This window comes from Mucilaginibacter phenanthrenivorans (assembly GCF_024721155.1).
Classification (GTDB): Bacteria; Bacteroidota; Bacteroidia; order Sphingobacteriales; family Sphingobacteriaceae; genus Mucilaginibacter; species Mucilaginibacter phenanthrenivorans.
The window spans coordinates 57,672-114,299 of sequence record NZ_JAHVAP010000003.1 but is presented as its reverse complement, the minus strand read 5'-3'; the positions used below and the strand labels follow the sequence as shown (position 1 = coordinate 114,299).

63 protein-coding genes and 1 tRNA gene (1 of these 64 cut by a window edge) are annotated in these 56,628 nt (G+C 44.8%); 36 read left to right on the top strand and 28 right to left on the bottom strand.

All coding sequences use genetic code 11. From position 1 onward, the window contains the following. The 10 genes from KXD93_RS07060 to KXD93_RS07015 form a co-directional block, all read left to right on the top strand. On the top strand, positions 1-329 hold the 3' portion of the coding sequence (locus KXD93_RS07060; RefSeq protein WP_258136258.1) for a TolC family protein. It extends 1,039 nt beyond the left edge of the window; the window shows 329 of its 1,368 coding nt (coding positions 1,040-1,368); its start codon lies beyond the left edge, outside the window; it ends in the stop codon at positions 327-329. A gap of 25 nt (positions 330-354) precedes the next feature. Continuing rightward, the gene (locus tag KXD93_RS07055; protein ID WP_258136257.1) at positions 355-1,419 is read left to right on the top strand and encodes an HlyD family secretion protein; all 1,065 of its coding nucleotides are present in this window, start codon (positions 355-357) and stop codon (positions 1,417-1,419) included. 105 nt (positions 1,420-1,524) lie between these two features. Further along, positions 1,525-3,072, top strand: coding sequence for a DHA2 family efflux MFS transporter permease subunit (locus tag KXD93_RS07050; RefSeq protein WP_258136256.1), 1,548 nt, complete (start codon positions 1,525-1,527; stop codon positions 3,070-3,072). 506 nt (positions 3,073-3,578) lie between these two features. Further along, positions 3,579-3,652 (top strand) — tRNA-Asp (locus KXD93_RS07045). Positions 3,653-4,153: 501 nt separating this feature from the next. Next, a complete protein-coding gene (locus KXD93_RS07040) occupies positions 4,154-5,419 on the top strand; it encodes a site-specific integrase (RefSeq protein WP_258136255.1) in 1,266 nt (421 codons plus the stop codon). Next, the gene (locus KXD93_RS07035) at positions 5,416-6,423 is read left to right on the top strand and encodes a PDDEXK nuclease domain-containing protein (protein WP_258136253.1); all 1,008 of its coding nucleotides are present in this window, start codon (positions 5,416-5,418) and stop codon (positions 6,421-6,423) included. Before KXD93_RS07040 ends, KXD93_RS07035 begins: the two co-directional genes overlap by 4 nt. 661 nt (positions 6,424-7,084) lie before the next feature. Continuing rightward, positions 7,085-7,387 (top strand): helix-turn-helix domain-containing protein, encoded by a 303-nt coding sequence (locus KXD93_RS07030; protein ID WP_258136252.1) that lies wholly within the window; start codon positions 7,085-7,087, stop codon positions 7,385-7,387. 186 nt (positions 7,388-7,573) lie between these two features. Continuing rightward, on the top strand, positions 7,574-7,834 hold the full coding sequence (locus tag KXD93_RS07025; protein WP_258136251.1) for a hypothetical protein: 261 nt from the start codon (positions 7,574-7,576) through the stop codon (positions 7,832-7,834). Further along, positions 7,827-9,050, top strand: coding sequence for an MFS transporter (locus KXD93_RS07020; protein ID WP_258136250.1), 1,224 nt, complete (start codon positions 7,827-7,829; stop codon positions 9,048-9,050). The genes KXD93_RS07025 and KXD93_RS07020 overlap by 8 nt, the downstream gene beginning before the upstream one ends. 402 nt (positions 9,051-9,452) lie before the next feature. After that, the gene (locus KXD93_RS07015) at positions 9,453-10,214 is read left to right on the top strand and encodes a DUF4382 domain-containing protein (protein WP_258136249.1); all 762 of its coding nucleotides are present in this window, start codon (positions 9,453-9,455) and stop codon (positions 10,212-10,214) included. Positions 10,215-10,323: 109 nt separating this feature from the next. Here KXD93_RS07015 and KXD93_RS07010 read toward each other — a convergent pair whose 3' ends face one another. Both KXD93_RS07010 and KXD93_RS07005 read right to left on the bottom strand, forming a co-directional pair. Further along, positions 10,324-12,501, bottom strand: coding sequence for a TonB-dependent receptor (locus KXD93_RS07010; protein WP_258136248.1), 2,178 nt, complete (start codon positions 12,499-12,501; stop codon positions 10,324-10,326). 79 nt (positions 12,502-12,580) lie between these two features. Next, positions 12,581-12,979, bottom strand: coding sequence for a hypothetical protein (locus KXD93_RS07005; protein ID WP_258136247.1), 399 nt, complete (start codon positions 12,977-12,979; stop codon positions 12,581-12,583). A gap of 152 nt (positions 12,980-13,131) precedes the next feature. Here KXD93_RS07005 and KXD93_RS07000 point away from each other — a divergent pair, with 152 nt between their 5' ends. Continuing rightward, positions 13,132-13,485, top strand: coding sequence for a response regulator (locus KXD93_RS07000; RefSeq protein ID WP_258136246.1), 354 nt, complete (start codon positions 13,132-13,134; stop codon positions 13,483-13,485). Positions 13,486-13,531: 46 nt separating this feature from the next. After that, positions 13,532-13,738 (top strand): hypothetical protein, encoded by a 207-nt coding sequence (locus KXD93_RS06995; RefSeq protein ID WP_258136245.1) that lies wholly within the window; start codon positions 13,532-13,534, stop codon positions 13,736-13,738. A 68-nt stretch (positions 13,739-13,806) separates the two neighbouring features. Here the strand turns inward: KXD93_RS06995 and KXD93_RS06990 are convergent, their stop codons facing one another. From KXD93_RS06990 to KXD93_RS06975, 4 genes are all read right to left on the bottom strand, one after another. Next, positions 13,807-14,055 (bottom strand): heavy metal-binding domain-containing protein, encoded by a 249-nt coding sequence (locus KXD93_RS06990; RefSeq protein WP_258136244.1) that lies wholly within the window; start codon positions 14,053-14,055, stop codon positions 13,807-13,809. Between the two features lie 333 nt (positions 14,056-14,388). Beyond that, positions 14,389-14,718, bottom strand: coding sequence for a hypothetical protein (locus KXD93_RS06985; protein WP_258136243.1), 330 nt, complete (start codon positions 14,716-14,718; stop codon positions 14,389-14,391). 158 nt (positions 14,719-14,876) lie between these two features. Then, complete coding sequence (locus KXD93_RS06980; RefSeq protein ID WP_258136242.1) at positions 14,877-15,437, bottom strand: helix-turn-helix domain-containing protein; 561 nt, start codon at positions 15,435-15,437, stop codon at positions 14,877-14,879. A 36-nt stretch (positions 15,438-15,473) separates the two neighbouring features. Beyond that, a complete protein-coding gene (locus tag KXD93_RS06975; RefSeq protein ID WP_258136241.1) occupies positions 15,474-15,686 on the bottom strand; it encodes a heavy-metal-associated domain-containing protein in 213 nt (70 codons plus the stop codon). A 219-nt stretch (positions 15,687-15,905) separates the two neighbouring features. On the opposite strand from KXD93_RS06975, the gene KXD93_RS06970 reads away from it, so the two are divergent. The 3 genes from KXD93_RS06970 (at position 15,906) to KXD93_RS06960 (ending at position 17,351) form a co-directional block, all read left to right on the top strand. Beyond that, positions 15,906-16,421 carry an isoprenylcysteine carboxyl methyltransferase family protein gene (locus KXD93_RS06970; RefSeq protein WP_258136240.1) on the top strand — a complete coding sequence of 172 codons (516 nt, stop codon included), beginning with the start codon at positions 15,906-15,908 and terminating at the stop codon, positions 16,419-16,421. 30 nt (positions 16,422-16,451) lie between these two features. Then, positions 16,452-16,616 carry a hypothetical protein gene (locus KXD93_RS06965; protein WP_258136239.1) on the top strand — a complete coding sequence of 55 codons (165 nt, stop codon included), beginning with the start codon at positions 16,452-16,454 and terminating at the stop codon, positions 16,614-16,616. A 474-nt stretch (positions 16,617-17,090) separates the two neighbouring features. Then, positions 17,091-17,351: an XRE family transcriptional regulator gene (locus KXD93_RS06960; protein WP_258136238.1), complete on the top strand. Its 261-nt coding sequence runs from the start codon at positions 17,091-17,093 to the stop codon at positions 17,349-17,351. A gap of 21 nt (positions 17,352-17,372) precedes the next feature. Here KXD93_RS06960 and KXD93_RS06955 read toward each other — a convergent pair whose 3' ends face one another. The 13 genes from KXD93_RS06955 to KXD93_RS06895 form a co-directional block, all read right to left on the bottom strand. After that, a complete protein-coding gene (locus KXD93_RS06955; protein ID WP_258136237.1) occupies positions 17,373-17,738 on the bottom strand; it encodes an RNA recognition motif domain-containing protein in 366 nt (121 codons plus the stop codon). Positions 17,739-17,956: 218 nt separating this feature from the next. Then, entirely contained in the window at positions 17,957-18,421 is a 465-nt protein-coding gene (locus tag KXD93_RS06950) for a macro domain-containing protein (RefSeq protein ID WP_258136236.1), read from the bottom strand. A gap of 5 nt (positions 18,422-18,426) precedes the next feature. Further along, a complete protein-coding gene (locus KXD93_RS06945) occupies positions 18,427-18,618 on the bottom strand; it encodes a hypothetical protein (protein ID WP_258136235.1) in 192 nt (63 codons plus the stop codon). A 21-nt stretch (positions 18,619-18,639) separates the two neighbouring features. Then, complete coding sequence (locus tag KXD93_RS06940) at positions 18,640-19,455, bottom strand: PRTRC system ThiF family protein (protein ID WP_258136234.1); 816 nt, start codon at positions 19,453-19,455, stop codon at positions 18,640-18,642. Further along, positions 19,452-20,198, bottom strand: a complete 747-nt coding sequence (locus KXD93_RS06935; RefSeq protein WP_258136233.1) for a prokaryotic E2 ligase family D protein — start codon at positions 20,196-20,198, stop codon at positions 19,452-19,454. Before KXD93_RS06935 ends, KXD93_RS06940 begins: the two co-directional genes overlap by 4 nt. Beyond that, positions 20,167-21,150, bottom strand: a complete 984-nt coding sequence (locus KXD93_RS06930) for a hypothetical protein (RefSeq protein WP_258136232.1) — start codon at positions 21,148-21,150, stop codon at positions 20,167-20,169. The genes KXD93_RS06935 and KXD93_RS06930 overlap by 32 nt, the downstream gene beginning before the upstream one ends. Then, the gene (locus tag KXD93_RS06925; RefSeq protein WP_258136231.1) at positions 21,147-21,323 is read right to left on the bottom strand and encodes a hypothetical protein; all 177 of its coding nucleotides are present in this window, start codon (positions 21,321-21,323) and stop codon (positions 21,147-21,149) included. The genes KXD93_RS06930 and KXD93_RS06925 overlap by 4 nt, the downstream gene beginning before the upstream one ends. A 2-nt stretch (positions 21,324-21,325) precedes the next feature. Beyond that, entirely contained in the window at positions 21,326-21,541 is a 216-nt protein-coding gene (locus tag KXD93_RS06920; RefSeq protein WP_258136230.1) for a PRTRC system protein C, read from the bottom strand. A 16-nt stretch (positions 21,542-21,557) separates the two neighbouring features. Then, positions 21,558-22,178: a PRTRC system protein E gene (locus KXD93_RS06915; protein WP_258136229.1), complete on the bottom strand. Its 621-nt coding sequence runs from the start codon at positions 22,176-22,178 to the stop codon at positions 21,558-21,560. Positions 22,179-22,183: 5 nt separating this feature from the next. After that, the gene (locus KXD93_RS06910) at positions 22,184-22,435 is read right to left on the bottom strand and encodes a hypothetical protein (protein WP_258136228.1); all 252 of its coding nucleotides are present in this window, start codon (positions 22,433-22,435) and stop codon (positions 22,184-22,186) included. 1 nt (position 22,436) lies between these two features. Beyond that, positions 22,437-22,835, bottom strand: coding sequence for a hypothetical protein (locus KXD93_RS06905; protein ID WP_258136227.1), 399 nt, complete (start codon positions 22,833-22,835; stop codon positions 22,437-22,439). A gap of 28 nt (positions 22,836-22,863) precedes the next feature. Next, the gene (locus tag KXD93_RS06900; RefSeq protein ID WP_258136226.1) at positions 22,864-23,730 is read right to left on the bottom strand and encodes a hypothetical protein; all 867 of its coding nucleotides are present in this window, start codon (positions 23,728-23,730) and stop codon (positions 22,864-22,866) included. A gap of 34 nt (positions 23,731-23,764) precedes the next feature. Beyond that, positions 23,765-24,085, bottom strand: coding sequence for a single-stranded DNA-binding protein (locus KXD93_RS06895; RefSeq protein WP_258136225.1), 321 nt, complete (start codon positions 24,083-24,085; stop codon positions 23,765-23,767). Positions 24,086-24,910: 825 nt separating this feature from the next. Between KXD93_RS06895 and KXD93_RS06890 the strand changes: the two genes are divergently transcribed. Continuing rightward, the gene (locus KXD93_RS06890; RefSeq protein ID WP_258136223.1) at positions 24,911-25,054 is read left to right on the top strand and encodes a hypothetical protein; all 144 of its coding nucleotides are present in this window, start codon (positions 24,911-24,913) and stop codon (positions 25,052-25,054) included. Between the two features lie 130 nt (positions 25,055-25,184). Beyond that, entirely contained in the window at positions 25,185-26,342 is a 1,158-nt protein-coding gene (locus tag KXD93_RS06885; RefSeq protein WP_258136222.1) for a TlpA disulfide reductase family protein, read from the top strand. Between the two features lie 84 nt (positions 26,343-26,426). Here the strand turns inward: KXD93_RS06885 and KXD93_RS06880 are convergent, their stop codons facing one another. Continuing rightward, a complete protein-coding gene (locus KXD93_RS06880; protein ID WP_258136221.1) occupies positions 26,427-26,930 on the bottom strand; it encodes a protease in 504 nt (167 codons plus the stop codon). A 393-nt stretch (positions 26,931-27,323) separates the two neighbouring features. Here KXD93_RS06880 and budA point away from each other — a divergent pair, with 393 nt between their 5' ends. Continuing rightward, entirely contained in the window at positions 27,324-28,055 is a 732-nt protein-coding gene (gene budA, locus KXD93_RS06875; protein ID WP_258136220.1) for an acetolactate decarboxylase, read from the top strand. Between the two features lie 104 nt (positions 28,056-28,159). Here the strand turns inward: budA and KXD93_RS06870 are convergent, their stop codons facing one another. After that, positions 28,160-29,776, bottom strand: a complete 1,617-nt coding sequence (locus KXD93_RS06870; protein ID WP_258136219.1) for a DHA2 family efflux MFS transporter permease subunit — start codon at positions 29,774-29,776, stop codon at positions 28,160-28,162. Between the two features lie 483 nt (positions 29,777-30,259). On the opposite strand from KXD93_RS06870, the gene KXD93_RS06865 reads away from it, so the two are divergent. Then, positions 30,260-31,675 carry an aldehyde dehydrogenase family protein gene (locus tag KXD93_RS06865; RefSeq protein WP_258136218.1) on the top strand — a complete coding sequence of 472 codons (1,416 nt, stop codon included), beginning with the start codon at positions 30,260-30,262 and terminating at the stop codon, positions 31,673-31,675. 151 nt (positions 31,676-31,826) lie between these two features. On the opposite strand, the gene KXD93_RS06860 is transcribed toward KXD93_RS06865, so the two are convergent. Next, a complete protein-coding gene (locus KXD93_RS06860) occupies positions 31,827-32,795 on the bottom strand; it encodes a quinone oxidoreductase family protein (RefSeq protein WP_258136217.1) in 969 nt (322 codons plus the stop codon). 380 nt (positions 32,796-33,175) lie between these two features. Here KXD93_RS06860 and KXD93_RS06855 point away from each other — a divergent pair, with 380 nt between their 5' ends. The 3 genes from KXD93_RS06855 to KXD93_RS06845 all read left to right on the top strand — a co-directional run bounded on the left by KXD93_RS06855 (position 33,176) and on the right by KXD93_RS06845 (position 35,588). Beyond that, positions 33,176-33,604: a DoxX family protein gene (locus KXD93_RS06855; RefSeq protein WP_258136216.1), complete on the top strand. Its 429-nt coding sequence runs from the start codon at positions 33,176-33,178 to the stop codon at positions 33,602-33,604. Between the two features lie 189 nt (positions 33,605-33,793). After that, positions 33,794-34,483: an SDR family NAD(P)-dependent oxidoreductase gene (locus KXD93_RS06850; protein ID WP_258136215.1), complete on the top strand. Its 690-nt coding sequence runs from the start codon at positions 33,794-33,796 to the stop codon at positions 34,481-34,483. A gap of 58 nt (positions 34,484-34,541) precedes the next feature. Beyond that, entirely contained in the window at positions 34,542-35,588 is a 1,047-nt protein-coding gene (locus KXD93_RS06845; protein WP_258136214.1) for an LLM class flavin-dependent oxidoreductase, read from the top strand. A gap of 174 nt (positions 35,589-35,762) precedes the next feature. On the opposite strand, the gene KXD93_RS06840 is transcribed toward KXD93_RS06845, so the two are convergent. From KXD93_RS06840 to KXD93_RS06830, 3 genes are all read right to left on the bottom strand, one after another. Continuing rightward, positions 35,763-36,407 carry a response regulator gene (locus KXD93_RS06840; RefSeq protein ID WP_258136213.1) on the bottom strand — a complete coding sequence of 215 codons (645 nt, stop codon included), beginning with the start codon at positions 36,405-36,407 and terminating at the stop codon, positions 35,763-35,765. Positions 36,408-36,442: 35 nt separating this feature from the next. Continuing rightward, a complete protein-coding gene (locus KXD93_RS06835; protein WP_258136212.1) occupies positions 36,443-37,270 on the bottom strand; it encodes a sensor histidine kinase in 828 nt (275 codons plus the stop codon). Positions 37,271-37,479: 209 nt separating this feature from the next. After that, positions 37,480-38,409 (bottom strand): alpha/beta fold hydrolase, encoded by a 930-nt coding sequence (locus tag KXD93_RS06830; RefSeq protein ID WP_258136211.1) that lies wholly within the window; start codon positions 38,407-38,409, stop codon positions 37,480-37,482. Positions 38,410-38,753: 344 nt separating this feature from the next. On the opposite strand from KXD93_RS06830, the gene KXD93_RS06825 reads away from it, so the two are divergent. The 3 genes from KXD93_RS06825 to KXD93_RS06815 all read left to right on the top strand — a co-directional run bounded on the left by KXD93_RS06825 (position 38,754) and on the right by KXD93_RS06815 (position 42,658). Next, entirely contained in the window at positions 38,754-39,566 is an 813-nt protein-coding gene (locus KXD93_RS06825; RefSeq protein WP_258136210.1) for an SDR family oxidoreductase, read from the top strand. 150 nt (positions 39,567-39,716) lie between these two features. Continuing rightward, positions 39,717-41,279, top strand: coding sequence for a DHA2 family efflux MFS transporter permease subunit (locus KXD93_RS06820; RefSeq protein ID WP_258136209.1), 1,563 nt, complete (start codon positions 39,717-39,719; stop codon positions 41,277-41,279). Positions 41,280-41,374: 95 nt separating this feature from the next. After that, positions 41,375-42,658 (top strand): M28 family metallopeptidase, encoded by a 1,284-nt coding sequence (locus KXD93_RS06815; protein ID WP_258136208.1) that lies wholly within the window; start codon positions 41,375-41,377, stop codon positions 42,656-42,658. 435 nt (positions 42,659-43,093) lie between these two features. Here KXD93_RS06815 and KXD93_RS06810 read toward each other — a convergent pair whose 3' ends face one another. Beyond that, positions 43,094-43,867, bottom strand: a complete 774-nt coding sequence (locus KXD93_RS06810; protein WP_258136207.1) for a hypothetical protein — start codon at positions 43,865-43,867, stop codon at positions 43,094-43,096. A 262-nt stretch (positions 43,868-44,129) separates the two neighbouring features. Here KXD93_RS06810 and KXD93_RS06805 point away from each other — a divergent pair, with 262 nt between their 5' ends. Then, positions 44,130-45,455: a glycosyltransferase gene (locus tag KXD93_RS06805; protein ID WP_258136206.1), complete on the top strand. Its 1,326-nt coding sequence runs from the start codon at positions 44,130-44,132 to the stop codon at positions 45,453-45,455. Between the two features lie 242 nt (positions 45,456-45,697). Here KXD93_RS06805 and KXD93_RS06800 read toward each other — a convergent pair whose 3' ends face one another. Together KXD93_RS06800 and KXD93_RS06795 are read right to left on the bottom strand one after the other, a co-directional pair. Further along, positions 45,698-46,390 (bottom strand): LuxR C-terminal-related transcriptional regulator, encoded by a 693-nt coding sequence (locus tag KXD93_RS06800; protein WP_258136205.1) that lies wholly within the window; start codon positions 46,388-46,390, stop codon positions 45,698-45,700. A gap of 213 nt (positions 46,391-46,603) precedes the next feature. Next, complete coding sequence (locus tag KXD93_RS06795; RefSeq protein WP_258136204.1) at positions 46,604-47,524, bottom strand: helix-turn-helix domain-containing protein; 921 nt, start codon at positions 47,522-47,524, stop codon at positions 46,604-46,606. 193 nt (positions 47,525-47,717) lie between these two features. On the opposite strand from KXD93_RS06795, the gene KXD93_RS06790 reads away from it, so the two are divergent. The 10 genes from KXD93_RS06790 (at position 47,718) to KXD93_RS06745 (ending at position 56,206) form a co-directional block, all read left to right on the top strand. Beyond that, a complete protein-coding gene (locus KXD93_RS06790; protein WP_258136203.1) occupies positions 47,718-48,362 on the top strand; it encodes a LuxR C-terminal-related transcriptional regulator in 645 nt (214 codons plus the stop codon). Positions 48,363-48,530: 168 nt separating this feature from the next. Continuing rightward, positions 48,531-49,436: a helix-turn-helix domain-containing protein gene (locus KXD93_RS06785; protein ID WP_258136202.1), complete on the top strand. Its 906-nt coding sequence runs from the start codon at positions 48,531-48,533 to the stop codon at positions 49,434-49,436. A gap of 186 nt (positions 49,437-49,622) precedes the next feature. After that, entirely contained in the window at positions 49,623-51,206 is a 1,584-nt protein-coding gene (locus KXD93_RS06780; RefSeq protein ID WP_258136200.1) for a GMC family oxidoreductase, read from the top strand. Between the two features lie 95 nt (positions 51,207-51,301). Then, positions 51,302-52,111, top strand: coding sequence for an SDR family oxidoreductase (locus tag KXD93_RS06775; protein WP_258136199.1), 810 nt, complete (start codon positions 51,302-51,304; stop codon positions 52,109-52,111). A 61-nt stretch (positions 52,112-52,172) separates the two neighbouring features. Beyond that, positions 52,173-52,454 carry a hypothetical protein gene (locus tag KXD93_RS06770; RefSeq protein WP_258136197.1) on the top strand — a complete coding sequence of 94 codons (282 nt, stop codon included), beginning with the start codon at positions 52,173-52,175 and terminating at the stop codon, positions 52,452-52,454. Positions 52,455-52,484: 30 nt separating this feature from the next. Further along, entirely contained in the window at positions 52,485-52,907 is a 423-nt protein-coding gene (locus KXD93_RS06765) for a hypothetical protein (RefSeq protein ID WP_258136196.1), read from the top strand. 218 nt (positions 52,908-53,125) lie between these two features. After that, the gene (locus tag KXD93_RS06760) at positions 53,126-53,857 is read left to right on the top strand and encodes a DUF3891 family protein (protein ID WP_258136195.1); all 732 of its coding nucleotides are present in this window, start codon (positions 53,126-53,128) and stop codon (positions 53,855-53,857) included. A gap of 83 nt (positions 53,858-53,940) precedes the next feature. After that, the gene (locus KXD93_RS06755; RefSeq protein ID WP_258136194.1) at positions 53,941-54,723 is read left to right on the top strand and encodes an alpha/beta fold hydrolase; all 783 of its coding nucleotides are present in this window, start codon (positions 53,941-53,943) and stop codon (positions 54,721-54,723) included. 108 nt (positions 54,724-54,831) lie between these two features. Then, on the top strand, positions 54,832-55,260 hold the full coding sequence (locus tag KXD93_RS06750; protein ID WP_258136193.1) for an acyl-CoA thioesterase: 429 nt from the start codon (positions 54,832-54,834) through the stop codon (positions 55,258-55,260). 25 nt (positions 55,261-55,285) lie between these two features. Then, positions 55,286-56,206, top strand: a complete 921-nt coding sequence (locus KXD93_RS06745; protein WP_258136192.1) for an alpha/beta fold hydrolase — start codon at positions 55,286-55,288, stop codon at positions 56,204-56,206. Positions 56,207-56,628: the final 422 nt, after the last annotated feature.

The following is a 56,628-nucleotide window of genomic DNA, read 5'->3' as shown; positions in this document are numbered from 1 at the left end:
AGGTAGCTGAAGCAAGGATCCAGCGTGAAGAAACCGTGATCAACAAAAACATCGAGCTTGATAATGTAAAAAAGGAAGTGAACCAGGATTATCAAAACTACACCATGGCTTTGGATAAGATCAAACTGTTGCAAACTTCAATTGAGCAGGCTGGTGAAAATAACAAGATCCTCGAATCCAAATACAAAAGTAACATCGCATCGGCAACAGACCGTGCAGATGCGGAAACACTGTTATACCAGGCACAGATAAATCTTGAACTGGCAAAGGCCGACGCAGGACTGGCATATTACACTTTAATAAAATCAACCGGAAAACTTAACAAATAACAATCACACCCAAACAATACATACAATGGCAAAGGCACACGAAACACAGGAAACAGAACCTAAAAAGAAACCGAACAGGGTATTACCTATTATATTAGGTGTAATACTGGTAGCAGGTATCATTTTCGGGATCAAGGAATATATCTACTACGGCAAGCACGTAGACACCGATGACGCGCAGATTGATGGCGATATAAGCCAGGTTGTGGCACGCGTTGGCGGTTATGTTGACAGCATTTATTTTGAAGAGAACAGCCACGTAAATAAAGACCAGGTACTAGTTAAAATTGACGACCGTGATTACAAAGTAAAATTAGAACAGGCACAAGCTGCTGAAACCGGCGCAAGCGCAAACATTAATGTTGGCCAGTCGCAGATTTTTGCAAATGCTGCTAACTCAGCGAGCGCAAAAGCACAGGTAACTTCTAACGCAGCAAGACTTGATAAGGTTAAAAAGGATTACGACCGTTATGCCAACCTTATAAAGGATGGCTCGGTTACGCAACAGCAATTTGACCAGGCCAAGGCCGACCTGGAAGTAGCCCAGGCTAATTACAAAGCAACCCAGGACGAATACAAAGCAGCCCTTGAGCAAGTTGGAACCACCAGAAGCCAGTTGAATGTTACCCATACCGGCGTAACCCAAAGGCAGGTAGATGTTGACTATGCCAAATTACAGCTTAGCTACACCATAGTAAAAGCCCCATCAAGCGGTGTAGCTTCTAAAAAGAATGTGCAGCTGGGTCAGCTGGTACAAGCAGGACAAACATTGTTCTCTATTGTAAACGATAACAGTTTGTTCATTACTGCAAACTTTAAAGAAACGCAATTGGATAACATCCGTAACGGGCAAAAAGTAAATATCGATGTTGACGCATACCCTGATATGAAATTACAAGGTACCGTGTACAACTTTGCTCCAGCTACTGGAGCAAGATTTAGCCTGCTGCCGCCGGATAACGCAACCGGTAACTTTGTTAAGGTTGTTCAGCGCATCCCTGTAAAAATTAAGATCACCGGGTCGAAGGAAGATCTTGAGAAACTGCGCCCGGGCATGAGCGTAAATGCTTCTGTGATAATAAAGGACTAAGTTTAAGTCAAAAGTCTTGAGTCATTAGTTCTGAGTCAGCACTTTTTGACTCACGACTCGGGGCTATAGACTTCAGACTAATTAATAACAAGATATACTAAAAAAATGGCTGAAACCGGCTTTAAAAAATGGATCATTACCATCACGGTTATCGTGGCTTCGTTACTGGAGCTGATAGATACCACGATTGTGAACGTATCCTTACCTGTAATCCAGGGAAACCTGGGCGCCACCCTTGAAGACGTTGCCTGGGTTGTTACGGGTTATGCAGTAGCAAACGTAATCATTCTGCCAATGTCCGGCTGGCTGGGAAGCAGGTTCGGGCGTAAGCAATATTTCATTACATCCATTGTTGTATTTACCATCGCATCGTTTTTGTGCGGTAATGCCACCAGTCTTGACGAGTTGGTGCTGTTCAGGATCATCCAGGGCGTTGCTGGCGGGGGGTTAATATCAACCTCGCAAGCTATATTGGTTGAAACGTGGCCACGCGAGCAAATAGGTACCGCAACCGCATTGTTTGGTTTGGGAGCAGTTGTAGGGCCAACAGTAGGGCCAACCATCGGTGGTTATATTACCGATCATGCTTCATGGCGATGGATCTTCTATGTAAACATTCCTGTTGGCGCAATTGCCGCTTTCTGTGCATACACCTTTATTCGTGAAACACCAAAGGAGGGCCAGGGAAAACCGGTAGACTGGTGGGGCATTGCATTGCTTGCAATAGCCGTGGGTAGTTTACAAACCATCCTTGAAAAAGGAGAATCGGAAGATTGGTTTGCCAAAACATATATCCTGGTATTAACCGTGACCGCCGTAATTGGAACCATATGCTTTATATGGCGCGAAATGAGCGTTGACCACCCGATAGTAAATTTCGGAATTTTGCGACATCGAAGTTTCGCGGTTGGTATGTTCACCTCATTTGTGCTGGGTTTTGGGTTGTATGGATCCGTATTTGTTTTCCCGGTATTTTGTCAGAATCTGCTTGGCTTTACAGCCCAGCAAACAGGCGAGTTACTGTTTCCGGGAGGGCTTTGTACCATTATTATGATGCCGTTTATTGGCAAGATGCTTAACAAGGGCATCCCGGCGCAATTTATGGCCACTGCAGGCATGTTTTTGTTCTTTGTGTTCACAACTATGCTCAGCAACTCAACGCTTGCCACAGGGCAGGGCGATGTGCTTATCCCGCTTTTAATAAGAGGTGTGGGTATGGCATTGTTATTCGTTCCGCTTACCACACTTGCCATTGCCGATCTGAAGGGACCGGAGCTTGGACAGGGTACCGGCTTAAATAACATGATGCGTCAATTAGGCGGCTCGTTTGGGATTGCAGTATTGACAACCATTATTCACATCCGCTCCGGCTTGCACCGCAGCAACCTGTTAACCAATATCAATCCGTATAATTCGGCGTTTACCCAAAGGCTCAACATGCTAACGCAAAGCTTTGTAGCGAAGGGAAAATCGGTGCTTGATGCCACTCACATGGCTTATGCAGCAATTGAAGGCGCGTTAACTAAGCAAACCCTACTGCTTACCTATGATGATGCTTATTGGATCTCGGGCCTGGTGATGCTTTTTTCAATTCCGCTGCTTTACCTGCAGCCGTTTAAAAAGGCTGTTAAAATGCCTGTAGACGCTCATTAAAAATAAAAAGCCGTTCATTTTAACATGAACGGCTTTCCCCAAAAAACTACAATTAAAATTTTATTATCATCCAGTTAGCAACTCGATAGGGCTGATTCCTGAATTTATTTAATCTAGGCTATAAATATACAGGCTTTTTTGCGAAAATCGCAAATTTAATTGCCACTCCGGATACGATTTATGAAAAATAAATGAAATTTAGCATACACGTTATTTTTTAAAATAAAAATCACGTAAATGGCCCTTTTATAAAGTATGCAATCCCATTGACCGCGCTTCCAAATAATTACTCATTATTGCTTCCCTAAGCCACGTTCCAGGTCTTTTGGAGCCCGAACAGTTAAATTTATAACGATAAATTACACGGCTGGCACATAAAGCGACTATCTTTTTCTGTCTAAAAAGCCCATTTAATCGCTAAAAAGGCACTTTTTTAGATTAAAATAAACTTTTTTAAAAAACAGCTTGTGTAATAAAATTTGGTGCGTATATTTGCCATCCCAAACGGAGTGGTAGTTCAGCTGGTTAGAATACATGCCTGTCACGCATGGGGTCGCGGGTTCGAGTCCCGTCCATTCCGCTAAAAGAGCCGCAAGGCTTCGTAAAACGCTTAAATCATCTGGTTTAAGCGTTTTTTTTTGCTCAAAAAATCGCATAACTACTCAGGATTTATGACTCACCCAGGTGACCTATTCGGTGGCCTGTTTCTAATAACTAATTTAGCCGAAAATTAACGTTAACTAAATGGTATTCAATTAGTTAGATAGTTTTAATTTGGGTTGAAAACAACTCAAAACTACTCAAAATTCTGACTCTTTGAACACCTGGATTTCGGTTGATATCAAAGTACCTCAAATGACCTCATCTATATGGGGCCGAGGGTTCCGGTCCTTTCGGGACTGATTGAAATTTCGTCCAAAAAGTGACCTTATCGGTGACCTATTGGGAGGCTTTGATTTAGGTCACCGAATACTGAGGTAAATGGTTGATTTTAAAGTACTTAATATGACAAAAATGGCCTCAAAAGAGCTCATTTGAACTCAACATTAATGTAGTTAAACAATTTAAAATCAAATGTGGTATGAAAAGCACACAAAGGTTCTCAGTTCTCATCTGGGCTGACAAAAGAAAAACAGATGCTAAAGGAAATGTTCCGCTGTACGCGCGAATCACCTATTTAGGAAAAAGGGCGGAAATCTCAATGGGTCGCAAAGTTGATCCCATCAAATGGGATCCGGAAGCAGGATTTGTTAAAGGTCCGGGGCAGGAAGTCAAGGACATCAACAAAGAAATTATTACGGTTAACAATGAGATCCACGCGGCCTTTATGGATCTTAAGCAAACGGATGATTTTATTACCGCCGAAAAGATCAAACAAAGATATGCCGGTGAAGACGAGTCTCAGCGGATGTTGTTGGAAGTATTCGATGAACACAACAAAAACGTAGAGGATCTGGTTGGTAAGGACTTCGTAAAGGCTACGCTGACCAAGTATAATACCGTTCGATCTAAAACAGCGGATTACATCCAGCATAGGTTTAAAAAGCCTGACATCTATCTGGAATCGATTGACTATGCTTTTGTGACCGGATTTGAAATGTATCTCAAAACCGAACATGGCATTGAACATAATACCGCCATGCGGTATATGAAGAACTTAAAGAAGATCGTTAACCTGGCGTTCAACCATGGTTGGATAAGGACCAATCCGTTTAACCTCTTTAAATGCACCTATAAAAAGGTAAACCGGCTGGAATTAGAATGGGAGGAGATCCAGCAACTTGCCAACCATCCATTTACCATAAAACGTCTGGAAGAAGTCAGGGACACCTTCTTGTTCTGCTGTTATACCGGTTATGCTTTTGTTGATATCGAAAAGCTTACCCCGCAGCATATCCATATCGGAACAGATAAAGTAACGTGGATCAAAACCATGCGGACAAAAACTTATGTAACCGCTAACGTTCCGTTGATTCCACAAGCGATTAAACTTATTGAGAAATACAAAGATCATGATTGCAGGATCGTTCAGAACAAGCTGTTCCCGGTAAAAAGTAATCAGAAGATGAATGCCTATTTGAAAGAAATCGGTGACCTCGCTTCTATTACCAAAGTTTTAACCACACACATTGCGAGGCACACATTCGCGACAACGGTTACCCTGGAAAACGATGTGCCATTGGAAACAGTCAGTAAAATGCTTGGGCACACAAAATTGCCGACTACCCAAATCTATGCGAAGATGAAAGACAAAAAGGTTAACCGTGATATGCACGCATTAAAGACCAAACTGAAAGAACAGGAAGAAACTGAAAAGGCTGAATTAGCAGAGGAGGAATTAGTATGAATTTGAATGAATCAATTATAAACGATATCCAATCGATTATAAATAGAGCGAGGGAATCAGCAGTTCGCGCTGTTGATCATGAGAGGGTGATAATGTACTGGCATATAGGCAAACGAATTTTTGAGGAGGAACAGCATGGTCAAGACAGGGCACAATATGGAGACCGTTTAATTGGATACCTTGCTGAACAGTTGTTGCCACAATTTGGGCAGGGCTTTTCTTTTCGAAATCTTAATAACTTTAGACTGTTCTATAGAAAATTCCCAATTGTGTCCGCACTGCGGACGCAATTGAGTTGGTCCCATTACAGATTTCTTTTAGGTGTTAACAATGAGCAAAAATTGGAGTTTTATTTAGAAGAAACGGTAAAAAATAATTGGACTGCAAGACAGTTAGATCGTCAAATGGGAAGTCAACTATATGAACGACTCTTATTAAGTACTGACAGAGAAAGTGTTCTTTCAGTTGCGAGAAATGATAAGCAGCCTAAAGAACCAAAAGATATTATCAAAGACCCTCTGGTGCTTGAATTCTTGGGGCTGAAACCAGAGGCGACTTATTTTGAAAGGGATTTGGAAACTGCGCTTATAACCCATTTGCAGGAATTTATGCTGGAGCTGGGTAATGGCTTTTCATTTGTTGCCAGGCAAAAACGCATTCATCTGGATGGGGATGACTTTTTTGTCGACCTGGTATTCTACAACCGGTTGCTGCAATGTTTTGTTATCGTAGAACTAAAGACCCACAAGATAACACACGGAGATCTCGGCCAATTGCAGATGTACGTTAATTATTATGATCGGATTGAGAAACTAGCTCATGAAAGTCCTACGGTTGGAATTTTGCTGTGCCTGGAAAAAAATGATACAGTTGTAAAGTTTACTCTTCCGGAAAACAGCAATATTTTTGCAAGCAAATACCAGCTTTATCTACCTACCGCGGAGCAATTATCCAAGGAGATTAACAACGAAATCCTTAAACAAAAGGATAAGGAGAATGAATAAATGAATTGTGCACACAGTGTGTGCACAATTCATTTACACCAACGCTTATTTGATTTTGACATCACAATCTGTGATGTCAAAATTATAACCAACCATTAAAAGGCCGATCTATTTGCCCTTACTTCAACCTGATAACAATTATCACATTGTGAACGCGGTGCGTTCACAATGTCCAAAGTCATGCCTCAATTTCAATTGTGCAGACAGCGGCTGCACAATTGAAAGGTATTGTTCGTTTGCATTGTTTGAACCCAATTATGTACGCACAGTGTACATAATTGGGATTTTTTCGATATTTTAAATTGTGCCCGCACTGCGTGCACAATTTGATGAAGTACCATGGCATCCAACGCTAATTTATTATATTGATTGTTTACGGCGACCATCGCCGAGTATTATGCATTTGATAAATAAACTGACTTATGCGACTCTCGAAGCGGTACTATATCCGCGATAGCAAGAAAAGCCAATCAAGCAGTAATCATTGCCGATATTCAATCAAGCCAAACGGCTTGGACTCTTATTAAAAAAAACCGTATCCGACTCGGATAAACTCGGATTAAATCTGATGCTGTTTAAAGCAAATTTGTATCAAGTTATTGATTTCATAGGGAATCAACAACGTACAACAACTGAAATGAACTAAAATCAAATTAAAGCTATGGCAGTAGAAATCATCACTAAAGAGGACTTGCAGGAATTTGGAAAAAACCTGCTGAATCAGATCAGGGGATTATTAGGACAATCATTAGAAGAACCTAAAAAATGGTTAAAGACTTACCAGGTAAAGAACTTGTTAAAAATATCAGATAACACCTTGCAAACACTAAGAGATAACGGCACAATACCGTTTACCAAGATTGGCGGCATCCTTTATTACAGTTATGACGATATAAACAAAGTGTTAAGCGGGGAAGTAAAGAGCAGACGGATAAAAACTGGAAAGGAATCAAAGGCTGCATAAAAAGAAAAGTCCATACGATTTGTATTTCCTCCCATTAACCCGTATGAATCTCATTTTTAAAGATGGCTTCTCTATTTATATAACCAAGCCTATTTGTTACAGCATTTTAGCAAGGGATTAAATCGTTAGTGACATTCACGTAATTTTGATACCTGATTTAGATTTAACCTGTTGCCCGGCACTTTCATGAATGCCGAAATTGAGGTGACTGCGAATAATGCACTGACACTGCCGGAAGAGGCGATAGTGAACTATGAAAACAAAAGCTACGCTTTTAAGGTAAAGGGTAAGAACAGTTTTGAAATGATGGAGGTAAAAACAGGGGTCACGAAAGAGGGTTTTGTGGAACTTGCTGCAAGCAGCGCCGAGTTGCGCAGCCAGACCTTTGTGACCAAAGGCGCTTACAGCCTGCTCATGAAAATGAAAAATACCGGAGAGGATGAATAATAAACTATCCGTATTAACGGAGCCTTTCGCAGCACTGAAGAACCGGGTATTTGCCGGGCTGTACTTTGCAGAATCCATCAGCCTGTTAGGTGACGCTTTTACCTGGGTGGGGCTGGCTTTGCTATCCTACCAGTTTGGAAAGGAGAAATCAGCCGTCATCTTAGCAACGGCGTTAACGCTGCGGGTAACAGCCTTTATTATTTTCTCCCCCTTTGCAGGTGTACTGTCTGACCGGATGAGCCGGAAGACCATTTTATATACTACGCATTTTATCAGGATGGCGATAGTCGCCTGTTTACCATTCGTCAACCAGGAATGGCAGATCTATGTATTGGTGTTTCTGTTAAATGTGTTTAACGCTTTTTTTACGCCTACCTACCGTGCCGTTATACCACAGGTAACAGATCACGCGCATTACCGGCAAGCCGTTGGATTATCCACGGCTACTTTTCAGATCCTGGGTGTATTAGGGCCCGGATTAGCCGGGATACTCGCCGTATGGTTTGGCGCACGAGAGATCTTTTTTATTGATGCAGGTTCATTTGTGATTGCAGCCGTTCTCATTTTATTATTACCGGCTGATAAATTGCAAAAGCCCATTAAACATAATGAAAAGACTTTCACAGCATGGCACGATGCTATTAAAGGCATCCGGCTGTTATTTAAGAACCCACTGATCCGGTTTGCGCTGTTCATCGAATTTGTATCCGCTATTGCAGGGGCACAGATCCTGGTCAATACGGTTGGTCATATTAAAAGTAGCCTGCACCTGACCGATAGGCATTATGGCTGGGTGATGGCGGCCTTTGGCATTGGTGCCAGTATTGCCGCATTTGTAGCGGGCAGCCTGGATAAGACCAAGACACGGCGCATATCACTCATTGTGGGCGCATTGGTGCTGTCGATCACTATCTCAATTACCAATTTTGTGGGTTACCCGGTAATGCTGGTCTTGTGGCTGTTCGCGGGTTTGGGACAAAGTCTGGCTGAAATGCCGTCGGAAACCCTGATCGGTGAAAATATCGCGGATAATGAGCAGGGCAAGGTTTATGGTTCGCACTTTGCTTTTTCCCATTTGTGGTGGGCCATCGCGTATCCTATAGCGGGCTTTACGGGGAGCCATTATCCAGGCACGGATTTTTTATATGGCGGGATCATATCCATTGCTCTATTGAGCATCGCCTTGTTATTTCATAGGAAGTCGGTTAGGAAATGACTACTGCCTTGAATAACAATGTCGGACAATTAATTAAATGATAGCTATCATTTAATTGACATACAATAAATTGCAACTTTGTAGCTGCGCAAAAAATGAACGCTTGAAAATGGGGCTAAACTGCAAAGCAAAGGCGAGTTTGTAGCCATGACAGGCGACCATTGGCTATGCGGAAGTGATTTAAAAGAGATGAGATTCAAGCAGTTTTGACTCAGTGTAAATTTCTGGGAACTGGCCCTTTGTTTAAAATAGAGGTCAACTTTGTAAAGAATTTAGCTCCCAGCAAATTTACCGGCAGTTCCTGTTAAATTTTGATTCATCGATACAAAACCCCTGTTTATCGATACACTTAGTTTTAGGGCATAGGTTTTGCACTGTACCTGATAACCAAATTATACCACCATGAAAAAAATACTTTTATTTACCGCAATCCTAAGCCTTTTATTTTTTGCCTGTAAAAAGAACAATAACAACAGTTCGACCGCGCATGTAACAGTGAAGTTAACCGACGCACCCGGCGCCTTTGACGCGGTGATCCTGAACATCAAAAGCGTAGTGGTTGTCACCAATAATGGCGAACATACGTTAAATGTAAATGGGGGCCCTATCGATATTCTGCGATTCCGCCTGGGCAAAGACACTGTACTGGCGGATCAGGATATCCCTGCCGGCACAATACAACAGATTCGGTTAGTACTTAATGATTCTGGCAACCGTGTGATCATTGGAGGTATTTCCTACGATTTAACCACACCAAGCGGTCAAACATCAGGTGTTAAACTTAATGTGCATGATAATTTAACAGCGGGTATTGCGTATACGATGCTTTTGGATTTCGACGCCGCTCAGTCTATTGTACTTACCGGTAACGGCAAGTATATCCTTAAACCGGTAATCAGGGCAATCCCGCAGGCTGTATCCGGCGCTTTAACTGGCACCGTATCGCCCATTGCGGCCTCACCAAAAGTGTATGCCATTACGGGTACCGATACCGTAGGTACTGTAACCGATGCATCCGGCAAATTCTATTTTCCGGGTTTGGCAGCAGGCACTTACAATGTGCAATTTGTACCGGTAAGTCCCTATGCGGTCAAAACAGTTCCCGGTATTACCGTTGTTAATGGCGCTGTAAAAGACATGGGCACTGTAACCATTACCCAGTAAAATCATCAACTTTAGATAAAAGCGGCTGGCCTTATTAAGATCAGCCGCTTTTATTTATTGCAAAAAATGTCTGAAACCAGGCATTGAAGTTGATGAATATAGTTGGCAATCAGTTTAACAATTTGATCCTGATTCCTGCATTTACTACTATGCCATCTAAAGGCGCATAAATATCTTTGAAATCCGGGTTGGTCAGGCTACCCGTATAAATACTACCCCATCTGGTCTGCCTTTGATCGGTCAGGTTCTCGGCATTGATAAAAATATCCAGGTGGTTCCACATTTTTTGAACTAATAAACCAAAGGTTGCATAGCCCTTTCCCGTGGTGCCATCGCTTAACAACTGCGGCCCGGTAAAAAAACTCTCGGCACCAAAACGGAAACTGCCCTCAATCTCATAAGTTGCATCAAAGCTCAATTGGTTTTTAGGTGTTAAACGCTGCGTATTGTTTTGGCCGTTAAAATGCTGTTTGGTATCGGTATAGGTATAACCCAGGTAAAAAACCAGTTCATCCATCACCAGCTTGACATTGGTTTCCGCGCCTTTTGACAGTAAATGGCCGGGCGCGTTAATAAACGTATTGTTTTGCAGGATGAGCGGATGGTCAACCCGCGTAGAAAAGAACAACTGGTTAATATTAATGAATGCCTCATCACCTAATGCGCTGCGGTAATTCAAGTCACCATTCAGCCCATAAGATTGTTCTGCCTGTGTATTACCGATATTCAGGGGTTGGATATGCTGGTAGCCCTCCTGCTCACTCTGATCATTGAATAGGCTCGGCATTTTATAGCCCAGGCCGCCACCAATGCGGCTGGTCAAATGATCATTCAATTTAAACAGAGCATTCACTCTTGGCAGCAAGAACAAACCATTTGATGGCTTGCCTGGTGACGGTGTATTCTTATCCAGCCTAACCCCGCTTTCCAACGAAAACCAGTCACTCGCTTTATAAGTGTTCTGTACAAATGCGCCTATCGTAGTTTGGTCATAGCTTAACGTATTTTGAGGTGGCTGCGCGGTAAAATGATCCGTAATTAAATTGGCACCTGCTACCCACGAAGCCTTTTCACCGTTACGTACATAGTTCAGTTCGCTGAAGGAAGAAAGCTGCCTGCCTTTAAAGTTAAATCCCGGCTCTCCCAATTGCCTATCAAAATAGCCGATGGTATTCTTGAAATTGATCTTGCTTTCTTCGTCAACTTTATGGCTGAACGATAATTGGGTCGAAAAACGGAACGTCTTATTGCGTTCAAAATATTGATGAACGTTGTCCGCTTTTCCATCAATTACCTGTAGATCCCCGCCGTAACGGTTTTCATAAGTGCTATTCACACCAAACCAGCCGGAATTATGATCGTCCATATACAAAAATATTTTGGGATTGATAGCAAGCCGGTTGGTTTGCGGGATAGCTGTAAAACCAGTATTTGACGGATCGAAAGCACCATTGTAATTATAAGCACCAAAGATGGTCGTTCCAATATGCTGCCATTTCTGACTGTAGTAAACGCTGGCGTCGGCTCCTTTAGCGCTGGTACCATTCAGTAACATGGTCAATTCAGGTGTTTTCTCCGGTGTTTTACTGATTAAGTTCACCAGGCCCGAAATGGCACCTCCACCATATAAGGTGGAAGCTGAGCCTTTGACAAATTCAACCTGTTTCAAATTGAGCGGGCTGATCTGTAATAAACTTAAATTACCCGAAAAGCCGGAATAAAGCGGCATGCCGTCCTGCAATAATTGTGTGTATCGGCTGTCCAGACCCTGAATACGGAAACTGGCAGTTCCGCTAACCGCCGAAGTCTGCTGTACATGGATGCCGGTAGTTTCTCCAAGCAGCATTTTGATATCACCTGGTCGCATGGTGCTTTTTTCGTCCAGTTCTTCTAAAGGAAGTGCTTCCACTCTTGTCGGGATATCCCGCAGGTTCTGGTTGGTACGGGTGGTTTGGATGGTTACTTCTGCCAGTTCGCCGGATGAAGGTTCAAGGCTGACCACGATAATTTGATCCGGGTGCTGTAACGGAAAGGTATAGACCTTTTCACTTTTTCCGAAACCGACATAGCTGATCTCTATCTCGAATTTTCCGTTAGGAATGTTGGTTATCGTAATCAAACCGCTGGTATCAGCGGCAATGGTCTTTTTTAGGTCTGGGATTGTGGCGGTCGCGCCTTTTAATATAGCTTGAGTTTGGTCATTAACTACTTTTGCTTTAAAGGTATTCTGGGCCATCGCGATGAAGCCAAACAGCATCATAGCCGTGAGCATGAAAGTTCTTTTCATGGATATAGGAAATAAGAGCCAGGGCTTAACGCCGGACTGATGAATAGTGGACTAATAAATTTTAATGTGGAAATTAAAATCAGGCGAGGGGTGGCCTGAATAGTTCATTACAGTAATCCGAGGTAGTAAAATGCGGTATAAAAGAGGAGTGCGTTAAAATAGCAACCGGTGCTATCAACACTTTTACAGGACTGTGCGAAAAAAGAACGTTCAGTGGACTGGCCTGATGCTGGAACTGCACTTCATTCCCTTTGTCCGGTGTTTTGTCATGTTCATTATGCCCGAATATCTGCTTACCATACATCAGATAATCACCAATAAAGTCGATCACATCCGCTTCTTCCTGCGAAGTGATCTTGATGTAATTCTGATACATTTTTGGAATGTCGCGCAACAAGGAAAAATCACCCAAAGGCAACATCAGGCTACCCGTTAAAAACAGGCAGGCCAAAAAACCGCAGGTAATTCGCTTGAACATCTGAGCAAAGGTAATAAAAACGTAGTAGGTATTGCATAGTAGTGATTTTTATTTATGCGATAGAACATGGCATCGAGGCGGTTCTATTATTAAAACAAAAATTTAATTATCAGATATTAAAAGAACTATATTTGGTCTGCCAGCTCATTATCATGCCTAAAAAAATTATCATTATTGAAGATGACCATGATATTTTAGACATGATGCAGTATATCCTCGAAGATGAGGGCTACGAGGTTGTTGTTTACCGTTTCGCCGCACTAGTTGAAGAGATCATACAAGGACGGCCACATCTCATTTTACTTGATGAAAGGCTTCCCGGCAAATCGGGGCATGAGTTGTGTGCCGAGATTAAAAACAATCCCGGTTTAAAAGGCATTCCGGTAATACTGGTTTCTGCGGACAGTAAGATCGAACAAATAGCAGGTAACTGCAAAGCGGACGGATATATTGCCAAACCGTTTGACCTGACTACACTAACTGAGTTGGTTCATCGTTTTTCCTGATCCGGAACCGATTGATAACTTTGGCAATTAATTTGGCAAGTATGAAATGGATCACCCGCGAACACTCACAGATATCCCGACTGGAAGTAAAGAGCAGGCGGATAAAAACTGGAAGGGAATCAAAGGCCGCATAAAAAGAAAAGTCCATACGATTGTATTTCCTCCCATTCATCCGCATGAATCTCATTTTAAAGATGGCTTCTCTATTTATGTAACCAAGCCTATTTGTTACAGCATTTTAGCAAGGGATTAAATCGTTAGTGACCGCCACATAATTTCGATATCTGATTTATATTTAACCATTTTATAACAGTTATCACTTTATTTATTCCTTTTGATCGTATCCTTTTTTGAGGTATCCTTTTGTACTAAGCCCATTCCACATTTTGGGCACCTGCCCGGTTTGTTACTCATCACTTCCGGATGCATACCGCAGGTGTACTGAACTTCGACTTTTTTTGACCTGGCTTTGGTAGTGTCTGATACCGCTTTATTTACAGGAAGGCCTGAGGCCAGAACAATGGTAACAGAACAAAGCAGAATAACAGCCATCAGGATTAGTTTTTTCATGCTTTTAATTTTTAAAGATCGAATATTAAAAAAACAAAGCCGCCCCTTCGAGAGGCGGCTTGTTGCTTCATTTACAATTTACAGACAGTCTTACATTCACCGGATGCCTTGCAGGTCTTGCTGCAATAATCCTTGCAGTTTGGCCCGCATCCCTTTGCACATTTAGAACAGGTTATTTTGCTGTTACAGCAAGGGGTATTGGCATAAGTAATAGATATAGCAGATAATAGCATCACCATTGTGATGAAAAGAAACTTTTTCATGATTTTGAATTTAAAGATTAATAATTAAATGATTATGCAATCGAAGATCGACTGCGATTCGAATTTAAAATTAAGCTTTCGGAGGGTTCCAGTCATTGTCCTGGTAATCTGATAAGCCGCCTGCAAGATAAGAGTGAGCTATTTGATTCTTTAAGTGAATCATCACAGGTGAAACTGTAATAGATTGAATAATTATAAATCCGCAGGTACTGCAGGACACCATCATATGACAAGTACCCTTAGCACAATCGTTATCGGAAGTTTGCTTTTGCTGTTTACAGCAATCCTGATGTCTGCTTCCTTTGCAATAAGCCACTGCCCCACGATGGGTGTTTGCCATCCCCGGAACGGAGGATAGCAACAGGATACAGGTTGCAAGGAAAACAGCGATATATTTCATTATGCTCTTAAACTTATATTTTATAAAGATATTGTACTAACTGCGTCACCCTTTAAATAATGACGCTGCTAAGATATGGATACGTCCTGTCGATGGTTTTATATAATTCCGATAAAAATTTATATCCTATTGCATAGGTATCCATCACCGGGATAAATTTATATTTTATCAATAGGTTTCCGCTGCTGTTCAGATGACCGGTACTGGCTGGGGGTTAAGCCGGTTATGGTTTTAAATTGCGTGGATAAGTGGGCGCTACTGCTGTAACCTATTTGATAAGCAATTTCATTGAGGTTCAGTTCACCATAATCCAGCAACTCTTTTATTTTTTCTACCTTTTGCTCAATAATAAACCGCTCAATGGTCATGTCCTGGGAATTGGAGAACAAACGGCTCAGATAGGTATAATCTTTTCCTAAGCGGGTCGCGATCTGATCAGAATAGGATGTTTTCAATTCGGACAGATCAGAATGATGTACGAGTTCAATAACAATGTTCTTAATCGCTTCCACGATTTTATCCGCTTCTTTATTGATCAGCTCGAAGCCCGGAACTTTTAAGGCCGCAGCAATTAGGTGCAATTGTTCCTCATTCGGATGCGGAGTTATCTCCGCATGTCCCAAAGCGATTTGCCTGACTGTAAAGCCCAGATTTTCCAGTTGCTGGCGGACGATCATCAGGCAGCGGTCGCAGACCATATTTTTAATATGCAGGTTCATTACTACTAAGTTACATTATATCCGGTGATTACCCTGTTATACCTTTTCGGCTTTATAACCTTTTTGTTTGAGTGCATCAATGACTTGTCCCGCTGTTAAGCCGTCATCGGCATTTACCGTTAAGATTTTATCCGGGTTAGCAGTATCCACCTCCCAATGCTGAATGTCTTTTAGCTCATTTAAAGCGGGTGATACGGTAGCGATACAACCGCCGCAATTGATATTGGTTTTGAATTTTAAAGTTTCCATGTTTATCGAATTATTTATCACAAATCAAGTTTTGAAAATTTGAGCCGTAGGCTGTTGCTCACTATGGAGACAGAGGTTAGGGCCATTGCAGATCTCCCTTTTAAATAAAATTTCTGCTTTAGCAGGAAAAAATTAGTTTTGAGGCCGTTTAATTATTTCAATCAGTAAGGAATGTGCCTATGGGTACCCGTTGCATGATTACCAGCACTAACAAATGTTATGAAAATATTTTATTTCTTGTTCGCATTACGGCTTAGCAGCATATTTATTTCGGCCTTTAATGAAAAAAAACTGAAAAAAGCCGGCAGTATTGAATACGGTCAAAAGAATTCCAGCGTGCTGATTGCATTGCATTTCGTTTATTATATAAGTTGCTTTATAGAAGGGTTTGTTAAAGGAAACTTTTTAAATGATCAGATATATCAGCTCGGCATCGCCGTTTACGCTTTCTCCATCATCATGCTTTTTTATGTCATCTACAGTATCAGGCACATCTGGACCGTTAAACTGATCATCGCACCAAAAAACATTCACATTATAAACACGAATTTAATCTTTCGGTTAATCAGGCATCCAAATTATTATCTGAATATCGTTCCTGAGTTAATCGCTGTTGCAATTATTTTTCATGCCTGGTATACCCTGTTCATCGGCTTTCCTTTATATCTGTTACCATTGACCATACGCATAAGGCAGGAAGAAAAGTTGATGCGAACGACCTTTGAAGAATACTAATAGTAAAGCCTAACATGCCTTACCATTTCAGTGATAACTTGCTCTCGTGCGCATTCATGTGGAAAATCTGTTGAAGCGGCCCATAATGACTATCGCTGCCAGACTGACGCATTCCGGAATGCCGTAAAGAAGTGCCTCGCAGCCTTTAAGGCCAGCGACTTTACCCTCGAAGAGATCGATGCCTGTAATGGCTGAGTCGCTACAGCATCCTTCACCATTGGAATTCTGACTTCGCAGACTTTGCCAATCGGGGCTTTTCTGTTTTTATGTTGAATGATAACCTTATAAATATCCATATATGCTCAAAGAATTTAAAGCGTTAGTGGATGGCGTCAAAGCAGTCATTCCAACACCTGGTAACGATACCAAAAAAACTGCGAATGCTGAAACGTTCGAAATGAAAGTCTGGCATTTCAGAATAATCTTAACGATATTTTATAGGGGCTGCTTCGTTTGTTCCAATTCTACCTTAAAACGGTGAACACGCACTCAATTAAGCGGTGAAGTAAAAAGTAAACGAATTAAAATCGGCAAAGAATCAAAAGCAGCATAACCTACCGATGCTGACAACAGAGGCTGGTAAATATACTTTTTAGGTAAGCAATATTTCATAAAAGAAACTATTTTAAAGCGGTACCCAAAATCTTTTCCGTTCTCTAAGATTGCGGCATGATATCAAATCAGTTAAATATTATAGAAGGCATCGATGCAGAGATTGATGCCTTGAGAAAATTGGGTAACCGGATCAAAACCTTAAGGATGAAGGCAGGTCACCATCATTATGAGAAATTTGCCTTTCAAAATGATATTGGAAGAATTTTGCTTCGCCGCTGTGAACTTGGCGGAAACGTAAGGTACAGTAGTCTTTTAAAGATCATCGGTGCATTGGGTGTGACACCAGCCGAATTTTTCAGCGAGGGCTTTGATTAAAACGGGTTAGCCGGTCAACTTTTATAGCGGCCTGCGCGGTCGTTTGGGTTTCGGGGTTTCGGTGCGATTATCCCGTTTTAATGTTGGTGGTTTCGGGAGAAATGTTTTTTTAAACCCCTTGCCAGGGTCAGTTCGCGGTGCCGGTTTTTCTTCTGCAAACCGGACATTCAGCGTGCGGTCGCCCATCTTCACACCATCCAGTGCCGAAATCGCCCTTCCTGCGCCGGCATCGTCCGTCATCGTGATGAAGGCATACCCTTTTGGCTCCCCCGTGACCTTGTCCGTCACAATGGTTACTGTATTAACCGTGCCATGCAAGCTGAACATTTCGACGAGTTCAATTTCCTGTATGTTTTTCGGAAAGCCAACGATAAATAATTTTGCCATGGTTTTCTGCAAATATACTGCGCTTTCACTTTTTTTAACAAATAATTGATTTTCGCCTGCAGAGCTGATTAGCGCACCTGGAATTATCTAAAGTAAAGCAAGCGATCTCCTGTATGGAGCGCCCCGTGTTTTCACCAAAGCGCAAACTATAATTCGAAAACACGGGGCGAAAAAATCGGGCTCCGGCGCGCCGGAGCCCGCCGGACAATTTCAAAAGTTCATGATGCCCTGATCCCGGGTTCATAGACCCATATCGCCATATCCAGTTTGCCCAGGTGCTGCTCGATCATTGGCCGGACAATTTTCCAGTCCAGTCCTCCATTACCGCAACCTAAAGCAGGTATCGCCAAGCTTTTAACGGAGTTTTCTTTTAGCCACCTCACGAGGGCGACCAAACCGCTTTCAACATATTCGTATTTGGATGGAGATTTCCAATGGCTCTTGGTCGGGAAATTAATAATCAGCCTTTCACCGAGTAACAAGTCACTGTCTTTAACCACTAATAATTGTCCGCATTGCAAAGAACCATTTTGGCAGGCTTGCTTGTAAACGTTATAGTTATGGGGAAAAGCTTGCTTGAATTGCAGAGCGATCCCTTTCCCCATAACACCAACCGTGTTCACCGTATTGACCAATGCCTCCGCACTTGAATCGAGTAAATTTCCTGTGGTAAACCGTAACATATTTTCTAATTATCGCTATTAATTTCCGTATCCAATAATAACAGTTTTTGGTAAACATCCTTCCAATATTTATATAAATACAAATCGTGTTCCGCCGGATGGCTTACCCGGTAGTGGCGGTAGTCATCCGCCTGCATAATCGCTATGGGCAAATCAGTTACTATAATTTCCTTGCCGTTCAAGTCTGTTATGTTCATCCATTCCGTTTTTGGGTTATGTTAAGCCACTTTTAAAGGCTGTGTTTTAAACTCTTTCAGGTTCAGGAAAAAGCCCCTGTTAAACAGCATGCCCTCCCTGAACATTTGCCATAAAAGGGAGGCCCCGCAATTGGCGAGTGCGGAATTGATAAATAAATCCTGTTTGGTCAATGCCTCGGCAAGCGAACAACTCGGCGTGTTATCGACTGCTTCTGATGCCGCCAATAGTTCAGCAAATTCATCGGTTACCATTGGCAGGGTGTCGGTCGTGCGGTACTGTTTGGATTCGGGCTGTTGTATTTTGCCAATAGTTGACAGTATAACCTGCCCTGTTTCCCTGCTATTGCCAAAATCCATATAGTACAGGGGTTGGCTACGGCTGTTCCCCATGCTTTTGTTCAGCTTTTTGAGGATTTGCGCTATCTCCACCCTTGCCTGTACAGTATCTACACAACCGATGGTAAGCGTAGCCCATGTATTATCCCCGTTGTAGGTCTTATCATATTTTTCGGTCACCGCTTTCCAGTTCGTCCCGAAAAAGCGATTGATGCGGTTGATCAGCGCTACGGATTTGTGCAAACCCAGTTCGGCAGTCGTGAATAATTGTCGCCCTAAATTCGCACGGGTCACGGTATCGTCGTCAAACACGCTGACCATTAAGCCGGGATGGTTGAGCGATACCAACGCATAGTTCATCCTCGCCAATGCGGTCAGTACCTGTCCCCCTGTGCCGCCCGCCCCAATCAGGTTAATGGTCACGGGATTGTAGGGCTGTAAAATTTCTTTGTTAACGATGTGAACCGCTGTCCGGGTATCGCCATTATTTAGTTTTTTCATCTGATCATGTCCTTTAAAGTTTTGCCGTTTTTGATTAATTCTTCCTGTGGAAAGTCCCTGCCTGTGCAGACCTGTCCCTGCCATAGCTGTACCAAATTGCCTTTGCAATGCCGATGGTTGCCGAGCGTATGCGTGAAATAGCTGTTAAAGAAATAGCTTTCCCATTGGGTCATAAACTGCTCCAAGCAGGTTTGCCTGTCAATGTTGATATTGACCGTTCCCATACATACACTGCCATCCTGGGACAGGTTAAATAAGGGGGCATAATAAAGCGGTGTGCCTGCATTGGGTTTGGTCTTGCCTTTCAGGGCGAAAACCTGCAACCGCTCTTTGGTCGCCCTCCATAGCATGGCGGGTATTTTAGTTTTGCCTGATGCGATACCCAAGCTATCGGAAAAAAACAGGTCAACTTCCTGTGGCGGGGTGTACCAAACCGCATAGCCGTTATTTTGACTGTTCATATAAATTACGTTTGGCGGTATCACGCCACTGCATTGCAGGTAGTTATTTTGAAGTTCCTGTGTAGCTTGCATTAACTCGCTTAAGGCACTCATTTCTTTTAGGGATAGAGGATGAGCATTGATGGGGTTGCCATGCTTGCCGATGTCGTAACTTTCGACATAAATCTCGGTTGGTTTATGCTCGTAACTGTCGCTTTCCTGTTCGGCAGACTGGTAGATCAGCAGGGCTTTGACCGGGTTATATTGTTCATTAAATTGCTGGCTCACATTGTTCATGGTCATATTTGTTTAGTAATCGGCTTAGCTTGTCCATCAGTTCAAACAAGCGGGTTTCAAAATCAAAATCGGGGATGGTATTTTCAGGTGTGTAATCAAATAATTGCACATGGGCGGGTTCGTCCATATAAGCGATCTCCTGAAAATGGTTATCGATCATATCAAAAAGGCAGTCCTGAAAACAATCGTTACCACTCCAATAAAAACTGATGTACTGGTCGGCGTAGATACGATCCTCGTCCTGTGGATATAACAGGTCGGAATGGATGTGGTCGAATATCGAGCGTTCGGGATACCGTTTATAAAGCTGTAAAAACTCCATAGCCACATCCCGCCATTCATTCAGCCAACTTTCGTTACACTGAAAATTCTGCACGACACTTTCAAAATCAGCCAAGCGTTGCGGGTCAATGATTTGTGCATAGATTTTCAGCCCTGCGTTTTGCATCACATAAAACTCGTCCAACTGCTTTTGACGGTATGGCTCGTCCTCCTGGTCATCATTTACCCATTGTTCAAGCGTTTCATACTGGCTTGCCAAATAACTGTCCTGTTCGGTATAAAACGGAACCCTGACGACCTGCTCCAAATAAGCGAACATACAAAGGAGCAGTTCGGCTAATGGTTGGCTTTGGCTACCCTGCAACCAATGCCATAAGGGACGTACAGGAATGTAGTATAAGGTCATACCCGTATCGTACCGTTTGACGGTGGCGAGCGTGGCGATATGTTTATCGTCTTTGGCGATGATGCACGACAACTTATTGTCTATGCCCTTTATTTGATCGCTAAGTACTTGCTGTGTTAAATATATATGCTGCGGAAAACTGCCATTTACCGTTTCAGGGATTGGCAAGTCATAGTGTTTACAAAGGATGGAGAGGGAGCATAGAAACTCCCTTTCTGCCTGCTCCCTGTTATTTCCATATTGCCAAAACGGTAAAAACCGATGTTTCAAAAAACCATTTCTGTCAGCGCTGCGGGTGCGCTCCGCACCGGATTGCGCTGAACCCCGTTTGCATCGGGCAGGCGGTTTAGCTTGTCTACGAATGCGCTGAATTGCTGTTGTAGCTTCCATTCCCTGTTCTCCTTTATAATTTTGATTATCCTGTTTTTGGGTTCCCGTTTCATATTTAACCTTTATGCCCCATCGTACTTTCAAAGCGGTATTGCACTTCATCGTCCCTGATTTCAGGGCCGATGATCTTCGCATTGGTGAGTATGGGGTAGTTAGCGGAATAGAAATTCTGTACATCGCTTGCGGTAAATTCCGCACCGGGGTCTGCCAAACGCACTTCCTGTCCGTTTTCCTTGTGCAGAAACACCCTTTTCAATTGGTTGACTATCATTATCGTATGATTAGTGTTAAACTTCGGTTTGTAAACTGGCGTAGAGTTCCTGACGCTTCTCTAAAGCTTCCCGCTTGGTTTTGATTTCCCCTGCCTTGTCGGGGTATTCTTCCGCATCAGGTAATTGGGCAATCGCTTCCTTGTACTTCATATCGGTATTTAATTGTCCGACCCGCCTGATCGCTTCATCGTACAGGCGTTGTTTTTCGGCTAATGCTTCGGTTTCGTCAGGCTGTTCTTCCAAATCATCATCCGCATCGTTATCGGGTTCTTCGGCAGGTTGGCTAAACAAGCTGTTATCTGCGCTCTTTTTAGCGGTGACGGTTGTTGTCTTACCTGTTTTTTCGGGCTGTTTCTTTGCCTTGTCCAGTTCGGCCTGATAGGCTTCGAGGTTTGCAAACAGCCGGACGGTTTGTTTCGCAGGTTCGCCTATTTCAGTAAAAAACTTTTCATCCAATTCCTGCGTAGTGGCTTTTAACAGCATAGGCGGGATATTTTTACCTGCGGTGATCCTGGGGTTATTATTCGCCAACAGCACCGATACGGTCAGCGTGCCGCCCTCTTGCGGTTGGATATTGATTTGCAGGGTGCCATTGATTTGCAAGCCTGCTATTTGTTCAAAAAAATTCGTTTTCATAATCGTTAAAATTTAAGATGATTAAAACCTGTGATGGCGAGTAAGAACAAGCCTGCCAACAGGGCAATTGTCCCGATAAAATGAATTATCCTTTCCGCTATGACGGTAAAAATGAACCTGCCATAGGTGGGAAATTGTTGCAGGCCGCCTATACCCCTGCGGTTAAACCTGCGCCTGCCGATATGGTAGCGGATCAATAAACCCAGGGCTACCAACAGCAGGCCGCAGGGTACGGTGTATGAATGATGCTTTTCCATTTTACACTTTATAAATTTGTTCACCGTATTTATTCAAATTGACAGCTTCGGTTTCTTCAATAAAAGGCAGCACAAACGTTTTTACATATTGCTCCGTGGTGGTGCCTTTTTCCCGTTCCCGCCTCAATAGTCCGTAGTCGTCGGCATTAATCTCGTACCACCGCAGGGTACGGGTTAAGGGGTGGGCGAAGATTTCGGTGCGGTAACGCTCGTCCCAATCCCGCTCGTTTGCCACTTTCATAGAAACCACATCACGGTTGTTAAATAGCTCCCTGATGGCCGCTTTGATCATTTCGGTGTTATGCGCAGCAGTTGGGTACAGCACGAAAGCTGCGCCGTTACTACTTGCGAGTTCATCGGTATATTCTATACCATTGCTTGTTTTCTCGTATGTTCTCATAGCTTCAATTTTTAATGAGGGGTGGCCATTACCACCCCTGTTTTTTAGCAAAAGATTTGATTTCTGTTAAGGATACCCTGTGGCAACCGACACGGATAAATTTGTCGTTGATCTCGGTTATGTTGTACCTGCCCAAAAAGGTTTCCCCGCAGTTGGTACACCCGCCTTTTTCAAGGGTTGCCAAAACCAACCCGTAAAGCTGACGGCCTGCGGCTAATGAAAATTCAACCTTTTGGGTAGTTTCGACGCTTTGATCAGCCTTGTTAAACCGCAGGTAATCGAAGCCGTCCGCTGTTGACAGGTAATTGATCTTGAATTTCCGCCAGTCTTTCAACCGTGTTTTTTGCAACCGCAGGGCTTCGGCCTGCGACCTTTGTTCCTGCGCTTTTCGCAATTCCCGCTCCTGTTGCAATAAATCATGGTATTGCTCACTATTTTCGATTTCACCTGCCTTTACCAACACTTCGGGCACTTCATAGCCAAAGAAATCAGCATAGCGTTTGGCTTCGTCAAATAGCCGCCCGATTTCCAGAATGTACTTTTTAGGTTTACGGGTATCTTCAAGGGAATCAGCGACATTCCTGATTTCGCCATACCATTTTTCAAACAGCTCTTCCTTAGACAAATCCGGGTCAGGCACAGACAGTTTATCCAAGTGGTTGGAAGCATTCCTGACAATCGTTACATGTGCCGAAGTTGACCTGCTGTAAGTACGTTGGGTGAATAACACCGCCCGTTCGCCCCTTGTATTGACTACGTGTTTGGCTATCAGGAAATGACGCCCATAGGAATAGATGTTTTCATCCTCAAAAAACAAGTTGCTTGCCTTAGCGCTTTCCCCGATACGGTTTGCCCAATTGTGGGCGACCGCATAGATATCTCTAACTCTTTCCATCTCTCTCGCTTTGATTTTGATTAATTGCAGTTCCTTAAGCTGATTTTTTAGCTGATGCGCCTAAAAGGGTAATTTCATTGGTGTGAAAGTTCAGGCTTGCCATTGGTTCCCCGTCACGGCTCACCCACGGTTGTGCGGTCATGTGTCCGTACAATTGCACCAATAGCCCTTTGGTCAGGTAGGGCGCTATTTTAGCTGTACGCCAGTAAGCGCAATCCACGTAGGTGGTTTCCTCTTTTTGTTCCCCGTTTGATTTGAACCTGCGGTTAATGGCCACCCTGAACCCGGTTACTTCTTTGTCGTTGTTTGTTGTTCTCACGATAGCGTCTGCTACCAATCTTCCTGTGATTTCCATCTCGTTTTAAATTTATTTGTTAAAAAATCTGTTATCCAATGACCATTTCGGCAGAACCCTCATTTGGCCTTTGATAGAGGCAGAATACTTGCGCGGGGGGCGAGCGGAACAAGGCTGACGCAAAAAAATACGACCCGAAGCGCAGCGAGGTGTGGAGATTTTTTTAAGCGGCACTTGCCTGGCCTTGGCCGCTGAAGAGGGGTAAATTCGCCTCAAGCAAAGGCTAAATGAAAAGGAATTAAAAACTAAGAGCAGTCCGGGGAAGGCGGTGAAGAAAAACCTGGAAGTGTATGAAGCAAGGACCTGCACCGGGCTAAAGCACAAAGCCCTTCCGGCTACCGTTGCCGGACGAGGCTCCCGAAGGGCTGGTTGTGCCTTTTGACCGGGCCGGTTGATATTAATTAAGGAATCAAGTGCAGCATTCAGGCAAGAGCAGCTTTTCCCGGTGAAGCGGGTAAACAAGCGAAGCGCTGAATCATGCGCTTAATTGGAATTGGAAGTAGTTTGCGCACGGGCGATGCTTTTGCAGCGCAGCAAAAATGCAGCAGCGGACCTGTATAATGATAAGCGCGCGTTATTAAGCTTTATCTGATATTCTTTAATGTTGCGGCCGGCTTACCGATAGGCCGTACTGACATCCCTGGCATTTATCGCTACCATACCCCGCTGCTGGAGCGCATGTAAAGTATTCCAAGCAGCCGCTATCTTTTCTGCAGGCGTTGCCATCTTTTGCTGATCCCACTGCCCACGAGTGGTAGAAGTGTAAAAATTATAGTAATCAAATGTTGTAAAATTATCCTAATCAACAGTGCCTTGATCAGGATAATGAAGAGCAGCAAAAGTATAATGATCAAAGGCATCAAAGTTATACCTATCAGCATCAGGAGGAATAAGATCATCCGTAGGATCAGGATGACACCCGGAGATGCCCGTTTCAGTACTCAAATTGCCCGTTTCAACTGGAGATAAGTTTAAAATCCGTCGATTTTGGGCCAACTTTAACGATAAGAATGCTTACCAACTGCTTGCATTTATATAAATAATGAAAGCCGGAAACGACGGCAACAACTGTACATTTTAGCCCCTAACACTGACAAATATGTCTAAACCAAATCCCAAAAAAACAATGCTGCTGGCATTATGCCTATTCCTAACTGCGTTCAGCCAGGCGCAAAACTTTCATGTCCGGGTCGATCTTCAAAACCCCAAACATCATAAATTAAATCTGCTCTATTTGAACGATAAACAGTTGGTTATTGATTCCGGAAAAGTTTCTACGGATGGGACAGTCAATTTTACGGGGAAGATCAGCACTCCCGTAGTTGCCTCGCTGATCATCGATAACCCCGATCTTGATATTACTTCAAAGACCGGGGGAGTTGTTCCGGGGCCGGTTTTAGAATTTGTTTTAAACAACGAAAATATCAACATTAAAGGCAGCGCAGATCATATAGATGCATCTACGGTCTCCGGAATTTCAAATCGGCCCTGGTCACCATTACGTGCTGAAGAAGCCAGTCTGACAAAAAACTGGCGGGCGGCATTGCGGTTATCTTACGAACAAGATTCGCAGGAAGCGAACCGAAAATTCGACAGCGTGTCTGCGGAAAAAGATCAGCGCCTTAAAGTTATCCATTTACAAAGTGTTCAGGAACATCCGGATGCCATCCTGAGTTCCTTTTTTTTGTATTCATTAAGGAGCCAGTTATCACCGGATTCCCTTGAATATTATTTTCTGAAATTGGGTCAGCAAGCCAGACGATCAATTTACGGCGAATTCATCGCGCAGAAGATTCAGGACATTAAGGCCTCGGCGATAGGTGCCATCGCCTTACCTGTCCATAAAGCTGATATGAAAGGAAATATCATAGACCTGGAGAACTTCAAAGATCATTACATATTACTCGATTTCTGGGGAAGCTGGTGCGTTCCCTGCAGGGAAAGTCATCCTCACCTCATCGGGATATATAACCAATATAAGTCCCGGGGACTGATCATCATAGGGATCGCACAGGAAGTCGGCAAAACATTGGGTGATAACGAGCAAAGTTGGAAAGACGCTGTCAAGGCGGATAATTTACCGTGGCTACAGGTCCTCAATAACCGGGAACAGCAACAAAATGATATAATTAAGGCTTACGACATCAATTCGTTTCCAGCTAAGATACTGATCGGCAAGGACGGTAAGATTATCGGTCGTTATACCGGTGATGATGCTGCCGCACTTGAAAAGAAGCTAACCTCTATATTTGATTAATGAGCGTGTTCACAGGAAGTCCAGGTCGTTATACACACCATTAAAACTGTTGCGATACGCTGATGAATTCCACTTAATAGCTGATCATCTGTAAATAAATGACACCTGTTGCTTTACTGTCAAGCCGCTGATATTTTCACTGGTATATTCCACTGTATATTTGCCCGGCTTAGTTAATGCGTAGCCTTTTAAAATATCGACCTTAACGGCCAAAGAGTCTTGCGGATTTAACGTGATGTAGGCCGAGGGCGGTGGCGGCATCATTCTTTTGACCATAGGTCCTTTGTACAGCACTTCCTCTCCCTGCTCATTTTTGATGTCCAGGTATTTACTGAGCAATGGTTCAAATGGAGTTTGCCATTTCAGGAATTTTTTGACGCCGTCGGTATGGTTATAAACGGTAAAATTCAGCAGTACCGAATCGCCGGTTTTAATGGCACCCTGAATTCGCATCACGCCGGATAGTTCCTTGTTTGCAACGGGTTGTCCGCTTTTGTTTGAGGTTTCTTTCACGTTTCGGTTTCGTGTGCTGCAGGCGACGGCCAGCGTTATCAGCAGATATACCGGCAAATAAGTCAATTTTTTCATTCGGAGTTGCTTTTCTTCAAGTATAGACAAAGGATATGGATTAAGGTTTACCGTATTCTGCCGCATTTGATGTAACCAGCATAAATCCAGATCAGTATTTCCTGACAGCAAGTAATAGCGTGTTACCCGCATCTACAGACGTTTCAGCCGGTGCATCAACCCTTCGCCATCCGAAGGATGCAAACCCGTGGTTGCTGCAATTACGCGGCCGGCTTAATTCGCTACGCCATCCAGTAAATATCCCCACCATTGGTTATTGCCCGCTAAAAGTCAACATGCGAATATTGCGGCATGAAGAATAGCTATCAATTCATCTTGCTTCTGGCTATTGGTTTTCAAATGAAAGCTACGGCTCAAAATCTACAAAAAGGATTAACAGGGAAATCAGCGAAAATGAAACAACGCCAAAAACAGTCAAACGGCATTTACCAGGTTGGCATCGCCGATGCTTTTATAAATGGTCTCTACAAAGGAACCCTTTCGGTTGGTACCTTGAAATCAAATGGTGATTTTGGCATTGGTGCCCCTAACCTTGTTGACGGGGAGCTAACCTTTTACAACGGCAAAGTATATCAAACCAGGTGGAACGGTGTAACTACCGAAGCTCCGGACTCCCTGACAACGCCTTTTGCATTTGTAAGTTTCTTTAAACCTGAAACCACATTTCACATCAACGGATTTACGGGCAAAGAAGCAATTCTGGAACGGGTGGAAAAATACCTTAAAAATAAAAACGGCATGTACGCCATCCGGATTTCAGGTAAGTTTCACCATGTCAAAACAAGAGCGTTTCCTCCGGTCACCAGAGAGCCCTTTTTGCCCTTGGCCAATATGCTTGATAAACAGTTTTTCTTTGATTTCAATAATACCGAAGGTGTACTGATCGGATATAAACTACCTTCCTATTTAGCAGGAGTAAACATTGCAGGTTATCATTTCCATTTTTTAACCAGCCAGTTGAACGCAGGTGGCCACGCGCTTGATTTCTCATCCGATAGTACCACAATCGAAATTTCCAGGATCAGCGACTTTCAACTGGTTACGCCAGACGATCCAGAATTTATGAATTACAAATTTGATAAAGTTAATCAGCCCGATCTGCAAAAGGTGGAGAAGGGAAACTAACCTTGGGTCACAAAAGGTGGAGATAACGCCGCAGGAAGTGCAGAAGGCGGCAATAGCCCGCGCCGCGGAGCAAAAACAGGAACAGGGCCAGGGAGTAGCTATTATCAATGGGCCGCGTCCGCCAGATTCACCTTATTTTTTGACCTTTTAACGAATAATAAAACCAGCGGAACAAAAACCACGAAAACAATTCCGACAAACATGAACACATCCATGTAAGCCAGTAAGGTAGCTTGTTTGGTGACCGCTCCTTCCAGCACCTGGTAGGCTGAATTCCTTGAAGTGAGACTATCTAATCCCCTGTTTCGGAAGCCAGCCGCCAGCTTGCTGATACGCTCCTGCACATTGAGGTCATACACATTCAGGTGGGTAGCGACCTCGACCCGGTGGATACTGGTTTTTCTTGATAAAAAAGTGGATATCAGTGCCACGCCAACAGAGCCACCTAACTGCCGCATCATTCCGGTGAATGCCGCTCCCTCACCAATTTGCTGTCCCTTCAAAGTAGATAAAGACATCGTACTCACCGGAACAGAACACAACCCCAAACCCAATCCCCGCACCATCAAAGGCCAGAAGAAGTCTCCGGAACCGGTCTCAGGTACGATAATGCGGTAAGCCAACATACAAAAGCAAAAGAAAATGAACAACCCCATGGCGATGAGCCACTTTTGCTGAACCCCTTTTTGGATCAGCGTAGCAACCACCGGCATCATCACTGCCACAAATAAAGTACTGGGAAGTTGAAGTACCCCTGCCTGCTGTGCGCTCCAGCCCAGAATAGACTGTGTGAACAAAGGAATAACGAAAGTAGACCCGAATGTGCCGAAGCCTGTAATGAAAGTCAGCATGACCCCTATACGCAGATTGCTATCTTTAAGGACCCTAAGGTTAACCACCGGAAACTTAGCTTCTAACTGCCGCCATACGAACAGGTATAAACCTAAAAAAGCGGTAATGCATAGTATGATGATCAATTTGCTGTTAAACCAGTCATCTTCCTGGCCTTTTTCCAAAATATATTGCAGCGAAGAAAGACCAACGGTCAATAATATTATGCCAAGCCAGTCAACTTCACCCGAAGAGCGCTTAGCGCCATAAGATGGGCTCCGCACAAACTGTATCGTCAATATCGCCGCCAAAATGCCGACCGGGATATTAATGTAAAAGATGAACGGCCATGAAAAGTTATCTACTATATAGCCGCCGAGGGGAGGGCCAAGGGTTGGGCCTACGATAATACCCAACACATAGATCGCCTGGGCCATCGCCCGCTTTTCCGGCGGCCAGCTTTCGGTGATGATCGTTTGTGAAGTTACCAATAAAGCGCCCCCGCCCATTCCCTGCAGGAACCGAAAAATAATGAGTTCTGTAACGGAATGCGCATTCCCGCATAAGAAAGAGCAAATGGTGAAGAGGATAACAGAAGCTGCAAAATAATTACGTCTTCCGAATTGCTGCGAAAGCCAGCTGGTCAGGGGAATGACGATCACATTGGCCAGGGAATAAGCGGTAATGACCCAGCTGATCTCATTGAGCGTAGCTCCTAGACTGCCACGCATATTGTTTAATGCTACATTGACGATGGTGGTATCAATAATTTCCAGTAAAGCGCAGAACACCGCAGTAACAGTAATGATGATTAAACGCGGCCCGTGTTCTACTAAGGATTCTTCTTTTAGTTGCATTACAATTTTCTTTTTTTCGAGGTATTGACTCAAAATTAAAGGGCATAACTCATCACGGTAAGCTAACCCGGGCTGAACCGGGCAATTTGAGCCTTGAGCCGGGAATTTGCAGGCGTGAAAAATTCAGCTATTTCCGGCCGAAAGAAATTGAGCATGGTGAAACAGGAATGAAGCGCTGACCGGCGATATGTACTTAGAAAAACACTCACCGTCCGAAATGCCCAAGCCACCAATTAATTTGCCTGTTTCGGTGTGATTCCGCTGTTATAGCGAGTTACGCCAGATCAATTTTGTGAATTGATCATCGACAAAAAATGATCAGGGCTATGATAAAAATTGGGTCTGTAAACGGAAGATTCGCCATACTTCTTGTTACGAGATGAGCTTTTTAACAAACAAACAAGAGCCGCACAACAAAACACTATCATTTACTATCAGGTAATTTTACATTTTAATAATTTCTCATGAAACAAGTCTCTCTCAACAATTTTACTTCATAAAACAAATCGAAATACCATGAAATCATTTCAAAGTGTTTACATCAACGGGAGTTTTTTAAAACCACACGGAACAGAAACTCAGGATATCATCAGCCCCATCAATGGTGAAGTTATCGGACGGCTTACCTATGCCGATGAAACCGATACACAGCAGGCTATTGCGGCTGCGGGCGCTGCATTAGTGAATTTTCAAAAGACCAGCATAACTGAACGGAAGGAATATTTTAAGCGGATCCATGACGAGATCCTGAAAAGGATCGACGATCTGATCGAAGCGACAACCCTGGAATACGGCGCTGCGAAAGACCGGGCCAAATGGTCAAACATGATCTCGGCAACTACCTTTCAGAATCAGATAGCTGTTCTTGAGAATTACCCGTTTGAAAAAACGGTCAATGAATCTACGGTGATCATGGAGGCTATTGGCGTAGCGGCGCTGTTTACCCCGTGGAATTCTGTCTCGGGATCTATTGCGGTTAAGATCGCGGCCGCCCTGGCGGCAGGTTGTACCATTGTCCTCAAGCCAAGTGAATTTGGTCCATGGCAGGCGCAGATCATCATGGAATGTATTGACGCGGCCGGACTCCCCAACGGTGTTGTCAATATGGTTAACGGGCGGGGCGATATCATATCCCGCGCTATTATGGAAAGCACCGTGGTTAACAAAGTTTCTTTTACCGGTTCAACAGTAGTGGGTAAAATACTGGGCAAGCAGGCAATCGATACGATGAAGAGGGTCACCCTTGAGTTAGGCGGAAAATCGGCGAATATTATTCTCGATGATGCAAACCTTAACACGGCAATACCTATGGCTGTCCAGGCATGCTTCATGAATAACGGGCAGGCCTGTATCGCGGGTTCCAGGCTGTTTGTGCCCGAAGAGAAGCTGGACGAAGTAAAAAGAATTTTGCTCGACACGGCTGCGCAATTTAAGGTTGGCGACCCCAGCAATGAAGATGTTAAAATGGGGCCGGTAGCCAGTCAGAAGCAATATGATCGTATCCAGCAGTTTATAGCAGCGGGTATTGAAGACGGCGCCGAGGTGCTGTTCGGCGGATTGGGTCGTCCGGAAGGATTGGAAAACGGCTATTATGTTAAGCCAACCATTTTTACCGGGGCAACCAATGAGATGCAGATCGCCAGGGAGGAGATCTTCGGACCGGTTTTATCCGTGATAAGCTATAAAAGTGAGGAGGAGGCTATTGCGATGGCCAATGATTCCGATTACGGGCTAATGGCCTATGTAAGTTCCGCCGACATTGGCCGCGCCAAAAATGTTGCCGGACAACTGAAAGCTGGCAGGGTGCTTGTGAACACGCTAAAGCATGATCCGTTCGCACCGTTTGGAGGCTACAAAAACTCCGGGTTTGGACGTGAAAATGGAAGTTATGGCCTGGAGGAATTTTTGGAGGCCAAAACGCTTATTGCATAACGCTTTTGGGATATTCCTATAGCTGAATTTTCGTAAGCAATTAGTTAATGATCAATTGCTTACGAAAATTTCCTTTTAAAATCATGCGACTTGCATGATTCCTGCCAAAACAGACGATGTAATTTATAGAAGACCAATGGTCAAATCTAATTTATACCACAACCACCAGCCTTGTTCCGCCAGCCACGTCCATATTCCAGGCCTGTTCTATCTCCTGAAGTGCAACAGTTATGGTGTCCATTTTCAGTTTACCCTCGGCGGCAAGCTGAAACATTTCAGGAATCACTTCGCTAAATATCTTTTGCATGTCTTCTGCAGCGATACTCCCCAGGCCGGAGCCCAGGATCTCTATATCCGAGCTTCTTAAAATGGACGATGGCAGAATTATCTCTTCACCAGCCATGCCCCCAACCGTTACAAAACGAACTTTATGCGTGGTGCTTCCATTGCCTTTCAACGCTGCCAATAGCAATTCGGCCGGATGTCCCCAGGTATAGTCGATCACGATGCTAATTGGTGTTTCGGTATGGATTTGTTTTAACCTATCCGTGACCTGCGCGTCGGTTTGTTTCAGGGATATCACCTCGTCTGCGCCAAGCTGCAACAATTTGTCCAACTGCTCCTGATTGCGGCCCGTTGCGATAACTTTGGCAGCGCCATAATATTTGGCGATCTGCACGGCCACCATTCCTGTAACCCCGGTCGCACCGTTGATCACGACCACCTGTCCTGGCTGTAAGTTTGCACGAAATCGTAAGGCTGCCGCAGCGCCGATTACGGCGTTAGGTAATGCCGCGGCCGTTACATCGTCAAGGCTATCAGGCAATTTAACTGTCAGGCTTCTGTTGAGCAACGCTTTTTCGGCAATGACGCCACCGGCCCCAAAACCATAGACGCGCGTACCATCTTCCAGCACACCTACACCGTCCATGCCTACGACTGCCGGTTTTTCCAGGGCTTGCACGGAGTAATGCGAGCCGCTTGCCCGGCCTTTGTCAACGTTTTTAATAGCTGCGGCTTTTACTGTGATCAATAACTGATCATTATTTTGAGGAACAGGTTCGCCGATCTCTCCATACTTTGGGCTCTGCCCCAATTGATATAAAATAGCTGCTTTCATGATTTTGATTTTTGTGGCTGCAAAGATGCGTACTGCCACAAACGGTAAACATTAATTTTTTTATGTAAGGAAAACCAGCCTTTATTGTTTTAAGAGAGTTTACTTTTGATTGAAGGTCATTTTAGCTGTACGCAACGGCGATTAAGAGTCCCCTTAACGTATGGCTGTTATATTCTCCATAAGATACTTTTCAAAGCATTCCATTATTGGGATTAATTCCGCCATGAAGGCTTAGCTGTCAGTTCATACCTTGACAAGCCCGCTGTTCAGCAGACCAATTGCCTGACTGGCCCATCAATATGTCCGATTCACAGTCAAACTGCTTAGAATCCGGGGAGATCCATCGCATTTTTGATCCAACAAATTAAACAGCAGAAATCATGACAACTAAAACAACAAAAAGAATTTATTGGACAGGCGTAGCATTAACCGCTTTTTGGTTCGCAGCAAGTGGATTTGGTGAATTAACCAGGAACCCGGCAGTATGGGAAATTTCGATCAAACTAGGCTACACAGCTTATTTCCTGACCATTCTGGCGGTATTTAAGCTTTCAGGAGTTATCGTATTATTAGTTCCGAATAAACTTTTACGTTTAAAGGAATGGGTATTCGCCGGTTTATTGTTTGACATCAGTTTCGCCTTTCTTTCCAAGATCGTGGTTATAGGACCAGGCGCTACCATCGATGCAATCGTAGCTTTTATTATGGTTGGGGTAACCTATGCTATGTTCAGGAAGCTATACCCGGCAACCTACACCATTGCACCATCGGAAAAAAGTTTCCAACTGCATTCCCGTGCAACAGTTTAAGTAAGCCCATGGTGAGATCCGGTTTCCGTGTATGCTGTCCATGGGTTTTGGTGTTTTTGCAAAAATCATCACCTGTTTCAGGCCTCCGCGCTATTCATAAACCGATTCCATCCCCACTTTCGGGCATTGGAGCAGATTCATCCGGGACCTAATTTTGAAAAAGTGCATGAAGAACATAATATATAAAGTATGGAACCTAAAATTTTGTTAATAACCGTATATCCGGGCGGCTACGGCAAGGCCCTGGCTGAAGCCGCTTTAAAAAGGGGCGATGGGGTGATCGCTGTTACGCAGGACATTGCAGCTCTGGACTATCTGTCAGCGCAATATAAAGAAGCGTTCTTCCTGATACCGTTAAACCTGACCGACCGGAAAACAGCTTTTGATGGCATTGACAGCGCGCTGAAAATCTTTGGTCAAATCGATGCGGTGATCGATGCCGGGTTTAATATTATTGATCAGGAAGAAAAAGCGTCCGGGCAGCAGTTAAAGGGCTTATTGGAAAACGAACTCCTGGGGGTTCCGTGGCTTTCACAAGCTATCTTTCCTGTGCTGCAGCGTCAGCACAACGGGCATTTTATACAGGTTTCGAGCACGAGCCGTATTATTTTGCCGGTACTCGGTCATTTTCAGGGTCCCAAACAGGGACAGAAAAGCAATTTAGAAAAAGTCGCCGAAGAGATCCAAAACCAGGGCATTCGGGTATCGTTCGTTGAACCTTTTACAGATGATCATTTCGTGTCTGATCATGATACGTCTTATTACGCCGGTGAGGTGCAGGCAAGTACGCATACCATTTCCTATAATCGGTTCCGGATCAGGAACGGGCATCCATCCGCCGTTGCAGAGATGTTGCTGGGCATCATTGACAGTGAATAGGTGACTTTTGGAAGCACCTGGCAGGTAAAGATAAAAATTGAACAAGATTTAAATTAGCATGGAAATCGGAGTAAGTACATTTGGAGAAATACAGCCGGACAGCCTGATCGGCAAAGGGTTCGTCGGTAACCGGCGTATGCAGGAAATATTGCAGGAGGTAAGACTGGCCGACGAGGTTGGGTTAGATCTTTTCGCTTTCGGAGAACATCACCGTCCGGATTTTATCTTGTCAAATCCTGAAATCATCATGGCCGCGGCGGCGGCTATAACGAAGCGGATCCGTTTGTCAAGTGCCGTAACGGTACTGAGCACTGCAGACCCGGTCCGTATTTTCGAAAATTTTTCTACCGTGGATCTAATTTCAAAAGGAAGAACTGAGATCATGGTGGGCAAGGGGGCTTTTACAGAAACATTTCCACTATTTGGATTTGCTAAGGAAAATGCCGATGAACTTTTTAGTGAGCATCTGGATCTCCTTTTAGCAGCCAATAATCAGGAGATCGTTTCCTGGACGGGAAAATACCGGCAGCCTGTTAACGGGGGCGTGTATCCCCGTCCTTATCAAAGTAAATTACCGGTATGGCTGGCCGTCAGCAGTACACCTGCTTCCGCCGTTATGGCGGCTGATTTGGGATTACCTTTAGCAGTTTCTATGTTTGGAGGACCCCCCGGGCAATTTATTCCTTTAATAGCACTGTACCGGGAAACTTTTGCAAAGAAGGATCCGGGGTTTAACGGGTTGCAAATATCAATAGGTACCCAATTTTATACCGCAAAAGATTCGACCACTGCCGTCAGCGAATTTTATCCGGGATATGAACGATTGATGAACCGCTTAGCCGCAGAAAACGGGCGCCCTTTGATGAATAAAGAAAAGTTCGAACTGTTCAGAAAAGAAGGGCCGCTGGTTGTCGGCAGCGTACAGCAGGTTATTGATAAAATCATGTTATTCTATGAACTGTTTGGCAACACGCGTTATACCGCGCACATAGATTCCGCGCAAATCCCCCACGAAGGAATCATGAAGGCCATAGAATTACTGGGTACGGAAATAGCGCCGGTAATCCGGAAAGAAACAGCCAAACATGATGCTATTGTTGAATAAGTCGTACAGAAGTTTAAAATGACGATGTCGAATATACACGCAACAATTTCTGAACATGGTAATACCAATAAAATGGTCTGAAGATATTTTATTTCAGACCATTTTATTTATCCGGGAGTTCAGGAAAGTACTTTAATTAAATTATATGCTACATTCGTCAGCCTCGTGTCCGGTTTAAATGATATTCTGATTAATGGCCTTCGCCACCGCTTCTGTCAGTGAGGCGACATGAAGTTTTTCATATATCTTTTTTACGTGACTGCGAACGGTCTCATAACTGATATTGAGATCAGAGGCGATCATCTTATAGCTTAAACCGTTAACAATGGCTGTCAGCACTTCTTTTTCACGCGAAGTAAGGTGATAGTCATCTTCTGCAGGCTGCTTTAATACCTTACCGCCCTGCAGCAGCCCAAGTACCCGCCTGGCTATGGTGGGACTCATGGGTGCGCCGCCAGTCATCAATTCTTTAATGGATTCCGTTAATGACCCGTTAAGCTGGTTCTTTAAAATATACCCGGAAGCCCCGGCACAGATGGAATTAAATATTCGCTCATCGTCCTCAAATACAGTTTGTATTAATATCTGTACCAAGGGGAATTCCCTGCTCAGCAATTTAACAGCCTCTATGCCATCGACCCCGGGCATACCGATATCCATTAAAACTACATCCGGGTTAGACTTCAGAACATCTTCCACGCAATGCCGAGCATCGCTATACACCCCAACGACGTCAAATGCCGGGTCGGTATTCAATAATAAACTGATACTGGTACGAATATTTTTATTGTCATCAAAAATTGCTACACGGATCCGCATAATTCAAAATTGCTTTAAGTAAACAGATAATAAGCTCATCTTTTAAACCTGTGCAGGTTATATAAAAGATCTATTTTGGTCCCCTCACCGGATGCGCTGCATATTTTTAGTTGTGCACCCAGTTCTTTGGCCCGGAAGTTAATGTTCAGCAAGCCGTTCCCGCCATCCATAAAACCCTCATCGACGCCGGTATTGCCGGCATCAAAGCCGATACCGTCATCCGTGATCAGGATTTGCAGGTAAAATCTGCTCAGGCGCATATCCAGTGTAATCCTTTTACAGCCCGAGTGTTTGATGGCGTTGTTGAGTGCCTCTTTCAGGATCAGGAATAAGTTTTTTCTTGCTGTCATCTCCAGGATCAGTTTCGAAACCTTCTCGTCTTCATAAAAATCAAACTGGATCCCCTTTGTCAGGCACAACGGCTGTACAAATGCTTTTATCTTCTGGATGATGGTAATCATCTGGTCGTTAAGCGGATTGATAGCCCAGACGATATCAGACATCTCATTGATGGTTTCGTCAGCAGTTGCCTCTATCGTGCCGAGTATCTCCTTTAGCTTTTCCCGGCTTTCCTGCTGTTCATAGATCCTGGCCACCTTGGAATAGATAGCGATACTGCTTAGCGTTGAGCCGACATGATCATGAAGGTCTCTCGCAATGCGGTTACGTATGGCCTGCCTTTTCAGCAGCTCATTGATACTGTAGCGATATAACAGGTAACACAGGCCACCGATGGCCAGCGCGATGATCAGGTAGCAGCACCAATACGGCATCGGATCCGGTCCCGGTACACGCATAGCCGGCAATGTTTTAAAGAAAACAAGCAGGACCGACCGGCGGAAAAGTATGGATGAAGGGTACATTTTGTATTGACATTTGAATTTCGCTAAATATGAGTTTATGATCTCTACCAATGGGTGACCGAAAGGGGTGATTTTTATCACCGGATACGGCATCCGTGAAACCTGGTTGATCAGTTCTGAATCATACCAACAGCATTCTTTATGAGGAAAAATTCTGTAAGCCGCAATATCCCGGATATTGCGGCTTTCTTAATAAATCGCTGATCCGGCTATTTTGCCAGGAATGCCAGGGCTGCAGGAAGAAACTGCACATAGTTTTGAAATACTGCAGAATGACCTGAATCGGGATAAACGGTTAATATCGCATTGGGAATGCTCTTGGCCATGTTCTCAGCATTGATGACCGGAACCGGGACATCTTCCTCACCCTGTGCGATAAATACAGGTTGGGTAACTGACTGCAGTTCTTTCAGGGCGTCCGGGTAAGGCTTGGCCCAGCCCAATACGGCAGTTATCTCGGCGGTTTCGCTTGCTGTGGACAAGGCGCTGTCCCTGTTCGTTCTTTTTTGTACCCTGTCATAACAGGCCAGGCCAGCCTTTTGACTTGTGTCTGAAGGTGCAAAGCCAAATTTCAGGAAAACTTCCTTAGGGGTGAGCCCTACGGTAGTCGCCAGCAAAGCCGGAAGATTTGAAAGGCCCTGCGCACCTTTAGGGCCGGTACCTGTCAGTATGACCTTGTTTACTAAAACCGGCTGTGTAAGGAGAATCTGCTGGCTGATGAAGCTGCCCATAGAAAATCCCATCAGGTTCACTTTACTGTAACCGAGCGCTTTTATGAAGGCGACAGCATCTGAAGCCATATCGGCTATATTATCAGGTGTTGTTCCGCCCGACCACCCTACACCTGGCAGGTCAAACAGAATGACCTTATTTTTTGATGCCAGACCATCAGTTATTGCCGGATCCCAGTCGTCCATGGAAGCCCCCAATGCAGACACCATAACAAGTGGGGTGCCCTGTGCGTTGCCTAAGACACGGTAGGCGATCCTGGTACCGGAAACGACAACAAATTGGGTTACTGCTGTCTGGTGATAATCCTGATTGTTTGGATAGTCTTTTTTACAGGATGCGATGCTTAAGCCAAGCAGGACAAAAAAGGCCGAAATTTTAAAAATTTGAAGAGTTTTGCTGTTTTTCATAATACTTAATTTATTTCAAGAACAGTCAAAAATACCCTGGTAAAGCGGCTGGAAACAGAAATATAGCCTTCAAACGGGCAAATGAGGTCCTGATTTGGGCATTATACAAGTCAAAAGTCATTTCAGGTTTTTGACAGCCTTAACATTTCATATGACCATATACTCCTTTCATTCCGGCAAAAATCCGAATTGCAAAAGCCGCCATAAATATAGGTTAGCTGTCTCACCGCTGTTGGTGATTGCCCACTGGCGGCCGCAAAACTAGTTTTGAACTTTCGCCTTTTTGTGATCAAGCGTATTCACAGTTCAGGCGATCAGTGTTTTTACAACTAAAAAAAAATAAAATGAGTAACAAAAAAACAATCCTTATTACCGGAGCAGGCTCCGGAATGGCGGAGGGAGCAGCCATTGGTATGGCACGGGCAGGACATCATGTGATTGCAGGCGTACAGATCGCGCCGCAGGTTACGGCATTGCGTCGAAAAGCTGCCGAACTTGGCCTTGAAAAAAATCTACGGGTAGAAAAACTTGATATTCTTAATCCGTTTGATGTCAGCAATGCACTTAAATTCGACATCGACATCCTGTTCAGTCATGCCGGTATCGGTGAAGCCGGGCCCTTATCCGAGGTGCCGATCGAATTGGTGCGGAGCAATTTTGAAACGAATTTATTCGCTCCATTGGCGCTGGTACAGAAGTTTGTTAATAAATGGGTCGGCCAAAAGAAAAAAGGAAAGATCGTGTTTACCTCTTCTTTGCTGGGCCTGATTACTGTTCCTGGGTTTGGTCCTTATGAAGCAACCAAGCACGCACTTGAAGCTATCGCAGAAGAGCTGCAAACCGAGCTAAAACCTTTTGGGATCAAGGTTCAGGTCATTAATCCGGGTCCTTTCTTTACCGGGTTCAATGAAACGATGGCCGAGACCCCATTTCGCTGGCTGGATGACCATACCAGCATTATTAAAAGATCTGATTTGCGCGCGACATTTGATCAGTTACTTGCCGCGCCGGATGGCAAGCTCGATCCCCGGATCATCATCGATGCGCTGGTCCGCATTGTGCCCGAAGATTCAGGAAAGTTCAGGAATATTATTCCCGAGACCCTGGAAGCTTCCGTTAAGCAGAGTCAGGCAGCCGCATTTTCAAACACCATATAAGAACTCAAACCCAAAGCCGGCTCCGGCCTGCTTTGGGTTTGAGTTATAACCATCCCCTTTTTCGGGCATAGGAAAGCCCGAACTGCTGCAGCAATTTTGCGCAAAAAAGTTAATCAGTTAACGCATAAGGGATTGGTCCCGGACAAACAAATGGAAACAGGTTTCAGAAAATGGATAATTGTGGTTACCATCGTCGCAGCGACAGTAATTGAACTGATAGACACGACGATTGTAAATGTCTCCATCAATACGATGAGCGGAAACCTCGGGGCTTCATTAGAAGATACCGCCTGGGTGATAACGGCTTATGCTATTGCCAACGTGATCATTATTCCTATGACCAGCTTTCTTGCTGAAAAAATAGGACGTAAGACCTACTATATTGGTTCGGTTTTATTGTTCACCATCGCTTCCGTGCTGTGCGGTCTTTCAAACAATTTATGGGAACTGGTGGCCTTCAGGTTTATCCAGGGAATTGGCGGGGGGGCGCTTTTATCTACTTCACAGGCTATTTTATTTGAAACATTTCCGCCAAAGGAACGGGGAACCGCCAGCGGTATTTTTAGCCTTGGCATCATCATCGGTCCCTCCATCGGGCCTTTAATTGGCGGGTATATCGTGGATAACCTTAGCTGGCCCTGGATATTTTATGTCAATATTCCGATAGGTCTGCTGGCAGCATCATTGGCATGGATCTATCTTAGACCAACGAAAGCCGCCGTAAACGACAGGAAAATAGACCTGTTGGGCATAGGACTGCTGGCGGTTGGCATTGGGTCCCTGCAGATAGTCCTGGAGCGCGGCCAGACAGATGATTGGTTTTCTGCCGGCTATATTGTAGTGCTCAGCGTAATTTCTGCTTTGTGCCTGACGTTGCTGATATGGTGGGAGCTGCGTACTAAATTCCCTGTCATTAACCTCCGGGTTTTAAAAAACAGCACCTTATCGCTATCCCTGATGCTTAATTTTGCACTCGGATTTGGCCTGTTCTCCTCCATTTTTGTATTTCCGCTGCTGGCGCAGCGCATCACCGGATTTTCCGCTTTTCAAACTGGCCTGATGCTGCTTCCTGGCACTGTTATGGCTGCCCTGATCTCCCCTTTTTTAGGTAAAATGCTGCAAAGCGGAATTCGTCCGCAGATATTGATCGTATCCGGCTTTCTGCTGTGCGGGGTTTTTACATTCATGATGTCCGGGACAAATCAGTCGGCAGGGCCGGCCTATTATTTTATTCCCCTGGTTTTCCGGGGTTTAGGTACCGCCCTTCTGCTTGTTCCGCTCACATCGCTTGCAGTGTCGGCACTTAAGCCTCAGGAGATCCCGCAAGGCGCTGCGCTCAGTAATATGTCGCGCCAACTCGGCGGCTCTTTTGGAATAGCGCTCATCAATACTTATATCGCTCACAGGGCAGCCTGGAACCGGCTGTCACTGATCACCCATATTACCGGGGAAGATCCGCAGACCGCTGATCGGCTGCAATCCCTGAAGAATTATTTTCTGACACATGGGGCGACACTCCAGCATGCTTACCAGGAAGCCATCGGAGCATTGGAACTGACGGTCAGAAAACAAACGTTCCTTTTATCCTACCTCGATGCGTTCCTGCTCTTGTCGATGGTCAATTTCTGTTGTATTCCACTGGTGTTACTTACCATAAAAAAAAAGCGTATGGCACCGGCTATAAACATCGCTGTCAAGGAGCAGGAACATTGAAACTTTCACGAGCGGGTTCCTGGTACAGCTGACCAAAGCAGCAAATGATCGCAGGGCATCCCCCAATTTAATAACCACTTACTAATTAAAAAAAGATGAAAAAACACCTGTTAACAGTAATCGTATCCGCGATTTCTTTACAAAGTTTCAGTCAGACCGCCAGCCGGCTGATAAAGGAAAAAGACGTAGAAAATATCATCAATGTGCTTGCCGCCGACAGCATGGAGGGACGAGGTATCTTTACGCCCGGGATTGAAAAGGCCGCCCGCTATATCGAGAACAGCTTTAAAACAACGGGTCTTGAATCTTTCTCAGGAAGCGGCAGTTTCAGGCAAAATTTCTCGGTCACTAAAAGTGTACCCTTAGCGGTTGAGGTAAACATCAATAATGTTCGGGTGCCGGTTGAAAATTGCATCATTATCAGTAATGGGACTTTTAAGTGGAATAATGACAAAGACGTTCAAGTACTCAAAATCAAACCCGGCGGGGCCTTTTTGGAGAGTTATTTATCCATACTAAGGTCGGGTAAAAACGCCATTGTACAAGTCGACGAACAATACCGCGATTATTTTAATCATTTGAGAAAGACACTTGCTAATGGCTGCATCACGCTGAAAAATAATAACCCGTCGGGCCAGGTATTTATATTAGGAAATGCTGCCGAGATCACATCATTTGAGATATCATACCAAGATAAAACACAGGAAATTGCCTTAAGCAATATAATTGGGGTGATCCCCGGAAAAACAAGGCCAAAAGAATGTGTTATTTTCTCCGGGCATTATGACCACCTGGGCATTTTGCCACCGGTAAAAGGCGACAGTATCGCGAACGGAGCCGATGATGATGCTTCGGGGATCACCGGTGTAATCAGCCTGGCCAAATATTATAAAAAACTAAATAACAATGCCCGGACGCTGATCTTTATCGCCTTCACGGCCGAAGAACTTGGCGAGTGGGGATCCCAATATCTTTCTACGCAGCTGGATCCCGATAAAATAGTTGCCATGATAAACATGGAACTGATCGGGTCCGACTCCAAATTTGGACCAAATAATGCATTTATTACAGGTTTTGAGCGTTCAGATTTCGGTGCTATTATGCAAAAAAATATCAAAGACACTTCTTTCCAATTTCACCCTGATCCTTACGTTAAATTTGAACTGTTTTACCGCAGCGACAATGCTTCACTGGCGCGGCTGGGAGTGCCGGCTCATACCATTTCCACTGCGCCGATTGACAAAGACCAATTTTACCATACCGTGAAAGATGAAGTTAAAACGCTTGATCTGAAAAGTCTGACCGCGACGATACAAGCGATCGCAACCGGTGCAGGATCACTCGTCAGCGGACGGGATACGCCAACAAGAATTAAATAATATATCACTTGCGGAAACTTCATGCCGGACTTTAGCCGGTCAGAATTATTGCTTAAAGGCTGTTAACGAAAGTTGCAGCCTTTATTTTTTGACAGTATAGCTCAATTACGCGCTGAAAGATCAAGGTAAAATTGTAGCAGGCAAACAAGTCCTTCGGGATGGAAAAATGGCTGCTGCGCGTTTCGATAGCGCACTTGCCTGGCCGGATCGTATTCGTGGACTTTACCTTTTTCGGTACTTTTTATCAAAAGGTATACGGGTGCAAAAGGCTTTGCAGGATCGCTTTTGCTATATGGTAGATCAGAATTGACCAGCGTGTCCCCGTTGCCCGGTACAACGCTTCCGCAAAAAGAACAAGCGCCGGCCGTAAAGCCAGCGCTTGATAGAATCCGGAAAGTAGTTTGCTAGCCGGCAGTGCCACGATAGCAGATCGGGTTAATATGCTTTAGGCTCGCTGTATATGAAGTCGTCCATTGCAACCAGATCCGTATTCGCATTATCGGTTACACCCGCAGTTATAGCCTTATTTCCGGAAGTAATTTTAACCCTCGTGATCTTTGCACTGGTATGCAAGCCGACAAAGGAGAATTTCTTATCGGCAGCCGGCGCTTTGAACTTGCCTATAAGCCGGTCACCTTCGTAGATTTCGACAGTTGTTGCATCTGCATTATCCACATCGGTGAAAACCAGCCCGAAAGAGCTGACATAAGCAGGTTTGTCAGTTCCGGGCACCTGAAATTTAAACTCGGTAACATTAGACCCGACCGATGAAAATATTTTGTTCTTGCTAAATGCGCTGAACTGGCTGCTATAGGCAGGGTCAATATCCGCAAAATTATTATCGCTGACCCTTAGCGCAGCATTGGCTGGGGTGAATATTAATCCCCTTTTCCTGGTGTCGGGAAGTGTTTTATCCGTGGCACCAAAGAAATCGACCGGGAATGTGTTCGTATTCGCCAGGTTTGCAGGAATACCGTCCCAGTTGATTTCGCGCCGTCCCGAGGAAGCCCCTGGTACGGTGTTTAGCTGGCTGCCGGCCTGCTGCCGAAAGGCATTGAGTTTGCCGATTATAGCGGAACTATCCCCCGCGATAGCGGTTATTTCGAGTGCCTGCGGCGGGATTTGATACCCGTCATCATTTTTGCTGCAACCGTTGAAAGCCAGGCATGCCAGCGCTAATAGCGGTAATTGATTGAAGTTAATTTTCATAGTTATTTAATTTTAAGCAAAGATGTCCGGATAACGGAGTTCCATCAATCACCAATAGCAGTGACTGCCTTCCCTCAACATGGGCAGCTGTCTTAAAACGCGATTTTTCCCGTAAAGAAATGACCGGCCGGCCTTTATAATCAATTGCAGACACGAACGAAACCGGTCAGTAATAACCCCGATTCTGGTGATAAGATCCTGTCATGAGGCAAAGCAATTTTGCAGTAGACAAATCACGCTAATGTTTTAAATAAAATTCGTTATGACGCAAACAACAGAAAAACAGTTACAGGGGAAAAAGATCTTATTCGCTACAGTTGCGGCCGACGGCCACTTCAATCCGCTTACGGGTCTGGCCAAATTTTTGATGGACGCGGGGTGCGACGTGCGCTGGTATACTTCAGGAATTTATAAGGACAAGTTAGCGCAGCTCGGGATCCAGAACTATCCGTTTATCAAATCCAGAGATATTACCGGCAGTTCCCTGCATGAGCTTTTCCCGGAACGTGTCACCATTGCTGATGCCGGAGAAAAAGCGAATTTTGATATGATCAATGTATTCATCAAGCCCGGGCCTGGCAAATTTGAAGACATTCTCGATATCAGAAAAACCTTCCCTTTCGATGCCGTAATAGCTGACAATATGTTTCCGGCAATACCTTACATCAGTGCCAAAATAGATGTACCTGTGATCTCTATCGGCATTATACCGCTGCCAGAAAGCTCTGATGATCTTGGCCCTTACGGTCCGGGATTTTATCCGCCGACCAACGATGTTGAACGCCTTAAAATGGCAGAGCTCCGAATGGCTTTTAAAAATGTTGTTTATAAGGCCGGAACGGATTGCCTGACAGCACTGCTCGAACAGTATGGCGTGCCGTATAACGGGGTAGATATATTTGATATACTAACCAAAGCACCGGATCTTTATCTGCAGGTCGGTTCGCCTTCGCTTGAATATAAGCGCAGCAGCCTGGGAAAGAACGTTCGTTTTATCGGCGCATTATTACCCTACACGGAATCGCGTGTGCAAGCGCAATGGTCAGATGAAAGATTGAAGAGGTATCAAAAGGTGGTGTTAGTGACCCAGGGAACGATAGAGGGAGATGTTTCAAAACTCCTTGAGCCTACACTCGATGCATTCAAAGGAACTGACACGCTGGTTATCGCCGCAACAGGTGGATTTCATACCACGGAGTTAAAAAACAAATATGATTTCGATAACCTGATCATCGAAGACTATATTCCTTTCGACCAGATCATGCCTTTAGCAGATGTATTCGTAACTAACGGAGGATATGGCGGAACGCTACTGGCGGTGGAACACCAGCTTCCGCTGGTGACAGCAGGACTTTATGAAGGAAAAGCTGAGATATGTGCCAGGATCGGGTTCTTCAAATATGGCATTGATCTTAAAACAGAAAGGCCTGCTTCGGCCGATATTTTAGCAGCAGTTAAGGTGATTATGGATGATCCGCAATACAAAGACAATATAACGTTATTATCGCGGGAAATGGAGGGTTTTGACGCTAAAGCACTTTGCGCCGGCTATCTGAGTGAATTGCTCATTTCCAGTCCCGCATCCTGAAAAAAGACATCGAATTGTGAGCTGCAAAAAGACCTTACCCTTTACCGGATAAGGTCTTTTTGTATGCCTGGTGAGCAAAAAAGATGCGGCCCGCAGGCCGCATCTTTCAACAAAAACAAACTGACAAAAACACTCTTATTTACTATTAACAAAACGCAAATGTAGAAAGGGCGCAGTCTCCGGGCAATCACCAAATCCGGTTATATACACCCATCAAAATCCAGCCTTTTCTTTGAACACTACTACACAATGTGAAAATTAATAGACTTGGCCACCGCTTCGGTCATCGAGGCGACCTTCAGCTTTTCATAGATCTTCTTCATATGGCTCCGCACGGTCTCGTATGAAATATTAAGCTCATATCCGGTCATCTTATAACTTTTCCCGTGAACAATACAGAACAGCACCTCTTTTTCCCTGCTGGTGAGTTTGTAGTCCGGAGCATCTTTTACTCCCCTGATAGAACAGGCCTTTTGCTTGATCATATCGATCACTCTCCTGGCTACAAAAGGACTCATCGGCGATCCGCCTATGCGCAATTCTCTTATCGAGGATATCAGGTTATCGTCCAGTTCATTCTTCAGGATATAACCAGAAGCACCTTCCAGGATGGAATGATAGATTTCGGCGTCGTTACCTGAAGAGATAACCACGAGCACCTGAACATGGGGGAATTCATTCTTTAGCTGCTTCAATATAGCCAGGCCGTTTAATCCGGTAGCAGCAATATTGATCAATACGAGATCGGACCGCGAGGATACAATTCCTTTGATGAATTCTTTCGCCGTATTAAAAACACCGACCACGTCAAAGATAATGTCATCCCTTAATATGGTCATCATTTGGTTACGGCCACTCATGTCCTTGTCAAAGATCGCCACTCTTATTGAACGTCCGGGCTCTCCGAAATAGTTCCATTCTTTAATTCTTTCCATAGCTTATCGATTTGATCTGCGTTGTTGTCTTTTCGACATTTTTATGAACAGCCTAAAGATAGGCCGTCAAAGACCGCCGGCCCTACAGGATTATTGTTGAATAAGGCAATTCAATAGCTGAACCGGGCAATCGCGGAAATGACCATAAAGCCGGGGTCTTTGAATTATAAAGCTTCGCAGGAGAGGTACGCCGGGAACCTGCCTAAGTATGGCTTATCGCAGAAAGGCAATCGGAGCGCTATGCTCCTTTTTAAAAGCTGCGGGAGTACAGCCCGTGTGTTTCCGAAAAAAGCTGATAAAGTGCTGGACATGTGCAAAACCCATGCAACGTGCTACTTCCCGTAACGTGAAGCCCGGATCAAGGAGCATTACCTGGCTTTCTTCAATGATCCTCCCGGCGATCAGTACTGAAGTACCTTCACCTGTTGCTGTTCTTAAAGCTTTGTTGAGATGATTCGTGCTGATAAAAAGAAGCGCGGAATAATCTGCAGGATACCGCAAAAGGGCTTTTTGAGATCCGTGGGATATGGGAAACTGCAGATCCAGCAATTTCATAAATTCTCCGGCGATCTTTTCTGAACTGGTGTGCGGCGGTTCGCGGACAACATCCCCGGGATGAAGTTTTAAGATCTCATAAATCAGTTCCAGTAACAGGTTTCGGATGAGTTCATTCCTGTATTCGAAATCTTTCAGAGACTCATCTGTTAAACGGTCAAAAGCAGCTTTTATTCCGCTGAACTGACCTTCGGATAAGGTCAGCATCGGTAGGCCGTTCCTCCGGAACGGCGTATACCTGCTAACAGGGTCTTCCGTTCCAAAAAAATCTGCGGGAACGACACAGGAAAATATTTCAGCGTCTCCGGCAGGGATCTCACAGGCGAAGGCCGTCCTGGGATTGATCATCAGGAGGCTGTTGTTGTTACTGGTTAAACGCCGGTTTCCATATAAAATGCTGACAGGTTTTGCAGTCAGAAAGAACCCATAGAGATCCCTTCGTCCGTATGGGATCTGAATTACTGACGGATCTTCTTCTCTGTATATGATGAAATCAAGGTTTTCATCTGTTGCCGTTCTTTTGTCAAAACCGTTAGCATTTTCCACTAACAGCTGTTCGATCCTGCTGCTTCTTTCCAATGTTATTATTTTCCCTGGCCAAATTAACGGTATGCTGCTCTAAAAATTGCGCATGAACGGTGAGAAATTACGCAAATCAATCCATTGATGTCATTAATCAAATCTTCGGGATCATTATACCCTGCTGCGCCTAAATTTGAATAACGACCCAAAAAAGTCGTGTAAAACCCGAATAAGTTACGGAATCATACCTATGAAATTGAGAATCGCCATTTTTGAACAAAACAAAAACATCAGGAACAGTATCGATCAGTTATTAAATGCTGACAAATCTTTTGAGCTGGCCGGATCGTTCGGTCATACCAACCATTGTATAACGGATATCAACGCTTGTCGTCCGGATATCGTGATCATGGACATTGATATTGCAGGAACAGACGGGATCGAAGCGGTCAGCCGGATCAAAGCTGAATTTCCTAAGCTACACATTCTGATACAAACCGTCACCGAAGAGGATGAACGGCTTTATGCATCCATCCTGGCCGGTGCCTCCGGCTATATTTTGAAAAGCCGTTTGAGGACGACGCTCGTACGCTCGTTGAAAGAAATTAGTTTTGGCGGTGCTCCAATGAGTCCGAGCATCGCCCGCCGTGTTCTTCATCTTTTGAAACGCAAAAATGTTGCACGGCCTAAAGGAGTCGTGAGTTATCCGCTGACGCAGCGCGAAAGGGAAGTGCTCAAATGCCTTGTAAACGGCCATAATTATAAAACGATCAGCACCGGAATGAAAATCAGTTACGAGACGGTGCGCAGCCATATGAAGAAGATCTATGAAAAGCTGCAGGTAGCCTCACTGACGGAAGTCGTCGCCAAGGCCATCTATCAAAATATCGTTTGACGATTAACGATCGTCCATAATTATTTCAGTAGTTTTTTCCGGCACACAATCCCCGAATTTGGGGATTGTGTGCCGGCACGTGTCCGAATAAATTCGCCTCGCTAAGATTGCACGTCCCGGGAGCGGATCATTAAGCCTCCGGGTGTAAACAGATAGGGAATATTGAGTATGAACAAAGCATTAGCACTTGAGGCCTTTTATGATCAGCATCAGCTGGACTTTCCTTCCGGCCCGGCGACTTTGTCGGGCCATTTCAATGTATTTGAACGCAACAGAAAGCCCGGCCCGGAGGCGGGAAATATTCCTTACAGCCGGAAAGACTTCTATAAGATCTGTTTGCTGACAGGCAGGAACAGGATACTTTTAGGCGACCGGATCATTGATACTGAAAAGAATGCCTTACTGTTTATCAATCCACGCGTACCTTATGGGATTGAAGTCATGGAAAAAGAGCAATCGGGTTTCTTTTGTTTATTTTCAGGAAGCTTTATCTCGAATAGCGCAATCCGGGGTAATCAGCTCGGGCTTCTTGAGAAAGATTGCCGTCCACTGTTTGATCTGACGGATCATGATGCGGGACACATTTCCGGCATATATTCCCGGATGCAGCTGGAAAACAACCATAATTTTAAGTTCAAGAATGAACTTATCCGTAGTCTCATCGTTGAGCTTGCGCTTTCAGCGCTAAAGATATCGAAAGCGCAAAGAACCGGGAAAAAGCAAGCAGATCAGTCTCTACCTGCATTGTTCTCAAACCTGCTGGAAGCGCAATTTCCAAATGAGCCGGCTACCAACGCATTGGATCTCCGCAGTCCGGCGGCGTTTGCCGAAAAACTTTCGGTACATCTGAACCACCTGAACAAAACACTTAAAGGGACTTACGGCAAAACGACCGGCACGCTGATCACCGAAAGAACAGTTCAGGAAGCTAAACGCATGCTCGCCAGGACAAGCCTGAATATATCGGAAATCGCCTGGAGCCTGGGTTTTAACGAACTATCCTACTTTAATCAGGTATTTAAAAAAGTAACACGGATGACCCCAAAAAATTTTCGGGAGCGCTGCCAGGTTTGATCATCCATACTTCATTTCACTACGCTGATCGTTGGCAAAATTTTGAATCCGGACTCATATCGCCGCTTTTTTAAGAATTGCCCACGCGATTCACGTCCCCATCATCGGTCAAGATTCTCACAGATTAGGTTATAGTGAGCCATGAATGTCTGAATTAATTTTGCATTAGTTAAAAAACAATTTACCATGAATGATAACCAATCAAATAAAGCTGCACCGGGAGCCGGTAAAGCAAAATCATTATCAGATCGTTATGATTATATCGTTGTAGGGGCAGGTTCCGCAGGCTGTGTTATCGCGCGGCGTCTGACAGAGGGCACTGATTTTTCGGTGCTTCTCGTTGAACCGGGCGGTTCTGATGCAGGTATAGAAAGCATAGCGAATCCTGGCCAGTGGGTCATGAACATAGGCGCGCCACACGATTATTTATATAGTTATGAGCCCAGCGAACTGATCCATAACCGGATAATCCCGGTTCCAAGGGGAAAAGTTCTTGGCGGCTCCGGGAGTATCAATGCCATAACATGGACGCGCGGAAACAAGGCTGACTATGACGGTTGGGCTGCTGCCGGTAATAAAGGCTGGGATTATGAATCCGTACTGCCCCTGTTTAAGAAAATAGAAGACTGGGAAGGCGGTGAAACTGATTTTCACGGAGCCGGAGGACCTATAGCCATCGGGAACGCAAAAGACCTTCACTTTGTCCCTGCCGCATTAGTCGAAGCAGGCAGAACATTTGGTATGCCGGTGTTAGCTGACACGAACGGCCCGGCTCCGGAAGGTGTTGGCGCGATGGTGCTTAATGTAAGAGACGGCGTACGTTCAAGCCCGACCGAGTATCTTAAACCGGTATATGATTCGGACAGGTTAACTGTTCTCACCTATTCCAAAGTAGTAAGGCTTAATGTCAAAAACGGCCGATGCATCGGCGCGGACATCTTATCAGGAGATAAAGTCCATACGGTTGCAGTTAACGAGGAAGTCGTATTATCTGCCGGCTCCCTTGATACGCCAAGAATATTGATGTTATCAGGAATCGGTGACAGTGAGGAATTAAGGAAGCTTGACATCGAAACGATTGTCCATCTTCCCGGGGTTGGAAAAAACCTTCAGGACCATCCGCTGATAGCCGGATTATGCTTTGAGGCCAGCCGGCCGATCGGTATCCCCAATAATAACCTGGCAGGTAGCGTCGCCCTTTGGAAGAGCAAAAAGGATCTGAAGGTCCCTGACCTGATGTACCTTCCGTTGCAGGTACCCTACCTGACCCATGAGATCGCCCGGGAATACGAGGTTCCGGAAAATGTATTTTGCCTGGTTCCGGGCCTGGTCGGTCCAAAGAGCCGCGGCTACCTGAAAATGAGAACAAACCGTCACGACGGCCCGCTTGAGATCCAGCCCAACTTTATTTCAGCTCCTGAAGATCTCGAGGCTTTGGTTTCCGCTGTTCATATAGCGATGGAACTGATCAACCAGCCGGCTTATCAGGCAATCATCAAAAGGCGTATCGTTCCGGGAAAGCTGGACAGCAGAGCAGCTATAGAAACGTTTATCAGGGACGGATTAACTTCTTATTTCCATCCGGTCGGAACCTGCGCAATGGGACCAGGTGCTGACGGGGTTGTTGACAGCGATCTGCGCGTATATGGCATTGAGGGACTGCGTATCGCCGATGCTTCGGTGATGCCATCCATTACTTCTGCCAATACCAATGCAGCCACGATGATGATCGGGGAGTTTGTCTCACGATCCATACTGACCGGAAAATAACATAGTCAATACAGCAATGCCTGCCTTTTAAAGGCAGGCATTTAAAAATATGCACAACAATCCCGGTACTTACTGTACCGGCTTCCATGATACATATGAAAAAAGTGATTCTTATAACCGGCGCTTCGGCGGGGATCGGACTGGCGGCAGCAACCACACTTGCGCTTGAAGGACATACCGTTTACGGTGCCAGCAGGACGATAAACGACCTTGGCGATCTGCCATTTAAAGCTATTCAAATGGATGTTACAGACGACAGATCGGTTTCTCAATCGGTAAAGGCTATCCTTGAGCAAGAAGGCCGCATCGATGTGCTCATCAACAATGCGGGTAATGGCATTGCCGGCCCGCTCTACAATATGACTGTAACAATGGCTAAAGCGCAGTTCGAGGTTAATTTTTTTGGGGTTGTCCGGGTCAGCAGCAGCGTTTTGCCATCGATGATAGTCGATAAAAGCGGGCTGATCATTAATATGAGTTCTATTGCCGGGTTGATCGGCTTGCCCTACCAGGGGATCTACAGCGCCAGTAAATTCGCATTGGAAGGTTACTCCCAAAGCCTGCGTATGGAACTGCGCCGTACAGGTATCCAGGTAGCGGTCGTCAATCCTGGCGACTTCAAAACTTCCTTTACCGGCAGCCGGCAAAAATTGCCGTTTACTTTGGTAAATACGCTCCTGGAAAAGGACTATCATGCGGCTATAAAAAATATGGAAGCAGATGAAAGTAACGGCGGCGATCCCGGGATGGTTGCCGCGAAGATCAGCAAGATCGTGAATTCGGCATCCCCATCACAAAATTACCTTGTCGGGGCACTGGGACAAACGATCGCCCCGCTGCTCAAGTCAGTATTGCCCGGACGGCTTTTTGTGAAGCTTATGAACGACCACTATGGCCTCAAATGACCAACATGAAATGTACCTCCATGAACAGTTATGGCAGTTTCCTTAATTAACAAAGCAAAATATGCATGATCATCATCTATCGTCAGCCGGATTTAAAATTACGATAAGCAGTTCCGCAGCAAATGAAACCTCGAAGGATGAAGTAACCGTTAACCTTAACCAGCTTGGAGAACAGGTAACCCGCTTTATCGGAACACAGTTAAATCCGGAGAAGGAACTGACGTTAAACCTTCGTATCGAGCACTGGGATGAGGTCTTCAGTGTTGAAGAATCTGCTCTTAACGTCAGACAAAATCCTGGGGAGACCAGTACGCAGGACTATACGAGAAATTACTGGATATAATTTTCAAACGCCTATTAAAAAGATAATCAAATGAAAATAACTATGCTGGCCGCTGCTGCGTTTTTAGCAGCAACAAGCTTCGGCGCTGCGGCTCAGGACCTGGCCAAAAATAATATTTCAGGACAAATTGGAACCGGTAATGAACCTTCCGCCATCATTGCGCAGTTGAAACCTGCTCAAGTTAAATCGCCGGATCAGTCCGGATCAACCGCCTGGCAATCCGGTCTGGATGTTGCCACCACCAAAGCACTGCTTCCCGGGGCGGTAGGAACAGCAACCATCTGGAAAACCGGTGGAAAAAATGACCAGCACGGGTCAAATCTTCCGGTAGTCGAACTGGAGAAACTGGTTCCGGTTCTGGTCGGCGCGTTACAGGATCAAATGCTCAGAATAACTGAACTTGAAAAGGAAGTAGAGCGGCTTAAGGCAGTGGCGAAGGCGGCAGGATATTAATAATGGGTAAATCATTGCAGCGGCAAACGCTGAGCGTCTTTTTAATTATTGCCGGTAAGCTAACCAATTAAAAGAGAGGCGGTATCCGGCAGCCGTAGTTTTCGGCGCCGGACCGCCTACCGGCAAACCTGTCTTATTCAATAACGTCCGGCGACCGGAATGTATTTAGTAAGACAGGTTATAACTTAAGGTTTAAACAGCCGGATATGAGATAAAACATGATCGTCAATTACACCGAGAAGGGGTGGGAAATTATCACACAACGTGCTCACGGAACGCTTGCAGGTTTGCTAGCGATGCACTGGAAACATTCCGTAAGAACAGCGCGATGGTTTGAAACGCTGATCGCCATTGCCGGTCACGATGATGCACGCATCGAACCCCGTGATGCGGGCTTGTTGAGCACACAGGGAGGCCCCCTGGATTTTACAATGACCACCTATGACCACGAGCATTGTATCAGCACCTATGAAGGTGCGCTGGCTAAAAGCCGTTATATCGCTTTGCTGACCTCCCTGCACCTAGAGTTCGTTTATGGTGAACTTGCTGCCGGTTCGGAAGCCGGTTTACGTTTTATGCAGGATCAGTCGGCTTTACGGGAAAAATGGATGAAGGAGCTGCAGATCAGTACCGACCAAACGGCAAAAGATTACCGGTTGCTGGAATGGTGTGACGCGCTATCCCTGCTTATCTGTAAAAGAAAATCCCAACCGGAAGGACGGGCAATAGAGATCAGCAAAGGGCCTGACGGTATCAGCCATCAGCTGACCATTGACCTGACAGGCGATATGTACGTTACCCCCTGGCCGTTCGAAGCAGAGCAGTTCGAGGTCCAGGTAGAGAGCCGGGTGCTGGAACAGTTAAGTTTCAGGGATCATGCAGAATTCAGAGCAGCGTTTGACGCTGCCGGTGTGATCTGCAATGCCTGGACATTAAAAAAGCAAATTTAAATGTGAGCGTATCCGGTCTGTGATCGACCGGCCATAGCTCAAAAAATGAATTAAAACAGACGTATACTTAACCGATATAGCTCATGTTATACAGTGAAATAACCGGAAACGGTCAAAAGACCATTATTTTTATCCATGGTAATTCGCAGTCCCTGCATACCTGGGATAAAGTTATTCAGCACCCCTGGCTCACTGATTATACCCGAATAATGGTGGACCTTCCAGGGCACGGCAGGTCCTTTTCCAGCACCAACCCTGAAGCAGATTACTCCGCTCAAGGGCTTGCGCTTCATCTGCGTGAGTTTCTTGAGCAATACAGCGACCGATCTTATGTTTTGGTCGGCACATCGCTTGGTACCAGCATTATAAGCGGAATGAATCCTTTCCCTTCAGCCTGTAAAGGCGCATTCCTGTCTGGCGCGATGCTGTCATCTAAAAACATTACCGTCAAAGACATGGTCCAGCCGGGAAGATCGGTAGCCGCCGCATTCAAAGCCGATGCCACTGACGAGGAGATCGACGAACTGACGGATAATTTCATTTTCCGGGCAGATAAGGCGGTCAAAGATCATTATAAAAGCGTTTACAGGTCTACAGATCCGAACCTGAGAGCCTATTTAGGAAAGTCGCTCAGCAAGCCTCCGGAAATCGATAAGATCGCCAACCTGACCGCTGCCGGAATCCCCGTTGCGGTCGTTTATGGGCAACAGGAACGTATCGTTCAAACGGACTACCTTAAACGTACTGAGCTGCCGCTATGGAAAAATCAGATCTTTAAAATTCAGGATGCAGGCCATTGCGCAGAACTTGACCAGCCTTCAGCAATGGCTAGACTGATCAGCGAGTTTACTGAAAACTGTCTCTAAAGCAAAAATTTCAAAAGCAATTTAAACCACTCAAATCCCCGAAATAGGGGATTTGAGCAGCGGACAGGCTCCAATATATTTGCCAGCTGAAACCCACAAAGCATAATCATGGAATATTCAAAAACTTACGTGGCCAAGGATGAGCATATAGATGTGCAGGACATTATGGATGGCCTCTATTATCCTTTTTATATGGAACACTGCAGACACGATTTTATCAGGGAAGTCCTGGGTTTCGATTTCGAGGCAGAAGCCAGGAACGGCGTTTTCATGGTGCTATCCAATTATAGCATCAGTTTCATCAGGTCCTTAAAAAAAGGAGATGAATTTACCGTCACCTGTACGTTATATGCCGATCAGGCAGGTCTGCCTAAGCTCCATTTCAAACAGTCCATCTTGTTAAATAAAAAAATCATGACACGGGCCGTTTTCTCCGGTACCTGCATACCTGCCATCGGAGGCAGGCCCTATTTGCCGGATTCAGTACTTGAAAAGATCACGGACGCGCCCAAACTCGATGCCTTGCAGGCGGTATAACACGAAAAATCAACAACAGCAAAAAATGAAAAAGTCCGAACAATTAACCAAACTTTCTACCGGAGAGCATTTCGCGGAAGTAAACAATATCGTTATTCACTACCATGTCGCCGGCGCAGGGCCCGTGCTGCTGTTGCCTTCACCCGGTTGGGGGCCGTCCGTTGACTATATCCGGCCGCTAACTATTTTTGAGCAGTATTTTACGATGGTTTATTTTGACACCAGGCACAGCGGTCAATCAACCGGTCCTGAAGACCCGGAACAATATACGCTCGAACACTTCGTCGCGGATATCGACGCCCTGCGGGAGTATCTCGATCAGCCTCAAATTTTTGTCGCCGGGCATTCCGGCGGAGGGCACCAGGTACTGGAATACGGAATCCGCCACAGCGATCATTTATCAGGGATCATTTCCATAGACGCCATCGCAGCAGCCGATGCATTGAGAGGCGCGGAACTGATGAAAAGAATAGCGTTCAAAAAGGATGAACCTTATTACGTGAACAACCCATCTGTTTATGAAAAAGCGTCAGCATTGATGAGCATTATGGGTAGCGACAAGGCTCCAAAGACACTGAGGGAGATCATTGATACGATGGGTTGCTTTTATTTTCATGAACCAGAAAAGGCAAAGGAAATATTCAGTAACCTTGAATTTAACGACCAGGTCTTCGGGTATGTCAATGCTATGGGTTTCCAGGGAAAAAACCTGCTCCCGGAATTACACCAGATCAAGGCGCCTGTACTGATCATTTCAGGCGATGATGATTTTATTTGCGACCCGATGACGCAGGCAGTCAGGATCCGTGCGCATATACCTTCTTCAAAGCTGGTGATCCTTGACGATTGCGGCCATTTTCCATGGATCGAACAGCCCAGGGCATTTAACGAGCAGTGTGAACTGTGGTTCAATGAACTGGGATTGCAGCAACAAACGAAACAGTGATCGTTAATAGTGGCCGTTGAAATATTAAATGGCCGGCGTTGTCCGGCTTTTTAATAACGGCTAAATATTCCGGGATCTGGAAAAATGCGCTAAGCTTCAGAATATTATATCCGTCAAACTATGCAATTACCGGTTCAAGATACACCGCTTAGGGCGGCTTGAAACCGCTCTGATAGGTACACATCCCAAAAGCAGACCAGTGCTGATGGCCGGCCATCTATTTCCGCCGCGTATCTCAAATTTCAAATTGAGGTAAGACGCTTTTCCCGATCGAAAGGTGAGTTTGCAAACCAGTTATTATTTATAAAATAACGCCTCAAGATTTGAAAATATGCCTTTAAATCTTAGTGCATTCACCTTTAAATCATTTGGTAAACAGATGGAGGCCAGTCAATAGACATCGATTTCCCGTTAACTGATCT

Coding starts and splice junctions, on each gene's coding strand:
- KXD93_RS07055 (WP_258136257.1), top strand. CDS start 355: ATGGCAAAGGCACACGAAACACAGGAAACAGAACCTAAAAAGAAACCG.
- KXD93_RS07050 (WP_258136256.1), top strand. CDS start 1,525: ATGGCTGAAACCGGCTTTAAAAAATGGATCATTACCATCACGGTTATC.
- KXD93_RS07040 (WP_258136255.1), top strand. CDS start 4,154: ATGAAAAGCACACAAAGGTTCTCAGTTCTCATCTGGGCTGACAAAAGA.
- KXD93_RS07035 (WP_258136253.1), top strand. CDS start 5,416: ATGAATTTGAATGAATCAATTATAAACGATATCCAATCGATTATAAAT.
- KXD93_RS07030 (WP_258136252.1), top strand. CDS start 7,085: ATGGCAGTAGAAATCATCACTAAAGAGGACTTGCAGGAATTTGGAAAA.
- KXD93_RS07025 (WP_258136251.1), top strand. CDS start 7,574: ATGAATGCCGAAATTGAGGTGACTGCGAATAATGCACTGACACTGCCG.
- KXD93_RS07020 (WP_258136250.1), top strand. CDS start 7,827: ATGAATAATAAACTATCCGTATTAACGGAGCCTTTCGCAGCACTGAAG.
- KXD93_RS07015 (WP_258136249.1), top strand. CDS start 9,453: ATGAAAAAAATACTTTTATTTACCGCAATCCTAAGCCTTTTATTTTTT.
- KXD93_RS07010 (WP_258136248.1), bottom strand. CDS start 12,501: ATGAAAAGAACTTTCATGCTCACGGCTATGATGCTGTTTGGCTTCATC.
- KXD93_RS07005 (WP_258136247.1), bottom strand. CDS start 12,979: ATGTTCAAGCGAATTACCTGCGGTTTTTTGGCCTGCCTGTTTTTAACG.
- KXD93_RS07000 (WP_258136246.1), top strand. CDS start 13,132: ATGCCTAAAAAAATTATCATTATTGAAGATGACCATGATATTTTAGAC.
- KXD93_RS06995 (WP_258136245.1), top strand. CDS start 13,532: ATGGATCACCCGCGAACACTCACAGATATCCCGACTGGAAGTAAAGAG.
- KXD93_RS06990 (WP_258136244.1), bottom strand. CDS start 14,055: ATGAAAAAACTAATCCTGATGGCTGTTATTCTGCTTTGTTCTGTTACC.
- KXD93_RS06985 (WP_258136243.1), bottom strand. CDS start 14,718: ATGAAATATATCGCTGTTTTCCTTGCAACCTGTATCCTGTTGCTATCC.
- KXD93_RS06980 (WP_258136242.1), bottom strand. CDS start 15,437: ATGAACCTGCATATTAAAAATATGGTCTGCGACCGCTGCCTGATGATC.
- KXD93_RS06975 (WP_258136241.1), bottom strand. CDS start 15,686: ATGGAAACTTTAAAATTCAAAACCAATATCAATTGCGGCGGTTGTATC.
- KXD93_RS06970 (WP_258136240.1), top strand. CDS start 15,906: ATGAAAATATTTTATTTCTTGTTCGCATTACGGCTTAGCAGCATATTT.
- KXD93_RS06960 (WP_258136238.1), top strand. CDS start 17,091: ATGATATCAAATCAGTTAAATATTATAGAAGGCATCGATGCAGAGATT.
- KXD93_RS06955 (WP_258136237.1), bottom strand. CDS start 17,738: ATGGCAAAATTATTTATCGTTGGCTTTCCGAAAAACATACAGGAAATT.
- KXD93_RS06950 (WP_258136236.1), bottom strand. CDS start 18,421: ATGTTACGGTTTACCACAGGAAATTTACTCGATTCAAGTGCGGAGGCA.
- KXD93_RS06945 (WP_258136235.1), bottom strand. CDS start 18,618: ATGAACATAACAGACTTGAACGGCAAGGAAATTATAGTAACTGATTTG.
- KXD93_RS06940 (WP_258136234.1), bottom strand. CDS start 19,455: ATGAAAAAACTAAATAATGGCGATACCCGGACAGCGGTTCACATCGTT.
- KXD93_RS06935 (WP_258136233.1), bottom strand. CDS start 20,198: ATGACCATGAACAATGTGAGCCAGCAATTTAATGAACAATATAACCCG.
- KXD93_RS06925 (WP_258136231.1), bottom strand. CDS start 21,323: ATGAAACGGGAACCCAAAAACAGGATAATCAAAATTATAAAGGAGAAC.
- KXD93_RS06920 (WP_258136230.1), bottom strand. CDS start 21,541: ATGATAGTCAACCAATTGAAAAGGGTGTTTCTGCACAAGGAAAACGGA.
- KXD93_RS06915 (WP_258136229.1), bottom strand. CDS start 22,178: ATGAAAACGAATTTTTTTGAACAAATAGCAGGCTTGCAAATCAATGGC.
- KXD93_RS06910 (WP_258136228.1), bottom strand. CDS start 22,435: ATGGAAAAGCATCATTCATACACCGTACCCTGCGGCCTGCTGTTGGTA.
- KXD93_RS06905 (WP_258136227.1), bottom strand. CDS start 22,835: ATGAGAACATACGAGAAAACAAGCAATGGTATAGAATATACCGATGAA.
- KXD93_RS06900 (WP_258136226.1), bottom strand. CDS start 23,730: ATGGAAAGAGTTAGAGATATCTATGCGGTCGCCCACAATTGGGCAAAC.
- KXD93_RS06895 (WP_258136225.1), bottom strand. CDS start 24,085: ATGGAAATCACAGGAAGATTGGTAGCAGACGCTATCGTGAGAACAACA.
- KXD93_RS06890 (WP_258136223.1), top strand. CDS start 24,911: ATGAAGAGCAGCAAAAGTATAATGATCAAAGGCATCAAAGTTATACCT.
- KXD93_RS06885 (WP_258136222.1), top strand. CDS start 25,185: ATGTCTAAACCAAATCCCAAAAAAACAATGCTGCTGGCATTATGCCTA.
- KXD93_RS06880 (WP_258136221.1), bottom strand. CDS start 26,930: ATGAAAAAATTGACTTATTTGCCGGTATATCTGCTGATAACGCTGGCC.
- budA (WP_258136220.1), top strand. CDS start 27,324: ATGAAACAACGCCAAAAACAGTCAAACGGCATTTACCAGGTTGGCATC.
- KXD93_RS06865 (WP_258136218.1), top strand. CDS start 30,260: ATGAAATCATTTCAAAGTGTTTACATCAACGGGAGTTTTTTAAAACCA.
- KXD93_RS06860 (WP_258136217.1), bottom strand. CDS start 32,795: ATGAAAGCAGCTATTTTATATCAATTGGGGCAGAGCCCAAAGTATGGA.
- KXD93_RS06855 (WP_258136216.1), top strand. CDS start 33,176: ATGACAACTAAAACAACAAAAAGAATTTATTGGACAGGCGTAGCATTA.
- KXD93_RS06850 (WP_258136215.1), top strand. CDS start 33,794: ATGGAACCTAAAATTTTGTTAATAACCGTATATCCGGGCGGCTACGGC.
- KXD93_RS06845 (WP_258136214.1), top strand. CDS start 34,542: ATGGAAATCGGAGTAAGTACATTTGGAGAAATACAGCCGGACAGCCTG.
- KXD93_RS06840 (WP_258136213.1), bottom strand. CDS start 36,407: ATGCGGATCCGTGTAGCAATTTTTGATGACAATAAAAATATTCGTACC.
- KXD93_RS06835 (WP_258136212.1), bottom strand. CDS start 37,270: ATGTACCCTTCATCCATACTTTTCCGCCGGTCGGTCCTGCTTGTTTTC.
- KXD93_RS06830 (WP_258136211.1), bottom strand. CDS start 38,409: ATGAAAAACAGCAAAACTCTTCAAATTTTTAAAATTTCGGCCTTTTTT.
- KXD93_RS06825 (WP_258136210.1), top strand. CDS start 38,754: ATGAGTAACAAAAAAACAATCCTTATTACCGGAGCAGGCTCCGGAATG.
- KXD93_RS06820 (WP_258136209.1), top strand. CDS start 39,717: ATGGAAACAGGTTTCAGAAAATGGATAATTGTGGTTACCATCGTCGCA.
- KXD93_RS06815 (WP_258136208.1), top strand. CDS start 41,375: ATGAAAAAACACCTGTTAACAGTAATCGTATCCGCGATTTCTTTACAA.
- KXD93_RS06810 (WP_258136207.1), bottom strand. CDS start 43,867: ATGAAAATTAACTTCAATCAATTACCGCTATTAGCGCTGGCATGCCTG.
- KXD93_RS06805 (WP_258136206.1), top strand. CDS start 44,130: ATGACGCAAACAACAGAAAAACAGTTACAGGGGAAAAAGATCTTATTC.
- KXD93_RS06800 (WP_258136205.1), bottom strand. CDS start 46,390: ATGGAAAGAATTAAAGAATGGAACTATTTCGGAGAGCCCGGACGTTCA.
- KXD93_RS06790 (WP_258136203.1), top strand. CDS start 47,718: ATGAAATTGAGAATCGCCATTTTTGAACAAAACAAAAACATCAGGAAC.
- KXD93_RS06785 (WP_258136202.1), top strand. CDS start 48,531: ATGAACAAAGCATTAGCACTTGAGGCCTTTTATGATCAGCATCAGCTG.
- KXD93_RS06780 (WP_258136200.1), top strand. CDS start 49,623: ATGAATGATAACCAATCAAATAAAGCTGCACCGGGAGCCGGTAAAGCA.
- KXD93_RS06775 (WP_258136199.1), top strand. CDS start 51,302: ATGAAAAAAGTGATTCTTATAACCGGCGCTTCGGCGGGGATCGGACTG.
- KXD93_RS06770 (WP_258136197.1), top strand. CDS start 52,173: ATGCATGATCATCATCTATCGTCAGCCGGATTTAAAATTACGATAAGC.
- KXD93_RS06765 (WP_258136196.1), top strand. CDS start 52,485: ATGAAAATAACTATGCTGGCCGCTGCTGCGTTTTTAGCAGCAACAAGC.
- KXD93_RS06760 (WP_258136195.1), top strand. CDS start 53,126: ATGATCGTCAATTACACCGAGAAGGGGTGGGAAATTATCACACAACGT.
- KXD93_RS06755 (WP_258136194.1), top strand. CDS start 53,941: ATGTTATACAGTGAAATAACCGGAAACGGTCAAAAGACCATTATTTTT.
- KXD93_RS06750 (WP_258136193.1), top strand. CDS start 54,832: ATGGAATATTCAAAAACTTACGTGGCCAAGGATGAGCATATAGATGTG.
- KXD93_RS06745 (WP_258136192.1), top strand. CDS start 55,286: ATGAAAAAGTCCGAACAATTAACCAAACTTTCTACCGGAGAGCATTTC.